Source organism: Sporosarcina cyprini (genome assembly GCF_022048975.1).
In the GTDB taxonomy this organism is placed as follows: Bacteria; Bacillota; Bacilli; order Bacillales_A; family Planococcaceae; genus Sporosarcina; species Sporosarcina cyprini.
The window spans coordinates 57672-114440 of record NZ_JAKMHX010000017.1; the positions used below are offsets into that span (position 1 = coordinate 57672).

68 protein-coding genes (2 of these 68 running past the window's edge) are annotated in these 56769 nt (G+C 43.6%); 27 read left to right on the forward strand and 41 right to left on the reverse strand.

Going from position 1 to position 56769, the window contains the following annotated elements; all coding sequences use genetic code 11:
• A protein-coding gene (locus tag L7D49_RS05045; RefSeq protein ID WP_238079733.1) for a hypothetical protein crosses the window boundary here: on the reverse strand, positions 1-123 show its start. It extends 444 nt beyond the left edge of the window; 123 of the gene's 567 nt are visible here — the first part of the coding sequence; its start codon is at positions 121-123; the stop codon falls past the left edge of the window.
• A 180-nt stretch (positions 124-303) separates the two neighbouring features.
• Between L7D49_RS05045 and L7D49_RS05050 the strand changes: the two genes are divergently transcribed.
• The 4 genes from L7D49_RS05050 to L7D49_RS05065 all read left to right on the forward strand — a co-directional run bounded on the left by L7D49_RS05050 (position 304) and on the right by L7D49_RS05065 (position 3137).
• A complete protein-coding gene (locus L7D49_RS05050) occupies positions 304-441 on the forward strand; it encodes a hypothetical protein (RefSeq protein WP_238079734.1) in 138 nt (45 codons plus the stop codon).
• Positions 442-912: 471 nt separating this feature from the next.
• Positions 913-1251 carry a magnetosome magnetite crystal formation protein family gene (locus L7D49_RS05055; protein WP_238079735.1) on the forward strand — a complete coding sequence of 113 codons (339 nt, stop codon included), beginning with the start codon at positions 913-915 and terminating at the stop codon, positions 1249-1251.
• A 12-nt stretch (positions 1252-1263) separates the two neighbouring features.
• The gene (locus L7D49_RS05060; RefSeq protein ID WP_238079736.1) at positions 1264-1986 is read left to right on the forward strand and encodes a MerR family transcriptional regulator; all 723 of its coding nucleotides are present in this window, start codon (positions 1264-1266) and stop codon (positions 1984-1986) included.
• A gap of 278 nt (positions 1987-2264) precedes the next feature.
• Entirely contained in the window at positions 2265-3137 is an 873-nt protein-coding gene (locus tag L7D49_RS05065; protein ID WP_238079737.1) for a DUF2167 domain-containing protein, read from the forward strand.
• Positions 3138-3185: 48 nt separating this feature from the next.
• Here the strand turns inward: L7D49_RS05065 and L7D49_RS05070 are convergent, their stop codons facing one another.
• Together L7D49_RS05070 and L7D49_RS20320 are read right to left on the reverse strand one after the other, a co-directional pair.
• Positions 3186-3728: a GNAT family N-acetyltransferase gene (locus L7D49_RS05070; protein WP_238079738.1), complete on the reverse strand. Its 543-nt coding sequence runs from the start codon at positions 3726-3728 to the stop codon at positions 3186-3188.
• A gap of 56 nt (positions 3729-3784) precedes the next feature.
• A complete protein-coding gene (locus tag L7D49_RS20320) occupies positions 3785-4498 on the reverse strand; it encodes a GNAT family N-acetyltransferase (protein WP_238079739.1) in 714 nt (237 codons plus the stop codon).
• 115 nt (positions 4499-4613) lie between these two features.
• On the opposite strand from L7D49_RS20320, the gene L7D49_RS05080 reads away from it, so the two are divergent.
• Positions 4614-5168 carry a sigma-70 family RNA polymerase sigma factor gene (locus L7D49_RS05080; RefSeq protein ID WP_238079740.1) on the forward strand — a complete coding sequence of 185 codons (555 nt, stop codon included), beginning with the start codon at positions 4614-4616 and terminating at the stop codon, positions 5166-5168.
• Entirely contained in the window at positions 5152-6225 is a 1074-nt protein-coding gene (locus L7D49_RS05085) for a DUF4179 domain-containing protein (RefSeq protein WP_238079741.1), read from the forward strand. The genes L7D49_RS05080 and L7D49_RS05085 overlap by 17 nt, the downstream gene beginning before the upstream one ends.
• A gap of 57 nt (positions 6226-6282) precedes the next feature.
• On the opposite strand, the gene L7D49_RS05090 is transcribed toward L7D49_RS05085, so the two are convergent.
• Positions 6283-7239, reverse strand: a complete 957-nt coding sequence (locus L7D49_RS05090) for a Gfo/Idh/MocA family protein (RefSeq protein WP_238079742.1) — start codon at positions 7237-7239, stop codon at positions 6283-6285.
• Positions 7240-7382: 143 nt separating this feature from the next.
• Between L7D49_RS05090 and L7D49_RS05095 the strand changes: the two genes are divergently transcribed.
• Complete coding sequence (locus tag L7D49_RS05095; protein ID WP_238079743.1) at positions 7383-7877, forward strand: DUF1648 domain-containing protein; 495 nt, start codon at positions 7383-7385, stop codon at positions 7875-7877.
• Between the two features lie 44 nt (positions 7878-7921).
• On the opposite strand, the gene L7D49_RS05100 is transcribed toward L7D49_RS05095, so the two are convergent.
• From L7D49_RS05100 to L7D49_RS05120, 5 genes are all read right to left on the reverse strand, one after another.
• Positions 7922-8464 (reverse strand): DUF6155 family protein, encoded by a 543-nt coding sequence (locus L7D49_RS05100; protein ID WP_238079744.1) that lies wholly within the window; start codon positions 8462-8464, stop codon positions 7922-7924.
• Positions 8465-8542: 78 nt separating this feature from the next.
• Positions 8543-8821, reverse strand: coding sequence for a hypothetical protein (locus tag L7D49_RS05105; RefSeq protein WP_238079745.1), 279 nt, complete (start codon positions 8819-8821; stop codon positions 8543-8545).
• Between the two features lie 19 nt (positions 8822-8840).
• Positions 8841-9503: a YjgB family protein gene (locus L7D49_RS05110; protein WP_238079746.1), complete on the reverse strand. Its 663-nt coding sequence runs from the start codon at positions 9501-9503 to the stop codon at positions 8841-8843.
• A gap of 108 nt (positions 9504-9611) precedes the next feature.
• On the reverse strand, positions 9612-11249 hold the full coding sequence (locus tag L7D49_RS05115; RefSeq protein WP_238079747.1) for an MDR family MFS transporter: 1638 nt from the start codon (positions 11247-11249) through the stop codon (positions 9612-9614).
• Complete coding sequence (locus L7D49_RS05120) at positions 11246-11695, reverse strand: MarR family winged helix-turn-helix transcriptional regulator (protein ID WP_238079748.1); 450 nt, start codon at positions 11693-11695, stop codon at positions 11246-11248. Before L7D49_RS05120 ends, L7D49_RS05115 begins: the two co-directional genes overlap by 4 nt.
• A gap of 175 nt (positions 11696-11870) precedes the next feature.
• On the opposite strand from L7D49_RS05120, the gene L7D49_RS05125 reads away from it, so the two are divergent.
• Positions 11871-12461, forward strand: a complete 591-nt coding sequence (locus L7D49_RS05125) for a hypothetical protein (RefSeq protein ID WP_238079749.1) — start codon at positions 11871-11873, stop codon at positions 12459-12461.
• 76 nt (positions 12462-12537) lie between these two features.
• Positions 12538-12897, forward strand: coding sequence for a carboxymuconolactone decarboxylase family protein (locus L7D49_RS05130; RefSeq protein WP_418895850.1), 360 nt, complete (start codon positions 12538-12540; stop codon positions 12895-12897).
• Positions 12898-12929: 32 nt separating this feature from the next.
• Here L7D49_RS05130 and L7D49_RS05135 read toward each other — a convergent pair whose 3' ends face one another.
• Positions 12930-13256 carry a DUF378 domain-containing protein gene (locus L7D49_RS05135; protein WP_238079750.1) on the reverse strand — a complete coding sequence of 109 codons (327 nt, stop codon included), beginning with the start codon at positions 13254-13256 and terminating at the stop codon, positions 12930-12932.
• 217 nt (positions 13257-13473) lie between these two features.
• Between L7D49_RS05135 and pgeF the strand changes: the two genes are divergently transcribed.
• From pgeF to L7D49_RS05150, 3 genes are all read left to right on the forward strand, one after another.
• On the forward strand, positions 13474-14232 hold the full coding sequence (gene pgeF / locus L7D49_RS05140) for a peptidoglycan editing factor PgeF (RefSeq protein ID WP_418895851.1): 759 nt from the start codon (positions 13474-13476) through the stop codon (positions 14230-14232).
• 40 nt (positions 14233-14272) lie between these two features.
• Positions 14273-14989, forward strand: a complete 717-nt coding sequence (locus L7D49_RS05145; RefSeq protein ID WP_238079752.1) for a class I SAM-dependent methyltransferase — start codon at positions 14273-14275, stop codon at positions 14987-14989.
• 70 nt (positions 14990-15059) lie between these two features.
• Positions 15060-15257, forward strand: coding sequence for a hypothetical protein (locus L7D49_RS05150; RefSeq protein WP_238079753.1), 198 nt, complete (start codon positions 15060-15062; stop codon positions 15255-15257).
• 154 nt (positions 15258-15411) lie between these two features.
• On the opposite strand, the gene splB is transcribed toward L7D49_RS05150, so the two are convergent.
• Positions 15412-16440, reverse strand: coding sequence for a spore photoproduct lyase (gene splB / locus L7D49_RS05155; protein ID WP_238079754.1), 1029 nt, complete (start codon positions 16438-16440; stop codon positions 15412-15414).
• A 116-nt stretch (positions 16441-16556) separates the two neighbouring features.
• On the opposite strand from splB, the gene L7D49_RS05160 reads away from it, so the two are divergent.
• On the forward strand, positions 16557-16919 hold the full coding sequence (locus L7D49_RS05160; RefSeq protein ID WP_238079755.1) for a hypothetical protein: 363 nt from the start codon (positions 16557-16559) through the stop codon (positions 16917-16919).
• Positions 16920-16938: 19 nt separating this feature from the next.
• On the opposite strand, the gene L7D49_RS05165 is transcribed toward L7D49_RS05160, so the two are convergent.
• The 6 genes from L7D49_RS05165 to L7D49_RS05190 all read right to left on the reverse strand — a co-directional run bounded on the left by L7D49_RS05165 (position 16939) and on the right by L7D49_RS05190 (position 22356).
• Positions 16939-17727, reverse strand: a complete 789-nt coding sequence (locus L7D49_RS05165) for an ABC transporter permease (protein ID WP_238079756.1) — start codon at positions 17725-17727, stop codon at positions 16939-16941.
• Positions 17728-18504, reverse strand: coding sequence for an ABC transporter permease (locus L7D49_RS05170; protein ID WP_238079757.1), 777 nt, complete (start codon positions 18502-18504; stop codon positions 17728-17730). It lies immediately after the preceding gene.
• Positions 18501-19481: an ABC transporter ATP-binding protein gene (locus L7D49_RS05175; RefSeq protein ID WP_238079758.1), complete on the reverse strand. Its 981-nt coding sequence runs from the start codon at positions 19479-19481 to the stop codon at positions 18501-18503. Before L7D49_RS05175 ends, L7D49_RS05170 begins: the two co-directional genes overlap by 4 nt.
• 114 nt (positions 19482-19595) lie before the next feature.
• Entirely contained in the window at positions 19596-20072 is a 477-nt protein-coding gene (locus L7D49_RS05180; RefSeq protein ID WP_238079759.1) for a GNAT family N-acetyltransferase, read from the reverse strand.
• 66 nt (positions 20073-20138) lie between these two features.
• On the reverse strand, positions 20139-21164 hold the full coding sequence (locus tag L7D49_RS20325) for a helix-turn-helix domain-containing protein (protein WP_238079760.1): 1026 nt from the start codon (positions 21162-21164) through the stop codon (positions 20139-20141).
• Between the two features lie 37 nt (positions 21165-21201).
• The gene (locus tag L7D49_RS05190; protein WP_238079761.1) at positions 21202-22356 is read right to left on the reverse strand and encodes a PstS family phosphate ABC transporter substrate-binding protein; all 1155 of its coding nucleotides are present in this window, start codon (positions 22354-22356) and stop codon (positions 21202-21204) included.
• Between the two features lie 169 nt (positions 22357-22525).
• Here L7D49_RS05190 and L7D49_RS05195 point away from each other — a divergent pair, with 169 nt between their 5' ends.
• Positions 22526-23263, forward strand: a complete 738-nt coding sequence (locus tag L7D49_RS05195) for a hypothetical protein (protein ID WP_238079762.1) — start codon at positions 22526-22528, stop codon at positions 23261-23263.
• A gap of 33 nt (positions 23264-23296) precedes the next feature.
• Here the strand turns inward: L7D49_RS05195 and L7D49_RS05200 are convergent, their stop codons facing one another.
• On the reverse strand, positions 23297-24052 hold the full coding sequence (locus L7D49_RS05200) for a DUF5694 domain-containing protein (RefSeq protein WP_238079763.1): 756 nt from the start codon (positions 24050-24052) through the stop codon (positions 23297-23299).
• Positions 24053-24190: 138 nt separating this feature from the next.
• Between L7D49_RS05200 and L7D49_RS05205 the strand changes: the two genes are divergently transcribed.
• Both L7D49_RS05205 and L7D49_RS05210 read left to right on the forward strand, forming a co-directional pair.
• Positions 24191-24940, forward strand: a complete 750-nt coding sequence (locus L7D49_RS05205; protein ID WP_238079764.1) for a MerR family transcriptional regulator — start codon at positions 24191-24193, stop codon at positions 24938-24940.
• On the forward strand, positions 24937-25608 hold the full coding sequence (locus L7D49_RS05210; protein ID WP_238079765.1) for a VC0807 family protein: 672 nt from the start codon (positions 24937-24939) through the stop codon (positions 25606-25608). The genes L7D49_RS05205 and L7D49_RS05210 overlap by 4 nt, the downstream gene beginning before the upstream one ends.
• Positions 25609-25615: 7 nt before the next feature.
• On the opposite strand, the gene L7D49_RS05215 is transcribed toward L7D49_RS05210, so the two are convergent.
• Positions 25616-26350 (reverse strand): sulfite exporter TauE/SafE family protein, encoded by a 735-nt coding sequence (locus tag L7D49_RS05215; protein WP_238079766.1) that lies wholly within the window; start codon positions 26348-26350, stop codon positions 25616-25618.
• A 136-nt stretch (positions 26351-26486) separates the two neighbouring features.
• Between L7D49_RS05215 and L7D49_RS05220 the strand changes: the two genes are divergently transcribed.
• Positions 26487-27041: a sigma-70 family RNA polymerase sigma factor gene (locus L7D49_RS05220; RefSeq protein ID WP_238079767.1), complete on the forward strand. Its 555-nt coding sequence runs from the start codon at positions 26487-26489 to the stop codon at positions 27039-27041.
• Positions 27038-28138, forward strand: a complete 1101-nt coding sequence (locus tag L7D49_RS05225) for a DUF4179 domain-containing protein (protein WP_238079768.1) — start codon at positions 27038-27040, stop codon at positions 28136-28138. Before L7D49_RS05220 ends, L7D49_RS05225 begins: the two co-directional genes overlap by 4 nt.
• 136 nt (positions 28139-28274) lie before the next feature.
• Here L7D49_RS05225 and L7D49_RS05230 read toward each other — a convergent pair whose 3' ends face one another.
• The 10 genes from L7D49_RS05230 to L7D49_RS05275 all read right to left on the reverse strand — a co-directional run bounded on the left by L7D49_RS05230 (position 28275) and on the right by L7D49_RS05275 (position 36822).
• Positions 28275-29864 (reverse strand): malate:quinone oxidoreductase, encoded by a 1590-nt coding sequence (locus L7D49_RS05230; protein ID WP_269135862.1) that lies wholly within the window; start codon positions 29862-29864, stop codon positions 28275-28277.
• A 296-nt stretch (positions 29865-30160) separates the two neighbouring features.
• A complete protein-coding gene (locus tag L7D49_RS05235) occupies positions 30161-30910 on the reverse strand; it encodes an SDR family NAD(P)-dependent oxidoreductase (protein ID WP_238079770.1) in 750 nt (249 codons plus the stop codon).
• A gap of 71 nt (positions 30911-30981) precedes the next feature.
• Positions 30982-31791, reverse strand: coding sequence for an SDR family NAD(P)-dependent oxidoreductase (locus L7D49_RS05240; RefSeq protein ID WP_238079771.1), 810 nt, complete (start codon positions 31789-31791; stop codon positions 30982-30984).
• Positions 31792-31827: 36 nt separating this feature from the next.
• Positions 31828-32262, reverse strand: a complete 435-nt coding sequence (locus L7D49_RS05245) for a MarR family winged helix-turn-helix transcriptional regulator (RefSeq protein ID WP_238079772.1) — start codon at positions 32260-32262, stop codon at positions 31828-31830.
• Between the two features lie 620 nt (positions 32263-32882).
• The gene (locus tag L7D49_RS05250) at positions 32883-34073 is read right to left on the reverse strand and encodes a DUF4317 domain-containing protein (RefSeq protein WP_238079773.1); all 1191 of its coding nucleotides are present in this window, start codon (positions 34071-34073) and stop codon (positions 32883-32885) included.
• A gap of 122 nt (positions 34074-34195) precedes the next feature.
• Positions 34196-34588 (reverse strand): helix-turn-helix domain-containing protein, encoded by a 393-nt coding sequence (locus tag L7D49_RS05255; RefSeq protein ID WP_238079774.1) that lies wholly within the window; start codon positions 34586-34588, stop codon positions 34196-34198.
• A gap of 12 nt (positions 34589-34600) precedes the next feature.
• Positions 34601-34915 (reverse strand): hypothetical protein, encoded by a 315-nt coding sequence (locus L7D49_RS05260; protein ID WP_238079775.1) that lies wholly within the window; start codon positions 34913-34915, stop codon positions 34601-34603.
• A gap of 326 nt (positions 34916-35241) precedes the next feature.
• On the reverse strand, positions 35242-35640 hold the full coding sequence (locus tag L7D49_RS05265) for a VOC family protein (protein ID WP_238079776.1): 399 nt from the start codon (positions 35638-35640) through the stop codon (positions 35242-35244).
• A gap of 33 nt (positions 35641-35673) precedes the next feature.
• Entirely contained in the window at positions 35674-36021 is a 348-nt protein-coding gene (locus L7D49_RS05270) for a short-chain dehydrogenase (protein ID WP_238079777.1), read from the reverse strand.
• A gap of 93 nt (positions 36022-36114) precedes the next feature.
• Positions 36115-36822 carry a ferritin-like domain-containing protein gene (locus L7D49_RS05275; protein WP_238079778.1) on the reverse strand — a complete coding sequence of 236 codons (708 nt, stop codon included), beginning with the start codon at positions 36820-36822 and terminating at the stop codon, positions 36115-36117.
• 293 nt (positions 36823-37115) lie between these two features.
• On the opposite strand from L7D49_RS05275, the gene L7D49_RS05280 reads away from it, so the two are divergent.
• The 5 genes from L7D49_RS05280 to L7D49_RS05300 all read left to right on the forward strand — a co-directional run bounded on the left by L7D49_RS05280 (position 37116) and on the right by L7D49_RS05300 (position 43274).
• Positions 37116-37763 carry a GntR family transcriptional regulator gene (locus L7D49_RS05280; protein ID WP_238079779.1) on the forward strand — a complete coding sequence of 216 codons (648 nt, stop codon included), beginning with the start codon at positions 37116-37118 and terminating at the stop codon, positions 37761-37763.
• Between the two features lie 233 nt (positions 37764-37996).
• Positions 37997-39115 carry a M20 metallopeptidase family protein gene (locus tag L7D49_RS05285; RefSeq protein ID WP_238079780.1) on the forward strand — a complete coding sequence of 373 codons (1119 nt, stop codon included), beginning with the start codon at positions 37997-37999 and terminating at the stop codon, positions 39113-39115.
• Positions 39116-39148: 33 nt separating this feature from the next.
• A complete protein-coding gene (locus L7D49_RS05290) occupies positions 39149-40561 on the forward strand; it encodes a YfcC family protein (protein ID WP_238079781.1) in 1413 nt (470 codons plus the stop codon).
• A 72-nt stretch (positions 40562-40633) separates the two neighbouring features.
• Positions 40634-41857 (forward strand): M20 metallopeptidase family protein, encoded by a 1224-nt coding sequence (locus L7D49_RS05295; protein WP_238079782.1) that lies wholly within the window; start codon positions 40634-40636, stop codon positions 41855-41857.
• A gap of 373 nt (positions 41858-42230) precedes the next feature.
• Complete coding sequence (locus L7D49_RS05300; RefSeq protein ID WP_238079783.1) at positions 42231-43274, forward strand: AI-2E family transporter; 1044 nt, start codon at positions 42231-42233, stop codon at positions 43272-43274.
• A 26-nt stretch (positions 43275-43300) separates the two neighbouring features.
• Here L7D49_RS05300 and L7D49_RS05305 read toward each other — a convergent pair whose 3' ends face one another.
• From L7D49_RS05305 to L7D49_RS05320, 4 genes are all read right to left on the reverse strand, one after another.
• Positions 43301-44578 (reverse strand): DUF4179 domain-containing protein, encoded by a 1278-nt coding sequence (locus tag L7D49_RS05305; protein WP_238079784.1) that lies wholly within the window; start codon positions 44576-44578, stop codon positions 43301-43303.
• 13 nt (positions 44579-44591) lie between these two features.
• The gene (locus L7D49_RS05310) at positions 44592-45104 is read right to left on the reverse strand and encodes a sigma-70 family RNA polymerase sigma factor (RefSeq protein ID WP_238079835.1); all 513 of its coding nucleotides are present in this window, start codon (positions 45102-45104) and stop codon (positions 44592-44594) included.
• A 227-nt stretch (positions 45105-45331) separates the two neighbouring features.
• On the reverse strand, positions 45332-45994 hold the full coding sequence (locus tag L7D49_RS05315) for a peptidylprolyl isomerase (protein ID WP_238079785.1): 663 nt from the start codon (positions 45992-45994) through the stop codon (positions 45332-45334).
• A 93-nt stretch (positions 45995-46087) separates the two neighbouring features.
• Complete coding sequence (locus L7D49_RS05320; protein ID WP_238079786.1) at positions 46088-46795, reverse strand: ZIP family metal transporter; 708 nt, start codon at positions 46793-46795, stop codon at positions 46088-46090.
• Between the two features lie 148 nt (positions 46796-46943).
• On the opposite strand from L7D49_RS05320, the gene L7D49_RS05325 reads away from it, so the two are divergent.
• Positions 46944-47477 carry a DUF6143 family protein gene (locus tag L7D49_RS05325; protein WP_238079787.1) on the forward strand — a complete coding sequence of 178 codons (534 nt, stop codon included), beginning with the start codon at positions 46944-46946 and terminating at the stop codon, positions 47475-47477.
• An 85-nt stretch (positions 47478-47562) separates the two neighbouring features.
• On the opposite strand, the gene L7D49_RS05330 is transcribed toward L7D49_RS05325, so the two are convergent.
• From L7D49_RS05330 to yeiL, 3 genes are all read right to left on the reverse strand, one after another.
• A complete protein-coding gene (locus tag L7D49_RS05330; protein ID WP_238079788.1) occupies positions 47563-48039 on the reverse strand; it encodes a hypothetical protein in 477 nt (158 codons plus the stop codon).
• A gap of 16 nt (positions 48040-48055) precedes the next feature.
• Positions 48056-48601, reverse strand: a complete 546-nt coding sequence (locus L7D49_RS05335; protein WP_238079789.1) for a GNAT family N-acetyltransferase — start codon at positions 48599-48601, stop codon at positions 48056-48058.
• Positions 48602-48689: 88 nt separating this feature from the next.
• Complete coding sequence (gene yeiL / locus L7D49_RS05340; protein WP_238079790.1) at positions 48690-49361, reverse strand: transcriptional regulator YeiL; 672 nt, start codon at positions 49359-49361, stop codon at positions 48690-48692.
• A gap of 79 nt (positions 49362-49440) precedes the next feature.
• On the opposite strand from yeiL, the gene L7D49_RS05345 reads away from it, so the two are divergent.
• The 3 genes from L7D49_RS05345 (at position 49441) to L7D49_RS05355 (ending at position 53366) form a co-directional block, all read left to right on the forward strand.
• Positions 49441-50610 (forward strand): MFS transporter, encoded by a 1170-nt coding sequence (locus L7D49_RS05345; protein ID WP_238079791.1) that lies wholly within the window; start codon positions 49441-49443, stop codon positions 50608-50610.
• A gap of 295 nt (positions 50611-50905) precedes the next feature.
• The gene (locus L7D49_RS05350) at positions 50906-51367 is read left to right on the forward strand and encodes a staygreen family protein (RefSeq protein ID WP_238079792.1); all 462 of its coding nucleotides are present in this window, start codon (positions 50906-50908) and stop codon (positions 51365-51367) included.
• Positions 51368-51605: 238 nt separating this feature from the next.
• Positions 51606-53366 carry a hypothetical protein gene (locus L7D49_RS05355; protein WP_238079793.1) on the forward strand — a complete coding sequence of 587 codons (1761 nt, stop codon included), beginning with the start codon at positions 51606-51608 and terminating at the stop codon, positions 53364-53366.
• A 52-nt stretch (positions 53367-53418) separates the two neighbouring features.
• On the opposite strand, the gene rlmH is transcribed toward L7D49_RS05355, so the two are convergent.
• The 5 genes from rlmH to L7D49_RS05380 form a co-directional block, all read right to left on the reverse strand.
• The gene (gene rlmH, locus L7D49_RS05360) at positions 53419-53898 is read right to left on the reverse strand and encodes a 23S rRNA (pseudouridine(1915)-N(3))-methyltransferase RlmH (RefSeq protein ID WP_207959592.1); all 480 of its coding nucleotides are present in this window, start codon (positions 53896-53898) and stop codon (positions 53419-53421) included.
• 79 nt (positions 53899-53977) lie between these two features.
• Positions 53978-54142 (reverse strand): CxxH/CxxC protein, encoded by a 165-nt coding sequence (locus tag L7D49_RS05365; protein ID WP_238079794.1) that lies wholly within the window; start codon positions 54140-54142, stop codon positions 53978-53980.
• 170 nt (positions 54143-54312) lie between these two features.
• Positions 54313-55563, reverse strand: coding sequence for a S1C family serine protease (locus L7D49_RS05370; RefSeq protein ID WP_238079795.1), 1251 nt, complete (start codon positions 55561-55563; stop codon positions 54313-54315).
• Between the two features lie 141 nt (positions 55564-55704).
• The gene (locus L7D49_RS05375; RefSeq protein ID WP_238079796.1) at positions 55705-56493 is read right to left on the reverse strand and encodes an MBL fold metallo-hydrolase; all 789 of its coding nucleotides are present in this window, start codon (positions 56491-56493) and stop codon (positions 55705-55707) included.
• 12 nt (positions 56494-56505) lie between these two features.
• On the reverse strand, positions 56506-56769 hold the final stretch of the coding sequence (locus L7D49_RS05380) for a two-component system regulatory protein YycI (protein WP_238079797.1). The gene runs 567 nt beyond the window's last position; only the last 264 of its 831 coding nucleotides appear in the window; its start codon lies beyond the right edge, outside the window; its stop codon occupies positions 56506-56508.

Below are 56769 nucleotides of genomic sequence, written 5' to 3' on the forward strand. Positions count from 1 at the left end.
AGCTTCGTTTAGCTGTTTCTGCAAGACCGAAGCGTCTGCGGCTTCAACATTCTGAACGAGTCCTGTTGTAAATAGTAAAGCCATGGCTGCAACTACAAGGAAGAGTTTTTTAATTAGGTTCATTGTGTTTTCCCCTTTGCGATTTGTTAGAAGACTGGCCAGAACTTCTACTTTAATTGTCTTTCAGTTTAATGTAAATTTCAATAGTTTGAATGTTGGGAAATATGGAGCGAATAATTCTATGGATGTATTTTAAAGTATCTATATTTAGGAAAGTCTATCAAACGAAAGGGGCATTCATTCGTGACAGTGAACGAAGTCGAGGACGACAATGAGGTTTCTTGGAAACAGGTCCTCATTACATTTGGTTCGCTGTTTACTGCAGGCGCATTCTTCCTATTCATCGTTTTTGGCTTGGCATTCCTATCGATTCTATTCTAATTGGAAGCCATCCTGACAGCATTTGATAGATCGATTGAACGTTACATTATGCTTTGGGTTGCATAATGTAAAAAACTTAGATAGAGCCTTTAAACAAATTTCAAACAATATAAGCTTGGTTTCAAGGACGCTTCGCTATACAGTAGGAGGCTTAATTTCTTTAATTTTAAGCTACCTAATGGCTTTGCCATTGTTTAAGGGAACTTGGTTCTACTCTTTACCTATCGTTGTTTTGGTGTTAGTGTTTTATGCCATTTGCCTTGTACTGTCTAATAAGTACTCAAAATAAATTCGACTCTTCTCCGAAAACGTAAAAAGGAAGAACAGTTATTTTTTGTTCTTCCTTAAAAAACTGGGCACATTTCGAAGCAATAATTTTTTTCAAAGCTCTTGAATCTCCAGCCACGTCATCTTCTACCATAAAAAATGAGTTCCACAGAGGAACTACAATTTGTAGAGGAGACGAATAAATTGAAACAAGTATCTATGGGGAAACGTTGGCTTGCTGCGGCCATGCATGTCCTTTCCCTCTTTCTCACTTTTTTTCTGCCATTGGTCGTTTATTTCCTAGTCCGGAAGAAAAGCAGCTACTTTACCTATCATGCGAAAGAAGGCTTGAATCTCCACTTCACCTTTTTTCCGATTTTCATCATTTTGACTAAAGTATTGCTTAAGATTTGGCCCTTTGCAGCTACCCTTGCCTTGCTACTCATACTATTGGAAACGATTCTTATCCTGGTAGCGGCTATTTTTACCTTGATGGGCAAGAAATTCTCGTATCCGGTCATCCGCTATTTCAAGACAGAATAGGAGGAGGTTCCTTTGGAAACAGTCCTGTACACGATTGGTGAATTCGCAAAGAAGTCGGGTGTCAGCGTTCGCACACTCCGCTACTATGACAGCATTCACCTATTACAACCGAGCAACTTCACAGAAGGCGGACATCGTCTGTATAACACAGACGACCTGCATCAGCTTCAGCAAATTCAAGCTTTGAAATTTTTACGTTTTCCCTTAAAGGAAATCAAAGAGATGATCGAGCAAAAACGAATTGCGCGCGATGTCATGCTTGATTCAATTGAATATCAACAAAGATCGTTCGAAGCCCAGCTCAATGAAATTCAGGAAATCCTGGAAAACCTCGAGCATCTTAAAAGAGTGGTAGAAGAAGAACCCACTGTAGATGTTTCCGTCTTCAGCTCCATGCTTCATATGCTTATTTTGGCAAACGAAACGGATAATTGGCTGAGCAAACACCTGCCGAGCGAACTAATCGACGAAGTCGATCAAAGTGAGAAACTCAAACTGGAGAAAGAATGGACGAACATTTTGACTGCTATTAAAGTAGCAGTACAAGAGGAAATCTCTCCAGATTCTGAGGAAGCACAACAAATCGCTACTCGTTTGACAGCCATTATGAATAAAACGATGAAGAGCAACATAGATGCTATTTCTCCTCAAATTGATCAGGCGGAGCCACTTGATTTCCCCAATCCATTTACTGAGAAAGAGCAACAATTCCTGGCATCAATTATGAATCTTTAAGAAAAAGGATAGCGACGGCTATCCTTTTCCCCTCAACCTTCTCCTCCCCGTCTCTTTTACAAAAGTTTCAAGTAACGCACATCCAAATAGCTACGAATCCACCATTATTTATAGGGATTACTATTTATTTATTAGTGATTATTATGTAAGTTATATCTTTTTTCGAAGTTGTTGCTATAATCATTATTGGTTTGATTTGGAATGATTAGTACTTCCAATTTCCATTTCACTTGCGCACTACATATTTTCATACCATAGAACCTTGGAGGATTAGTAGCATGAAACGATTGACCGCAATGGTCGCAGCCTTGTTTATGGTTTTGAGTACAGCTGGGGCTGCAGACGCTGAGTATGAGTACAACTGGATTGAAGGGGGAGTAACCGTAGACTTAGGTGAGATTGCAACGGTTGACCTGGATCCTGATTTTCTCTTCTTGGATGGTGAAGACACAAGGCAGCTGGCGCTGGAATATGGGGATCCTGTTTCTGGTGACGAAGTCGGTAGTATTTACTCCATGGATGAAGAACAAACGTGGGCTGTCTATTTCGATTATGAAGAGACTGGACACATCAAAGATGATGAAAAAATCGACGCAAAGGCTTTGCTGAAGAGCTATCAGGCGGGAGCAGAGGAAGCGAACAAAGATCGGGAGCCAGGCGAGCGCTATTATGTAACAGGTTGGGATATTGAACCTTTCTACGATGAAGATACACATAACTTGACGTGGTCTTTATTGCTAGAAAATGATAATAAGGAAACCTTCTTGAACTATAATACGAGGATTTTAACGAGAGAAGGGAATATTTCGGTCATTCTTGTTACAGACCCTGAAAACAGGGAAGCAGACAAACAAATCCTTCAAAATCAGATCTTATCTCAACTCAATATTACAGATGGAAATAAGTACACCGATTTTGATAAATCCACAGACAAAGTCGCAAACTATGGACTATCCGCCCTTATTTTAGGTGGAACCGGTTTGGCGGTAGCGAAAAAGGCTGGATTGCTCGCAGTTATTTTGGCATTTGCTAAAAAATTCGGCGTCCTAATTGTTGCCGGAATCGCTGCACTTTGGAGTTTCATTCGAAAGAAGAAGAAGAACAAGCCTACAACGGATCCTGCTCAACCAGCCGGACCATCCGGTGAATGAAAATGCTCAGTTCTATCCCATGGCGGATGGAACTGAGCATTTCGCCTTCTATGCTAAAGTATCTGCTTTAATTCGCCCGAACACATCATGGTCAACAAACTTATCATACAGCCATTCAGCCTGCCGTATGCGGCCTTCCTTTACAAACCCGAGCCGCTGGGGAATAGCCTTGCTTTTGTGGTTTTCCACGGCAGCCCGAATTTCAATTCGATTCAGATCGAGTTCATTGAAACAATAATCAATGACAGCTTGGCAAGATTGCGTCATCAAGCCTTTCCCCTCAAAGTCTTTTCCAAGCCAATAACCGATGGACGTCGATCGAGCTGCCCAATTGATACTGCGCAAGCCAACCACGCCTGCCAGCTCACCTCGATACCAAATGCCAGCCTCAAACCCATTGTTCTCGCTATACTTTTTTAAAGTACCTGCAATGAATTTTCTCGAATCCTCCACCGTTTGATTGTAATCCAGCCAAGGCAGCCACTCTCGTAAACTATCCCGTGATTTGTTCATGAGTTCAAATAGCTGCTCAGCATGACGCGTCTCCAGCAGTTTCAATTCTGTTTCTTCGTTGATCCGATATGTAAACATACAATTCCTCCTAATCTTTCCATCTACTTTACCATAGGAGAATCCATGTTACTTACTTATTTTATATCCAATCGATAAATTCCTTTTCGGTCCCGAAGCATGCATCCATTCCGTTTAAAAATGCGAATCATATTTTCATTGGCTTCGTCCGTACTGCCGACATAATAAGCAGCACCGATGCGCTTCAGTAATTCCAGTGAAATACGATGCATAGCCGTTCCATACCCCTTGCCTCTCGCTTCGGGCACCGTTCCAAAATAAAACAACCGTCCCTCATCTTTCGTTCCTTCTTCAATAATCGGAATGCTCAGCCCGATCAGCCTGCCCTCCTGCCGGAACATAAAACAATGTGACCGCCACTCATGACCCAATTCATTTTCAAGAGATTCCATCACTTGTGCAATCGTAAACAGGTTGTTTTTATTTGCCGAACCGCTTCGGCAACGTTCATACAAGTCAGCAAATTCACCATCAATCATTTGGCTATCCGCCAAAGACTCCGCCTCAATGGCAGCGTCCTGTGAAAAGTCCTCCTCCAAGCTACGGGTATACTCCACAACCGTAGATATATTGCGGAATCCTTGTCCCACAAGCCATTTCTCATAAACAGGGTCCATCAAAAGCGACAAGTAGCCAATTTCTCCTTCTCTCCACTCCGCCAGCAGGCTTCTAAACGCATCGAGATACTCTGCATCCGACACCCCATCCCGCTTTACTTGATCGACAAGCCAGTATTCCTTGTCCTTTTTTATGATTGAAAATAAATCCACCATACCCACTCCATTCTTGTTTGTGTAAACAATTTAAATGCAATTGCGAAAAAAGACGTTCTTCTTTCGTATTATATAGTGTAAGGGCCTTTACAGAATAGCAAAGGAGAAAACTATGAAGTCTACTAACAGGAATTTTATTAGACGTCTCCAATCCGGTAAGGAAGATGCGTTGGAATATATTGTGGATCGCTATATGCCATTGTTAAAAAATGTAGTTCGCCACGTCTTGGGTCCAATTGGGCGCGAGGAATTAATCGGGGAGTGCGTGAATGATGTGTTTTTATCCATCTGGCAAAACGCAAGAAAGTTCCGTGGGTCAGATGCAGATTCGTTTAAGAATTGGATTTGTGCAGTGGCAAAATACAAAGCGATCGATATTTACAGGAAAGAAGTTAAAAATACGGAGATACCGGCTGAATTCGTGGAATTGCTTCCCCCTGATGCTCCTACGGGAGAGGTACTTGCAGAAGACCGAGTCAACCAACTGCTGAACCAATTGGACAAGGTTGATCGACAGATTTTCATCATGCGGTACTTGCTCGGATTCCATCCTGCCGAAATCGCAGAAGTGCTCGACCTAAGCAAGTCGGCTGTCGATAATCGAATTTATCGAGGGAAAAAGAAGTTACGTGATGACAGGAGGTTTTCTTATGAAGGACATTTATGATTACTTAAATGACGTACAAATAGATGTAGATCGTTATGACGAGGAAGCAGTCAGCGACACTGACAAAAAAAGATTGATCCGTTCTTTGCAACAAAAGATGATAAAGCAGCCCCCCTCTAGATGGAAGAAAAGTATTATGGCTGCATCCATTTCAGCTGGCCTCCTATCCGCCAGTCTGTTTGGATTATCGTTTACATCTTTTGCACAAGAACTGCCGGTCATCGGGCTTGTGTATAAACTGTTTAGTTCAGATCGCTTTGTAGATGGGTTTAATGAGAATGCAAACGTGCTTTCTTTGTCCCAAGAAGAAAATGGAGTCAAAATGGTCATTAACGAAGCAGTATTTGATGGAAAGACGCTGTATATTACGTACGATTTATTTTCAAAGAAAGACCTGGGTGAATCACCACAGATATTGGGATTGCCTAATTTACCTGAGGGTTTACATGAGTTTATAGTTTCAGGAAACCACGACATAAAGAAGGTCAATGGCACTCATTATGCCGGTATTACACAGGCTACCCTTTATACAGATCATCGTGTTGAAAAAGGAAGTTTTAATTTCATAATTAGTGGGATCCAACCGGATGAGGGTATTGATCCTATTAAAGTGAACTGGAATTTCCAATTTGATTTGCATGCTACAGATAATCAGGAGCAATTGGTTGATTTGAAATCCGATAAAAATGACGTTACCGTAACAGTTAAACGAATTGTGTATACCCCTATGTCATTTCTCATCTTCTACAACGAAGTCATTACTACCGAACTTTTAAGGGAATGGGATTTTATTTCAATAGATATAATTGTTAAAGATGATCTTGGACATATATATGAAAATGAGCATAATGGCGGTTTCGGATTAACACACGTGAGACATACGAGTACATTCGAAAAGCTGCATCCAGATGCCACTCGGTTAATTGTAACGCCTATTTTGAAGCTCGCGCAAAAAGACGGGACAAATGAAAATGGCAACATCTATCGTAATATCGGAAGCACTGCTCCAAAAGAAGAAATTATTCTGGATGATATAGTCATTGAAATAGAAAAATGATGGAAAAGGAGATGTTTCTACTTAGAACATCTCCTTTTGATTGTATTCAATTTAAGTTTACACGCTGACGGAACCAGTCCGCAAAGCCTCCAACACAACCTGAGAACGATAGCCAACCTCAAAATCATAAATTTCGGCGGCTTGTCCTTTCACCGCTTTCAAGAGCTCATCAACCAGGCGCGGAGCAGCTGCATCCTCAATCGCCATCTCCTCAAGCAGCTCGCCTGTTTTCCCCCCGCGCAGCGTGCCCCAGTTCTCAAGCGATAGGACGCCATCTGTCCCAAATGCCGTAAACCCGATCTGTTCTTTGCCGGCCATGCCACTCATGCCTTCAATCAACACGGGCGTGCCGTCCGCCAGCTCAGCGGTTGCGATAATGCCCGTTTCGCAACGGTCAGGATCAGCAGGCATCTCCAACCGGGTTTGGATGTTGGAAAGATTTCCGAATATCTTCAATGTCTGCTGGATGAAATGCACGCCGACTTCCAAGACGAAGCCGCCTTGTTCCCGTCCGCCGACCCATTCATTTTTCTGCCAGGCACGCGGCCATTCCGGAAATTGCATCGTCAACTGCAACCGTCTTAATTGCCCCACATAGCCTTCACTTATCAACGCGGAAAACTTCGCAGCAGCCGGACCATAATTCAACGGGAAGTTCATCGCATGGACGACACCCGCCTCTTTCGCCGCATCCATCATCTCTTCTGCTTCTTCTACAGAATTCGCAAGCGGCTTCTCGCAGAGGACATGCTTCTTCGCACGCAGCACATCCATGACAATGGCATGATGATATTTTGGCGGCACGGCAACATAAACAAGCTCCACTTTCTCGTCTTCAATCAATCTCTTATAATCTGTATAGAATTGAATACCACCTAATTGATTGGAGGTTTCCTTTGCCAATGACTCCAAATGATCACATACAGCTACTACGGACACATCCTCATGTGCTGAAAATTGCACAATCAAGCGTTGGCCGATTGCCCCTAAACCGATAATCCCGATCTGTACCATGAAACATCCTCCTTTTTTTCTATCGTACAATAGAGACTGGATGATTGTCATGGTTTCATTGCGAAAGACTGTTGCAGAGCAGATGAAACTTTTGTCCCTTTTCTCCGTAAAGTTAACAACGAAGAATTGTGGAGGGTACCTCTATGTATAATCGTCCGAAACTTACCATTTCAAAAACCTTATTGGAAAAAGTGGCTGATCTGATTGGCTTTATCGTTTTCATCTCATGGATTGGCTATCTTGTCTATGCTTGGGGCCAGCTGCCTGATCAAGTGCCCGGCCATTTTGATGCAGCCGGAAACATAGATCGATGGGGATCCAAGTGGGAACTAATCATTTTGCCGATCATTGCCGCCATTTTAACTGTGTTCATGGCCTTTTTGGAAAAGCATCCAGAATGGCACAACTACATGAATTTAAATGAGTCCAATATTGAATTTCAATACAAGAATTCACGGCTATTGCTAAACATCATGAAAAATGAAATTCTTTTTTTCTTAGCGTATATCAGTTTCCGTTCTCTCCAAGTGTCTCTGGGCAAAGCTGATTCTCTTGGCATCGCCTTTTTACCTGTTTTTCTCATCGTCCTATTCGGGACCATGATTTTCTTTATCGTTCGATCATTGCGGAAAAAGTGACGGGCTATTGTGTGCCAAGCAAGGGAGATGAATGGACACGACGTCTATTCATCTTCCAGCCAGCTGATGGAATAAAACAAATTGCATAACCCATCATGATACCCCCAACCGATTCCATCACTCATTCTGACCACACGATACAACCGCTCCTCCAAATGCTTGCCTGCTGTACTGTCCCCCTCACAAAAATCCACGACCTTTTCATACATGGACAGCATGCTGTTGTAAAAAGGGAGATCAATATCGCCATAGGTGGCTGTAAATTCAGTTCCCAGCTCCACGTAATAAAGCATCAGATCCACAGTTTGCTCCTCGTCTCCGGTCAGCTTTTTGAAATCACTGATCGCCTTTTTCGCAACAGCCAATCGTAGCTTGCCATGTCCCCGTTCCGGAAAGAATTCATTCTTAATTTCACTTTTTGCCCGTTCCACTAGATCAGCCACTGCTGATTCACCTGAAAACTTGACTGCAAAATAGTCTTGAACACTCTTATTGTTTTTATGTATTTCCACCATCATCTCAATTAACATCTTTTTATCCAGCAGATTCAAATGCTTTTTCAACTCAGATACTTTTAGTTTCTTCATAAATGTCGCTGCCTTTCCTCATTTATTATGATCCCATTATAATGAAAACAGGCCTGGGAATCTCCCGCGGCCTGTTTTTCATTTAGTCGTTTTGTCCTTCAATTGGTCCACATACTGCTTGGCCTCCAGCAAGGAAAAGCCAAACCGTTCCCTCGCCTCTTTCACGGCTTGCACTTCCTTACCTTTCCGCAATAAGGCAAGCACTTCCTCAGAGACCGGTGTTTCAATTTCCATATGCTTCAGCAACCGTTCCAACAATCTATCCTGCCGCTTAACCCTTTCTTCGACCATCGCCAGCTTTGAATAAAACATCAGCGCTATTCCAAGTAAAATTACAACGATCAAGATAATTATCATACATAATCCCCCCTTGCCATCACCCTTGCCATTTCTTCAAATTCACATGATCGGGCGTCCCGTTGTCCCCGATAATGAACTGTAATTCGAACTCCCCTACATGATAGCGTATATTCTTTTCGCCTGTCGCTTCTATCTTCCGAATATCATCCGGTTTTCCAAGCTGCTCTGTCAAATCCTCTTCAGTAATCCCACCGAGGTTCGTCTGGCGTTCTACATTTGTTCCAAAATATCGGGCTTCCTCGAGAACCCCGTCCCCATCGTATTTGAATGCGACGGAAGGATTGCCCATCGAGCCATGATAGTGCTCATAGCCCTGATCCTTCTCTTCCGCCTCGCCAATTGTATTGTATACGTCCTTCCTCGTCGTCTTTCCAATCACAAAGCCTTGATCCGGACGATATACTTTCCCTTCCTTCGCACGTGCCGCCAAGTCTTTCAGCGTATCCAGCGCCATTTGTTTCTGCTCGTCTTCTACTGAGGTTTCGGGCGATTGAGATTCCGTCTGCCCTTTGGATGTATCCTTTCCGGTTGATTCGTTATCGGCAGCATCATTTGTTTCATTCGTCACGGGCGGCTTGTTCTCTGCTCCGGTCTGACCGTTATTATCGTTTGCCTTCGTACATCCGGCGACGAGAACGGAGATCGCTGCAACCATTAGCATCCATTTTATTCGTTCCATAAAACTTCTCCTTCCGGTCATAAGATATTTCCCATTCTTCTCTTTTTCCCTTTTGTTGTCAATGAAAAACGAAAAGAGACGGCCTCCGAAAAGACCGTCTTTCCTTCGTTATGGCTGTGGTTGGTGCTTCTTCGTCCCTTGATGTTTTTGAAACTCTTTCCGCATCTTGTCTTCTGCAGAAACAAGAGGGATTGCCCGGAGGAAGACAGCAAATAGAACAGCAATGACCATAATGATTCCCCCGGCTAAAAACGTTGTCGTTAAGGCGTCGGCGAACACATCTTTCACTGCGGTAATCATTTGTTCTGCCACTGGCTGCAAATCCGCAGGCAAAGCCTTTTGGAGCTGTTCCAGTCTCGGCTGATCCAGCAAGACCTCGGGATTCATCAGCGCTCCGAATTGCTGTGCTTGCTCTGGCGGAAGTGAAGCAGCCGTATTCATGCTGCCGTCCGTAAACATTTCCTTCATGCTAGTGGCCATCCGAGAGCTCATAATTGCCCCCAGGATTCCGATTCCCATCGTATTCCCGAGCGATCGGAACAGCTGAGAGGAGGCAGAAGCAACACCAAGCTGTCTCATGCTGACAGCATTCTGAACGGTCAAGGAAAATACTGGCATACTGGCGCCCAGCCCTAATCCAACGATGCATAAATAGCTGATCAGGACGTAGATCGGCGTATTGATATTAATGAAGTAAAGCAAGAAAATCCCCAGTGCGGTCACGCTTAACCCCGTAATGGCAAGGCCTTTATATTTCCCGGACTTCGTCATGTACGCACCTGCAAAGGTCGTCGCGAACACCATAACGATGGACATTGGCATCATAATATAACCGGAACCGCTCGGGGAAATTCCTTTAACCCCCTGAATGAAGAACGGCGTGTAGATCATAACGCCCATCATGCCCATGCCAAGCAAGAAACCTGCAATGTTGGAAACCGTTACGATGTCATTCTTGAACAAGGAAAGTGGCAGGACTGGCGTCTTCACCTTTGTTTCTGTAATCATAAAGGCAAGTAACGCCACGATCGTCAGGCCGAACAAACCGAGAATCTGCCAGGATCCCCATGCATATTTACCGACTCCTTCCCCGGCGAAACTAAACGCCATCAAGACGGACACGATCGTCACCGTCAAAAAGAAAGATCCAAAATAGTCGATGGACTCGCCTTCTCTTCTCGGAACTTTCGGAAATAGCTTGAAGATCATCGCGAACGCGACAAGGCCAAGCGGGAGGAAGATCCAGAACACCCAGTGCCAATCAAGATGGTCGACAATAAAACCGCCCATAAGCGGACCGAGCACACTCGATATTCCGAAGATCCCGCTCATTGCTCCGGTCCATTTCGCCCGTTCCCTCGGCAGATAGAGGTCACCGACAGCAGTGAAGGCATTTGACATAATCATCCCGCCGCCGATCCCTGTAATACCCCGGAAGATGATCAATTGGAAAATGTCCTGCGAAAAGCCGGACAGGAAGGACCCAATCATGAAAAAGGCGATCCCTGCCAATAAAAATGGCTTCCGTCCATAAATATCCGACAGCTTTCCGACGAGTATGGTCGATACCGCCATCGTTAAAAGATAGATGGTAATGACCCATGTGTAATAGTCCATACCGCCAAGCTTTGCAATAATTCTCGGCATCGCTACCCCGATAATTGTCTGGTTAATGGCGGAGAAAAACATCGCTGCCATGATGGCAAGCATAATGGACACTTTTTTCTTATCTGATAAATGATTCATGCCATCCCTTCCTTTCTGAGCAAATCGATATTAGCCGCAGCCTGTTCAAAGGTAGCTGTCATATGTTGAAGATCTGTTTCAGACAGGTGTCCAAAAACGGTTTTCATTGTCTTCCTGCCTTCGTTTCGCAACTGCTCCATCGTCTCCCGGCCCTTGTCGGTAATCTCTAAATAAACAACACGACGATCGACCTCATCGCGTTTCCTCTCAATATAGCCTTGTTCAATTAATTTATCGGAAGCGGTCGTCACAGCACCCGCCGTCAGATGAAGGGCATCCGCCAACTCTGACATTCGCAAAGGTCCTTTCCGCTCAAGCATAAAAATGAGATACGACTGGGAGCCTGGAAGATGCTGTTCAAAAATCTTTGACCACATATGCCCCATATTTCTCGTTACCGACCAAAACAACTCCTCGAAACGGGAGAATGCTTCATTATTTTTCATCCCAATACTTCCCCTCGCGTATATTTTATCAATTAAATACTTTAATCATCAAAGCATTTATTAGTATACGTAGTGGGAACTATCCTGTCAATCTACTTGTTTGGGTTTAGACCAAAATGTTTCGGGTATTCTATGAATCATGTTTTGCCGGTTTTAGTTGGGATGTGATTTAAAAATGTTTGGACTATCTGATCTCGTATCCCTTGTCATTTCAGCTTTTATCATCTTGCCAATTGTCGTCTTCATTCGCGAGTCGGGATATTTGATTGTCAGCTGGCTATTTGGGGTTATTGAACCGAGACTTACCATCGGGTCAGGTCCCCGTATTCTTAAAATCGGCATGCTTGATATCCGGAAGTATTATCACTTGTATAGTTGGTTTTCGTACGATGGATTAAAACGAAAAAGCAAATTCGCATATATTTGCATTTACTCAGGGCCGATTCTGATGAATCTCACCCTTGCCCTCCTCATTAATTTCCTTGTCGCGAATGGGTGGGGCGAAGAATATAAGACTTTTTGGGATCGTTTTGTGTTCTATGCTTTTTACTATGTATTATTCGATATCGTTCCGATGATGACAGTAAACGGGAAGCCGAACAACGGGATGATTATTTACGAAATGATCCGGTATGGAAAGCGGGTCGATAATAATAACGAATCCTTTCTGCCCGCTACTTCAAAGGTGGAAGAGGAATATCAGGAACATATGAAGGAAATAAAGGAAATGGAAAAGGAGTGCAAAGAGGATCAGGATGACAGCTGACGAGGCATTCTTCCAAAAAAGGATGCATGTCTTTTGCTATCTTGCAAATACTACCTTCGAACAGGAGGGATTTTTCGTGGAAGAAATCACGTATACTGAGGCGGTCTTACAGGAATATAAAGTCGGTATGGGCAGTTTTTCTGAAAAGCTTCCTGAAGTCGCTAGAACATTCCATGCATTTACCGAAGCCAGCTTTGCAGAGGGTGCACTGGATCAAAAGCAAAAACAACTCATCGCCCTTGCGATCAGCGTGTATGCGCACAACGAACATTGCATCGTCTATCATACGAAGGGCTGTCTTGATAACGGCAGCACGGAGGAAGAGATGATGGAAGCAATCGGAGTAGCAGCGGCGCTCGGAGGCGGATCTGCCATGAGCCAGGGTGTCACCGTTCTTCAGGATGCACTGGAAGATTTCCGGACATCCATGCAATGACAGACAGCCACCTAAATAGGTGGCTGTTTTCATTACACTATATCGTCTTTGTCGTCCGTTTTTTTATGAACGTCTCTTTCTTTCCTGAAATCCGGTTCCTCTCCAAATTCAGTTCCGTAATTTGGATTGCTGAAACGTCGATCAGTCGTGACTGTATCATAGTCCTCATCCGGTTTGAAAAGGAGACCTATACAAACAAGACCACTTATCCCGACAAGACCGTACACCACCCTGGATAAAAATGCACCTTGGCCTCCAAACAGCGTTGCGACCAAATCAAAGCGGAAGAAACCGATCAAGCCCCAGTTCAATGCCCCAATGATAACTAAAGCCAGTGCGATTCGTGAAAGCGTACTCATGCATGACACCTCCTTCGATTGGAAAATCGTGAACCTGTAACGTTCGGCAGCGTGTACCATGCAATATCATCTGAGTTCAGACGAAACTGTCCACCGCTTGTTATGATTCATTATTATCTTTTGCCAAAAGCAATTTTTAATACATGAAAAACAAATTCCGGGTGCTTGCTCTACACAATATTTGGCAGGGACGATATAGTAAGAGAAGGTGATGAAAATGAAAAAGATGTATATGGAGAATCAACATATCGTGGCAGGCATGACCTTACAAGATCAGTCCTTGCCCGAAGCAAATAATATGGCACTGCATGTGTGCCAGGAGAAACAAGATGTCCTTGAGAACCGTGGTAGGCTTGCCAAGTTTTTGAATGTGTCCATCCACGACTTTGTATGTGCCAATCAAACCCATAGCGCCAATTTCCATCATGTCACGCAGGTGGACAAAGGCCGAGGCGCATTGGATAACGCAGATGCGATACCGGAAACAGACGCCTTATATACGTATGAACCTGATATTGTGTTGTGCAGCTTTACCGCAGACTGCGTACCGGTTTTATTCTATAATGACAAGACGGGCCTGATAGGCGCTGTTCATTCCGGCTGGCAAGGAACGGTGAAGGAAATTACATTGAAATTGTTCCAGCATTTACAGCAAGCAGAACAATGCGATCTGGCAGATATCCATGTGCAAATCGGTGCAGCACTCAGCCAGGAAAAATTTGAAGTGGACGAAGATGTCTACACAAAATTTGAAAAGCTAGGATATGCGGATGACTTTATGTATTACAACGAATCAACCGGAAAATACCATATTGACAATCAACTGACCGTCAAAAAGCAGTGTGAATTGGCAGGCATTCCATCCAGCCAGATTACCATCGATCGTACCTGCACATTCCAAGATCCGGCCGGTTTTTCATACCGACAAGACAAGCAATGCGGCAGACATCTCAGCTTTATTAAAAGAAAGCGATGAAATTCGGAAATCGATACTAAAAAAGAAAGCGGGTTGCAAAATGATCCCTATTGTTTATGACCAGCTCAATCGCTGGGGGAAAGATGATGATTTTTTCCTTTCCCTTCTACAAAAATCAAACACGAAGCAACTCGCAGACCTCGGATGCGGGACAGGCAGGCTCACGGTCCATTTTGCCAAGCAAGGATACGCTGTAACGGCCATCGATCCTAACAAAGAAGCCATCGAAGCAGCAAGAAATAAAGAGCATGCTGGCCACATTAACTGGGTGGTCGGAGACAGCGCGGACTTGAAAACGGATGCTTACGATACAGTCATCATGACAGCCAATGTCGCCCAAGTCTTCCTGACTGATGATATCTGGCAGCAAGTGCTCGCGGATGCTTACCGGGCGCTGAAAGACGGCGGCCACTTCATCTTCGATACACGAAATCCCTTAGCAAAAGCTTGGGTCGCCTGGATGCAAGACGACACACCTGATGCTGCCGTTCACCCGGAAAACGGAGACGCCCTTGAAATCTGGACAACATACGATGGGCTGGAGGGCGACATCTTCACATTTTACGAAACGGTTACCTATGCACAAACTGGGGAAGTCATAGTGCGCGAAAAAATCCAATTGAAATTCAGAACACTGGAAGCCCTGCGGGAATCTCTGAAGAAAGCCGGATTTTCAGAAGTGCAAGCCTACGGAGACTGGGAGTTCCAAGAAGCGACAGCTCAATCCAAATCGTTCATCTTCGATTGTGTAAAATAAGGGCCGTCCGGAAAGTCAGTTGATTTTCCGGACCGGCTTTTTTTATGAGTGGATAGTTGAAGGATGCTTGGTGGAGAAGCTGAAAAGATTGTCTGATCCTTTCAAGCAGACGGGCGGATATACGAGCACTCTTTTGGAACTTATGAGCAGTTGGGCAATTATACGAGCAGTACTTGGAACATTCGAGCACTTCCCTGAATATACGAGGAGTTCACGCGGACTTATGAGCAAACTAATGAAGATACGAGCTCTTCCCGAGTATTTATGAGCACTCCGGGAAATTATAAGGGGACTCGCTGCAAGGTGAGCTTGGTGTTCCGGAAATTTTGATCGAGAATAAGAGTACTCTTTAGAATTGATTTAAAAAGCAGATGAAGAAAAACGACATGTTTTCCTTCACCTGACTTCATTCCAAAACGGACTTACGTAAAATATTCGATTTTAGCATTCGGGAAGAACGCTTCGGTATAGCCGAAGACATGCTCCTTGATGGCATCCTCTTCATTCTTCGGGTAAATATATTTGCCGATTCCGTATTTACCCCATTTATAACGGCGCTTTTCTTCGTCCAGCTCCAGTTTTGTCTTAGGATAGTTCTTTTCAATGACTTTTTTCGCAGGCTTGGTGAACCGGTGCTGAATGAATTCGAACGTAATGTCATCACGTGCATCTTGCGGCAGTTCGGCATCCAGTCGTTCGAATAAATGCCGGTAGCCTTCTTCCCATCCCTCGTGCAAGTAGATCGGCGCGACGATAAATCCAAGCGGGTAGCCGGCCCGCGCGACTTTCCCTGCCGCCTCAATCCGTTTATCAAGCGGCGAGGTACCCGGCTCAAAGTTCTTAATGACAAAATCCGCATTTACACTGAAGCGGAATCGCGTGTGCCCATTATGCTCGGCATCCAGCAAATGATCGACGTAGTGGAACTTTGTTACGAAACGCAGCCGGCCGAGTTCCGTTTGGCCAAAATGGTTAATCGCCCGTTTCAATGTATGGGTCAGGTGATCAATACCCACAATATCCGATGTACAGGCCGCTTCAAAACGGGTAATTTCCGGGGCACGCTCCGCAATATAGTTGTCTGCCGCTTCCAAGATTTCTTCGACGTTAACATACGTACGGATGTACGGCTTGCTGCCCATCGTCGTCTGCAAATAGCAATAATGGCAATGCCCCATGCAACCTGTCGCAAAAGGAATGGCGTATTCGGCCGACGGCTTGGACGTATCAAACTTCAATGTCTTTCGGATTCCGACGACCAATGTGGACTTTGCCATTCGGTATTTCTGCGCATCCGTTTCTCCCGGCAGATTCCTCACTTGGTTATGTGATGTCGTAAACCGGATTTCAGTCCCCAGCTTCTCAAATTTCTCCTTCAGTTCTCTTCCAAGCGGGTAGTCGAGCGCATTTGGCTCGAAATACACAAGCTGCGGCATAAAAGGTTTGTTCATATTCCAACCTCCCTCTTATGTAGAATGTTTAAAGGAGAAGGAATTATGCCAGCCCTTTTTCCATTGTGTTGTGATATTCTGGAAGTAGATTAAAAGACTGGAGGTGCATCATTGCCTTGAGGTATGAATCCGTATTTTTATTTATCGCAAATATTTTATCCATGGGTCTCACTTGCACGTATGCCTATAGAATCTACACACTCATGTCCCCTGAATTTCACCGTGTATCCGTGCCCCGACTCATTCTGGTCGTCAGCATCATTGCCCTCTTCTTTGTTCTCATGTGGATCGCTTATTATTTTGTTGTCAGCCGAGGGAGTACTGGATGGCTCTTCTTTTATGCCATTTGGTGCCTTGCGCTTCTGCCGCTTTGCTTCGGCATTTTAACCGGCCTTTTGGTCATTCCTTTTCTATACGGTCTTAGTGTCGTGCTCTTCTATACGAACAATCGGAATGCCCAGATGACATCGGACAGCTAACGAAATTAGGATTTTGATTTTATTCCAAATCCATCGTCCCTTTTACGCGCGCCAAATATTCCGCGTAGGCAATCAACACCAGGCTGATGGCAAAAAAGAAGCATCCTAACAGGAATTCTTGACTCAATAGAGCTGTCACATGTGAAAAGTCGCCTTGATTTACAATGTCTTTTGTCAATCGGACGCCTCGGGTGAGTGGAACAAAGGCCGCTATTTGCTCAAGCCATGCAGGCATGACAGAAAGCGGATAGTTGGCCCCGCTCACTAACAGCAACAGGCTCGCCAGCAAATTGGACCACAGATGCATGGAAGGCGACCATAAACAAAATGTAGCGATGATCAGCCCTAAACCGCAGGCAGAGAAAATCGACACAAGCCAGATCACAAGCAGTGAGAACAATGCGTCCAACGGAATTGAAAGCCCAAACAGCAGTATCCCGAATAACAAGCCCATCACAGCAGTGAACACGCCATTCACCACATGTGCGAGCGATCTTGAAATGAAAAGTGGCGCTTTACTCGAAGGAGTAGACATAACAAGCTGCAGTGTGCCCATCACCCGATCCGATGTAATGACGGACATCATGCCGAATACAGAATTCATGACGCAAAGCAGTAAGGCATTGGATGCGATATAGCCGGCGAGCCCTTCCCCTCCGTACACATAATTGACGAGCACTGCAAAAAAGAGCAATTGGCTGAATGGATTTAATACCATGACGAAGACATACACTTTCGGATCCAGCCAACCGAACAACGCCTTATAGGATAAAACACTGTGTCGAAAAAAACGCTGCACCGCTTCCATTCAATACACCCCCAGTTTCCCATTGATGCGGGCTTTGTGCTCAACCGCCCGATAGCATACATAACCGAACCCAAAATAAACCATTACAAGTCCAAGCAATACGGAAAACGGAAGGGCCAGCTGGGACCATGTCGCATTTTCTTCCGTCGCACGCCGCAGCAGCTCGATTGCCCAGGTCGGCGGCAACAAATACGAAATCGGCTTTACCCAGTCGGGCAGAATGGCGTTCGGAAATAAAAAACCGCAAACGAGGTAAATCGGATATTCGATGAAGTTCATCAAGGCATTTGTCTGGCGTGACAGTGTAAACGCCAGTGCCATGAAAAATGAAAAGACTGAAATGGCGATCAGCACCAAAGCAAACGAACCGAAGAACAACACTGGTTGAACAGCCGGCACTTCAATTCGGAAAAACAAAACAAGATAAAGGAACGCAATGGCCATAGAAATCAATCCCCATACCATATTGCCGATAATCTTTCCGATCAGAATGGCGGAGAATGAAACCGGGGCAACAAACAGCAGCTCAAGCGTCCCATAAAAGCGTTCCCGCTGCACTTCGCTCGCTGACGAATACACGATAGAAGACCATAAGGCCATGAAGCCTGAGCCAAGGACGACATACTGAAATAATTGCTCAGGAGAGGAACCGCCATATATGAAAAACGCCAACGTCGCCAAAAACAGTGGATTCACCACAATAACAAATTTGAACATCGGACGGGCAATCGACAAACCCATCTGCACTTTGGCCGTATGCATGAAAGCCCGCATCATTTCGCATGCCCCCCGACCAGCTGCACGTAGACGTCCTCAAGTGTCGGCTGCATGATTGCCAAATCCGAAATGTTCGTCTCATCCACCAGCTGGTAGATGGCAGGAATGACAGCTTGCGGCATTTCTGTATGTAGGCGAATCGTCGTCAGCATGTCATCCTGCTCCTGCTTCACATGACGGACATGCGGCAGCAGGGACAACGCCTCCATCTTGTTCGCATTAACGTTCGTCAGCTTGCATTCGATAATCGACAAGCCCGCCGTCTGCCGTTTCATATTCTTCGGTGTATCCACCGTGATTAGTTGCCCTTTATCAATAAATGCGATCCGGTCGCAAAGCTCATCCGCTTCGTACATATAGTGGGTCGTTAGCAAAATCGTTGTGCCCTGTTCATTCAGTTTTAGTAAAATGTCACGCAGCCGCCTGGCACTGACTGGATCGAGTCCGATCGACGGTTCATCCAGAAAGAGGATATCGGGTCGGTTGATAAGCCCTCTCGCAATTTGAAGCCGCTGCTTCATACCCTTGGAAAACGTTTCAACCCGCTGATGGGCCACGTCCCCAAGTCCAACCAGTTCAAGCAGTTCTAAGATACGATTCTTCTGTTCAAGCCGCGGCACTTTGTACAAATCCGCAAAATAGGCAAGGTTATCATAAGCGGATAACCGCCAATATAAGTTCCGCTCTCCGCCTAAGATAAAGTTAATATGTGGCCTGACTTTCCGATGCTGCGTGACAGGATCCATCCCCATTATGGAAATCGTCCCTTCATCAGGAATGAGCATCGTCGTCAACAGCTTGATCATTGTTGTTTTCCCAGCTCCGTTTGGTCCGAGCAAACCGAAAATCTCCCCTCTGTTGATGGAGAAAGATATCCCCTTCAGCGCCTCGACTTCCTTCTTCGTCTTTTTGAACAACCCCACTTCGGTCTTATACACCCGCCGAACGTTAGAAACCGTGATAACTGTCTCGCCCATTTCATCCCCTCCAATATTAGATACTTATCTTATTAGATGATTGTAATACATCGGAGGGATTTGTCAATAAGAACAACAAAAAAAGCACAGCTATGGTGAGCTGCACTTTGTTATTCAGATCAATATCTTTTCCATAATAAATTCATTGTATGAGAGCTCATTCAATATACGCTCCCCCACTACGTTGTAACCTCTTCGTTTATACATAGCAGGTAAATAAGGATGTTTTTGCGCCACAGTTAATCGAATTACGCTCTCTCTTCTATCTGATATTTCTTTTTCAGCTGATTTCATTAATTGCTTAGACAATCCCTGTCCCTTCAGCTCTGATTTTACCGCCAGTCTGCTGAGTACGAAGCAGTTCCAATCCTCATTAAACTTTAGACGGACAGTGCCAAAAATAATAGGTGAGTTTGGTTGTTTGGCAACAAACAAAATTGTATCGTTGATCCACTGTTCCACTTCTTGAACTGATACACTTGACGCACTTGCCGGAAGGCCTAACTTCTCATTTTCCGAATAAGCATCCCAGTATAATTCCACAAGTGATTTTGCATCACTTAATTGAGCCCTTTCAATGATAAACGCCAAAACACACACCTACCTCTGTTTTAACTACTACAATCAAAGAAATAATTGGAGCCTATCTTATACCCCTTAAATAAAATTCCTTATTTCAGCCAATATCTGCTCTACCTTCTCCTGATCACTAGAGAAGTATTTAATATTGCCGACTTTCTCTTCCTGCACCAATCCGGCTTTTTTCAGTAGTTCAAGATGATGGGACACAGTAGCCGTCGTAATCCCTAAGTATTCGGCGATTTTGGCTCCATATTCCCGTTGGCCTGACAACAGCCGCAGCATGAGCAGACGGTTCCGGTCCGCCAACACTTTCAGCTGCGACTCCAGTTCTTTGCTCGCATCTCGGACATCCGACAACGGAACGGCACATCCGTATATGACGATGCAGACTTCCTTATTAAAAAGTCGGATACGTCCCGGCGAACTATAATAAGACGGGATGAAATAAAACATTTTGTACTGGCTCGTCCGCCTGAAGGACTTCCCCATGACGTATTGTGCAAGCGCCAATGGTTCCATCGAAATTGATTGGACTTCCTGCATGGCTGTTTCCGCCATTTCCTTTTTAGCTTCCAAAGCCTGCTGGAACTCGATTGAAGCGTCAATCTCTAATACCAGAGAAGAGAATCCACACCGGTACGTCTTTAAGTTGGACAGGAAGTCCATGACGGCTTTCCGTTTTTCATCCGTGTCCCACAAAATTGTTTCCTCATGATCTGGCAAGGATGCGGGAGCCTCCAACAATTCTTCGACTTGAGGCAAAGGGATGTATTCTGAAAAGAAATCATATACATAGTCGGCATCGCTTAATTGATCCACGCCCTCCACAAAGGCTTCGACATCATGAAAATACGGACACGGCAATAGAAAATTGAGCAACGGGGAGAATCCTAAATCAATTGATTTTGGCCAAGTCGCGATAAATTCCTTTGCTTTAGTCGATAATTCTGCCCAGACTTTGTCGCTGTCCGCTTCAGCAAATTTATTCTTCGTTGCTCCCATAAAAACCCCTATAAGGGACACCGCCTCAACGACCGGCGAATATACATGGTCAACGACTACCACAGGCTTCTTTTGTCCATCCTCTTTCTCAAATGCCACGACTGGCCCCCCTCTCTAAACTAATGCTTCTTTTTTCTCAATCCGCTGCACTGTTAATTCCGACATAACCCGTCTTCTCCACAAGCTCCTGTCCTTCGTCCGACAAAATCCAATCGATAAAGGCATCTACATTGGGATTGTCCGAACGTGCCGTAATCGCATACAATTCGCGTGTAATCGGGTATGCACCTGACCGGATTGTTTCAACAGTAGGCTCTGCGCCGTCTACGGCCAGCAGGCGAATATTATTGTTGCCGATCATGGATTCAGAATAATATCGGAACGTATAACCAATGGCACCGTCGTAATTGCGATAGTCCGCCACATATGTGATAATACCGCTCATCAGATCAGCAACTTCCTCTGTCGGCGCCTTCATAATGGGCACGTCGCCCATAAACTCCTCCAGTGCCGTCTGGCTGCCGCTATCCGCTGGACGCTGGAACGCTCTGATTTTTGAACGGTTTCCGCCAACTTCTTTCCAATTTGTCACCTTGCCTGAATATATGTCGCGCAGCTCCTCCTGCGTCAGTCCGTTGACCGGATTCTCCTTATTAACGAAAAAGACGAAAGCTTCTTTTCCGATTGGTGTGAGAACCAGCTCTTTTCCTAGTTCACTTGCACGCGCTCGTTGCGCTTCAGACGGACCAAGCGCAAAGATGATATCAACATCTCCTGCCAATAAGTTTTCATACGCACTTCCCGTTCGGTTTGACATGACGGCGCTATTGTATGGATCGTAATCCTGCTTCGGATAGACTGCTTGGGCAAATGCTGCATAGACGGGATAGAGGGCGGTAGCTCCGTCTATTATCGGAACATCCTGCTCGATGCGGAAGGAAGCCGGCCGGCCGAGCTCTACCGCTTTCGTTCCTGGCTTGTTTGGCGCATAGTCATACAAGTCAACATCGCTTGTCGCAACAACTGGCTTTGTCAGTTTATAAAGAGCAGGAACTGCCACAACACATCCAATCAAAACGATAGCAATGGGAACGCCATAAAACACCGCACGCCGTTTGACATTAAAGATGGACATGCCAACAATTACGATAAAACCGATGAACCCTCCGATCAGGATGGGCATCCATTCTGCATGCCCGCCAAACAAGAGAGTTAATCCTATAGGCACTGCAAAAAATGACACAAGCAATGTGAAACCTGCCAGAGAAGCAATCCTACCAAATAGTTTCACGCCGCATCCCCCTTTTCTTATCATTATAGCAGGACGTAGAGGGGTGGGCGAATGGTCCCTCTCTACCTAGACTTCTTATGGCCTTTGACTTGGCCTAGTCGAATTCTATCCTCCAAATGAAAATATGCTATACTATCCGTACATCACTAGGTTTAGAAAGGATTTGGACATGAAGCAAAAAATTGGGGTGGCCTTGCTATTCATTGCGAACTTGGCTTCTATGGGGCTGTTCTATCTTATTTTAGCCATGGTATTTAGTTTCTACGGCCCTCCGCGACATATAGGAAATATTATCCTTCTGGGAGTCGGGTTGGCATTCGTTCTCCAATGGATCGCCTTCTATTTTGTAGCATTCCGGTCAAGCAAACCATGGCTTGCCTTTTTTATTATCTGGCTAGTAGTCATATCTCCGCTCTGTGCGAGACTGCCTATTCTCTTGATCATTCCGATGCTGTATATTGTTGGAACAATATTAACAGTCGATCCGAAGGGTAAAAAAGAGTCTAATGAACTTATTTCGCGTCCGAAACGCGGCAAGATAGAGGAAATATTATTGATCTTGGTGTTTATCCCTACCATGTGGGATACCCTTCTATTTGTGCTGGACGCTATACAGGTTGTTCCATACTCATTTTATTCCTCTAACTTTTCTATGTTGTTTTCGTACATTCTAATGCCGCTTTTCATTTTAATAGGCAGTTGGATTGTCGTTTGGAAAGTCGCCAAAAACGGGTACAGCCGTTGGGTGTATTTCTTGTTAGTCCCTATCCTATTTGCATTGAAATTGATCTTCCGCATTCGCAGTGGATTCATAGCAATGCCAATACAGATTCAACTCTCGCTCATTCTACAACTACTCGCTTACGGGACGGCTGTTTTTCTAGTCTGGAAAAAGCGAAAAGGGTGAAGAAGGCTCGTCCTTTCTCACCCTTTTTTTCTATTATGTTAAATACGGCAAGGCTGGTTCCAAAACTACCTTTCCGCTTTCACGCAGGAAATTTGAAACGATTTCAAGGTGGCTGCCTCCAACGAGGAAAAGAATCCGCTCTTCAGACGAAACTGCTAAATCAAGTAAGTTGGAATAAAGGATCAAATTTCTTTCATACCACCAGTTCAACCAATGCATTCCGACGTATACTTTTTCTGATTTTAATCGGGACATGTTCAAGTATGTTTGATGAATCCGCCGGATAAATTCTTCTTCATTAATTTCTTGCAGCATTTCCAGCACACTTTTACTTCCTAAGCCTCTGGTGACTGGAGTCTCTTCCAGCCAACTAAAAAGTTCTTGAAACAAGGCCGGCTCGTGTTCCTTTGCCCATTCATACACTTCTCCGAAGTCCTTACGAAGAGACCCCTTCTCCATCCAGTCAATTGCATAGATTTTAGGATGACCCGCTTTTTTCGCCAGCCGGAAGCCGAGCTGGTCAATTTCGCAGACCTCCAATTCGTATGTTCCCTCAAGGTAAGACTTATATTTGTCATTCAGCCATTCGTTATGTTTCTTCTCCATTTCTACTACAACCTTGGTAGGTTTGAACGCATCCAATCTTTCGACAACCTCAATGATCTCTCGCTGTCTTGCTGGAGATAGCAGATCATCTGTCTCGGTTTTATATAAATCCGGTGTATTTCCCATATGAAACATACCGACCAACATTACTTTTGGTTTAACTTCTTCTATTTTAGTGTCCATTCTATCATCCCCCTATTCTTTTCCAATCCTACCATAGTGAAAGAATTGAAATCAAATTACTTTCTAAAAACTCTTGCATCTTACGTTACGGAAGGTTCTATAATAGGTGGTAGAAAACTTTGGGAATGAGGTACAGAGATGTATACAATTGGGGAATTAGCGGACATGAGTAATGTAACTGTCAGGACACTCCGCTATTATGATGAAATTGGTTTATTGCCACCCGCACAGAAGAATGCTGCCGGCCATCGGCTTTACGGGGAAGAAGATGTCTCCAGGCTTCATTATATATTAACGCTTCGTAATATAGGGCTGCCGCTCGATACGATACAACAGGCTATGGTAGATCACCAAATGAAAGTTCAAGATGTCCTAGGGATGCGGCTTCAAATGATTCAATTGGAGCAAGCAAAGTTAAAGAAGATGGAAGCTTCCATTCATGCACTCCTTTCCTTAGTGGAGTTAGAACAGCCGACGGATTGGAAGTCTGTATTCAGCTCCTTTTATTCGTATCCCTCCAAACAGGAAGCCATTGATCGGTTATGGAATCAGCATTTCTCATCAGAAGAAAAGGATATTTTGAAAGAACTTCCGGGCTTAGGAGACAAAAGCGAGGCAGCAATAATAGCACTCAATTTGTTTAGAGAGACACGTCTCCATGCAGATGAATGTCCGAAGAGCCCGGTGGCACAGCAATTGGCTAAACGGTGGATCGATTTTGTCGAACAGTCGTATCAAGGCAATTTGGAACTGGCCAACAAAGTTTGGGATATGAGCAAACACCAGGAAGTGTCGGGGTTTTATTATTTCGAACCGAGGATAGCTGACTTCATTGAACAAGCCATCGCCTATTATTATGAGTCGCAAATAAAAGGGCAAGTAACATGAAAAAAGTGATTGTTTATGATCTACTCATTTACATGGCCGTTCCTTACTTCATCTGGAATTATGGCCGTGAACCTCTGGGAGACTATGCAGCCCTCCTGCTTTCAACAGTGCCTGGTTTGATTTATACACTGTTCCGTTTCATTAACGAACGTCAATTCAACATAACAGGGACCTTCATACTTACCTCCCTCTTACTAGACACGTTGGTGAATCTTCTATCGGGTTCTGCAGAGCGTATGCTTTGGAACCAAGTCTATCTTGGCTATGGATATGCCTTACTGTATCTGATTTCCATCCTCCTCAAGAAACCTATAGGGCTATATTTTGGGGTCGATTTTGCGTACATGCTCGGGAATCCCCGTGAACCTAGCAAGAAGCTATTCTTTTCAAAAGAGCTATTTAAATGGTTCCAGCTTGTAACACTGCTCCTTGTAATTCGCGGAATCTTTCAGAACTCTCTTAAAGCCTGGTTATTGGATTCTTATGGAGTAGATAGTTATGGGCAGATGCTGGTTTATTTAAAGATCAGTGGAGGTGTTTTTAGCATACTTATCACTGCACTCAATTTATTTATTGGGAGCAAAATAATAAAGATTTCACGGGCCCAAGTTCCAAGTGATACTTGCCCGCCAGCAATAGAAAAAAAAGCACATCAGCCGCTCACCTGATGTGCTTTTACTGTATATAGAATAAATCCCGCAAACTATCCACCAGCAAATACAACCCCGTCCCTAATAAAATAATATACGTTACAACGCGGAAGGTATTTTCGTTAATCCTTTTAAATAAAAGCTGTCCGGCGAAAAGACCGATTACAACGAAAGGCAAGGCGATGCCACTTGATGTCCATACTGTTCGGCTCACACCGGCGACAGCCCATTGAATCAGCAGACTGACTACATAGATGAACAGGTAAAAGGCGAGCGTCGTTGCACGCAGTGTCGCTTTTTGAGTGCCTGTCCCCGCGAAATAGAGCAACAGGGGCGGACCCGGCATTCCGACGCTTGAGGTCAAGGAACCGGAAATTCCGCCAACGAGGGCATCTCCCTTTTTACTCTGCCGTATGCGAAACTGGAAGATAAGCAGAAGGGTCAAAACGATAATTAGGACGCTGATTCCCAATTTTAACTTGGTCATATCTAGTAGCAAGAAAATCACTGCGCCAATCGGAAGTCCGAAGATGCTTCCAGCGATAAAGCGTTTTAATACCCCGGTGTCCACATCTTTGGCAATCGTCGTAAGCAAACACCCCGAAATGACAATAGATAACAACAGGTTAATTTGAATCGCATCTGCCGGCTCAAAGAGCAAGAGAAGAAAAGGCGTTGCCACAATCGAGAAACCGAAACCCGTGCTAGTTTGGAGGACAGAGGCTCCCATGACGATCGTTATGAAAAATAAAATACTCATGTCTGCCCCCTTAACTACTAGATTCGTTGCCTCCATTTTACCATGATAAAAAATAATTTCCGAAATGTTGAGAATTAATTTCCCCCGAACCGATGTATGTAGTGTAAGGGCCTTTACACAAGAAGGAGAAATGTACATGCGAGTGACAAAAGAAAATTTCATTAAACGTTTCAAAAGGGGCAAGGAAGACGCATTGGAGTACGTCATCGATGAGTATGCAGGGCTCGTAAAAGCGATTGTCTATAATTCACTCCAGTCTTACAACGACCCGCATCTGATTGAAGAAGGAGTCAGCGATACGTTTATGGGTGCCTTTGAAAACGCTAAACAATTCCACGGTGATCCCGAAGACTTCCGGAAATGGATTTGCACCATTGCAAAGTTTAAAGCAATCGATAAGCAAAGATCCCTAGCCAAAACTCCTGTGGCCGCCGTTATTGATGAGCAGCAGCTGGAAGTAAAATCAGCTGAGGATGAATTTCTCATTCAATCCTCCACAGAAGAACTTCTGTCCATGATGGCCAAGCTGCCCCAAATGGACCGCGATATTTTTACGATGAAATACTTTTTAAATATGAGGAACGATGAAATTGCCAAACAGTTAGGCGTGACGAAGGCTTCCGTTGATAATCGCTTATATCGGGGTAAAAAGCGCTTGCAGCAGTTTCGCATGGGAGGAGTACTGACATGAAGAATTTGTACCGCCAGTTGAACGAGTTGAAGATTGATTATGAAATGAAACCGATGGATGTTAGTGCGGCAGAAAAGAACCGGATTAAAGGAAAGGTGCTGCGAAAGAAAAAGAAATATCGTGCCCCTAAACTGATTTCAGCAGCTGCTGCACTTATCATGGCAACGACAGTTGCATGTGGTTTTGCGTTTCCTACTTTTGCGGCAAAGCTCCCAATCATCGGCAATCTTTTTGAAATGTTTTCGGACGATGAAAGCTATGTATTTGAAGAATATGAGACATATGCAACAGACATAGGAGTGACGAAAGAAAGCAATGGCATTTCGATAACTGTTGAGAATGCTGTCTACGACGGCGAAAGCATCTCCATTGCCTATAAGATGGTGAGTGATAAAGATTTGGGAACGAGGCCTATACTGGAAGGTATGTTGGATGCAGTAGAATTTGGTGATGAGTATAAAGATTACGGCTTTGCACCAAAGTATATTTCAAAAAAAATAAGTGAAAACGAATATGCTGGTTTATTAATTTACCAATTAATCAAAGGTCCAAAACCGGAGGAGATTCACGTTACATGGAAAGGCGAACAAGTACTTGATTTGTCTAATGTATCGAATTCCTTTTCTGGAGAGTGGGCGTATGAATTTACGTTGAATAAATTGAAAGTCCATTCAAAAGACTATGTTGGCTCGGAATTAATAGCTGCTGATGACGGGATCAATATTGTACTTACAAAAATGACTGCTACACCAGTATCTACAACGATTTATCTATCGGAGAGTGTTGACATTCCGACCGTCACAAAGCAGGATACCGAATGGCGTGGTATACTCATGGACTATAGGGTTACAGATGATGTAGGGAATGAATATAACATAATTAGTTATGAAGATATTGGGCACAGTTCCGACTTCAATGGCCGTAATCTAGAGAGCAATCCGAGGATTACAATGACGCTTCTAGACAAGCAAGCCACATCCCTGTATATTACACCGATTGTAAACATTTATGAACTGGATAAAGAAAACGGTAGTGATCTTATTCCGATACAAGAACCGTACGAAATTGAGCCGATTGTCGTTCCAATAGAAAAGTAAGGAATAAGGAAGGGGATAGTTTCTCCTTCCTTTTAATCCGCCAATCAAGCCTAACTACGGATCAACTTAATAGACGAAATGACAAAGAACCTTCGTCCACCCGGGAGAAGGTTCTTTGCTTTTTATTTAAAAAGGATTAGCTTTCTTCAATGATCTCTACTTCTTGGTGTTCCGACAATTCTTCAAGCTGTTCTTCTACCTCTTGCTGGTTTGCAATTTCCGGTTCCGGCTCGTCTTCGCTCAAACCAAGAACTTTTGCGGTAGAATCAAGAAGCTCATCGAAAAGCTCTGGATGATCAACAAGCGAGATACCGTAGGATGGGATCATCTCTTTGATCTTCGGTTCCCACTCTTTCACGTGTTGCGGGAAGCATTTTTTAATGACCTGCAACATGACGTGAACCGCTGTCGAAGCACCCGGTGATGCACCGAGCAATGCAGCGATAGAGCCGTCTGCTGCACTTACAACTTCCGTACCGAATTGAAGAGTTCCCTTGCCGCCAGCTTCCGTATCCTTGATGACTTGAACCCGTTGGCCTGCAACGACGAGGTCCCAATCTTCACTCTTGGCATCCGGAACGAACTCGCGCAATTCTTCCATACGCTGTTCTTTTGACAACATCAATTGTTGAATCAAGTATTTCGTAAGCGCCATTTCCTTCGCGCCTGCAGCTAACATCGTGAAGAGGTTATTTGGTTTTACTGACGTGATCAAATCCAAATTGGAACCTGTCTTCAAGAATTTTGGTGAGAAGCCTGCAAACGGTCCGAACAGCAATGATTTTTTATTATCGATGTAACGAGTATCCAGATGCGGTACGGACATTGGCGGTGCGCCAACAGACGCTTTGCCGTACACTTTCGCGTGATGCTGCTCCACGACCTCCGGATTTTTACAAACCATGAAGATACCGCTGACTGGGAAGCCTCCGATATGTTTTCCTTCTGGAATGCCGGATTTTTGAAGGAGATGTAAGCTTCCTCCGCCAGCACCGATAAATACGAACTTGGCTGTGTGGCGTTCAACTGCCCCGCTGTTCAAGTTCTTTACTTTCATTTCCCATAGCCCGTCAGCTGTGCGCTTTAGGCTTGTAACGCTATGGTTGTAATGAATATCCACTTGATTGTCCTTCAGATGATCAAACAACATGCGCGTCAACGAACCAAAATTGACGTCAGTCCCTGAATCAATTTTAGTTGCTGCAAGCGGTTCTGTAATCTTCCGGTCTTTCATCATAAGCGGCATCCACTCCGCCAATGTTTCCGGCTGGTCGGAGAATTCCATCCCTTTGAACAGCGGATTATTGGATAACGCATCAAAACGCTTCTTCAAAAACTTTACATTATCTTCTCCATGTACATAGCTGATATGAGGCAGCGGCATGATGAAGTCTTTTGGGTTGCGGATTAGTTCACGATTAACGAGATACGACCAGAACTGTCTGGAAAGCTGGAATTGCTCGTTTACATTAATCGCTTTGCTAATATCCATGGAGCCGTCGGATTTCTCAACTGTATAGTTGAGCTCACATAATGCCGAATGTCCTGTCCCGGCATTATTCCACTCATTCGAGCTCTCTACGCCTGCTTCTGCAAGCTTCTCGAATACAGTAATATTCCATTCCGGCTTTAATTCTTTAAGCAAGGTCCCCAAAGTCGCGCTCATAATTCCTGCACCGATTAAAATGACGTCTTTATTGGTTTCTCTGTTGCTCATTTTTACCATATCCTTATATGTTAAGATTTTCAGAAAAAGACATGGGTCCTCACGCCTAATGATGCAACAGGCCAAGACGTGACCTATGAACCTTTTCTGTATCAGTGTAAACCTATAATAGTATAGCACAATCGTTGGTAAAGTTAAATATGAACAGCTTCTTCGCCTTTTCATTTAATTTGGAAGAAAAAAGCAGAGAAGAAACATAGATTTTTTCCGCATGCCATCCCGTACCCGGCAATGTCCGTGTCACTTGAAAAAAAGGCTGAAACCCGTTTGATTTCAGCCTTTTTCTTTCGTATGTGTTAATAAATTTTAATGGAACCGCCATCGACCATGATCGTTTGACCAGTAATATAATCCGAGTCATGGCTTGCCAGGAATACAGCAGTGCGGCCGATGTCGCCTTCTGGATCGCCAAGACGGCGAAGCGGAATGTTGTTGACCATTTTCTCATAGAGTTCAGGTGCTGATTGGCTCCAAGCTTGTACTCCTTCTGTAAGAGCAATTGGCGCGATCAGGTTGACATTGATGCCTTCCGGACCCCACTCGTTTGCTGCTACACGGGTAATCGCCCGAATCGCTTCTTTGGCAGCCGCATAGGAAGCTTGGGTCGGTTGGCCTGAAATACCAGCGCCGGAAGCAAAGTTAATCACTTTCCCTTTTGACTTCTTCAATTCAGGATAGGCAGCTTTCATGAAGTGGAATGTCGGGTAGAATCCTGTATTAAAGGATAAATCGAACATGTCCATTGTCGTCTCTACAAACGGCGCTTGTTTCGATGCATGGGCATTGTTGACGAGAATATCCAATTTACCAAACTTGGCTACTACTTCATTGACAATCGCTTCAATGTTTTCCGGCTTGGAAATATCGCGTATGAACAACATTCCTTCTGTATATTGAGAGATTTCTTCAAGCGTTTTCTGCCCTTTTTCCTCATTGATATCCACGATTGCTATATGGGCGCCTTCCTTTGCCATAGCAAGCGCGATGCCACGTCCAATTCCAGAAGCGCTGCCTGTAACAATTCCAACTTTTCCTTCCAATCTCATACGAACACCTCATTCATTTGTATTGGTTGTACAATCTGTTTTCATCCTGCAATCAAAGAATATTCCCTGACTTAGTTAGATTGCATTTTACTCATGAACGCATTGAAGTCGGCAATGGATGGGTTACCAATGTAATGGCCGCCTTCTACTTTAATTGTTTGGCCGGTAATGTATTTTGATTCATCTGAAGCTAAGAACAGCACTGTATAGCCGATGTCATCAGGCTCCCCGTTGTATGGAAGCGCATTGAACTTCAAGAAGATATCCTGCACTTCTTTCGGCAAGTTTTTTTCAGCTGCCGGCGTAAGAATAAGGCCTGGCGCTACCGCATTGCAGCGGATCCGATCCTTGCCGTATTGCGTTGCGATATACTTAGTCAAATGAGCAACCGCCGCTTTAGAAGCACCGTAAGCTGTTCGGATCCCATCGGATGCAAACGCAGCCATGGATGTTGTATTAATGATCGAACCGCCACCCGCTTTTTGCATGTGTGGAATCGCATACCGGCTTCCTATTACGACGCTTTTCGTGTTGACCGTCATGAGACGATCCCATTCATCTAAATCCATATTGACGACATCAAGGTCTTTTTGAAGGTTCGTTAAACCAACATTGTTGAAAAGGACGTCAATTTTGCCATACGTCTCAACTGTGAAATCGACCGCTTCTTTAATGGATTCTTCCACAGACGCATCAAGGAAAATAGCGGAAGCGATGCCGCCTTCCTTTTCGATTTCCTTAAAGGCTTCCCGGGCACCTTCGATATTAAAGTCACCGATAACGACCTTTGCTCCCTCTTTCGCTAATAGCTTTGCACTAGATAAACCGATTCCTGAAGCGCCGCCTGTAACGAGGGCCACTTTTCCTTCCACTCTTGCCATTGCATTAACCACCTTTATATTCGTTTTTCGCTATCCTCACTGATCCTTCACAATGTGCTCAAATAGCTTTTTCTGAATTGTAATCATGTGTTGAATCTCTTCATCCGTGAGAACGGAATAAAGTTCTTGCCACATAGTTTGCCCTTCTTTTTGCGCATCAGCCAAAATGTTGAGGCCTTTTTCGGTAATCAAAATCCGGACAACCCGACGATCCGTCTCATCATACTGGCGCTCCGCATACCCTTCCTGGATCAGCTTGTTCGCAATGCTCGTCATGCCGCCAGGCGTATAGCCAAGTTTCTTCGCCAGAACCGATTGCATTTGAGGGCCCTTTTCCCGCAACTCAGCGAGGACAAGAATTTGAGAAATTCCGATGTTCCGGTTGAAGTTCTTTAAAAAATAAAGCATCGTTTCATTATTGAGCAGCTCCGCTTGGCGGATCAGATCGAAAATAGTTGTCTTCATTGCCATAAGTAAATCCTTTCTCTTACACATTTAGTTTAACGCTAAAATATTTCATTATCAATAATTATGTTCATAAAATGTTTATAACTAAACAAATTGTTTCATCCATTCTAAACAGATAAAAACAATTGATGAATGCTCATTCCAATTTATCCAATTGATTGGATTTCCCGAGAAATAAATTATTCTTCTATAGAATATGAGGACGGTTGATTATCGAGTTGAACGCCATTAAATCAATTTGAACGCCATTATGTCTGGGCGAACGCCAATAAATCAACCTGAACGCCATTAAGTTTGGGCGAACGCCAATAAATCAATCTGAACGCCATTAAGTCTGGACGAACGCCAATAAATCAACTTGAACGCCATTAAGTCTGGGCGAACGCCAATAAATCAACCTGAACGCCATTAAGTTTGAGCGAACGCCAATAAATCAATCTGAACGCCATTAAGTCTGGACGAACGCCAATAAATCAACTTGAACGCCATTAAGTCTGGACGAACGCCAGATTAACGATTCCAACGCCAGAATATCAATCTGAACGCCAGATTAACGATCTCAACGCCAGAATATCAATCTGAAAGACAGATTAACGATACCAACGTCAGTTAAACAACGGTCCTTACTTCAACAACTCTTCCGGTATAATCGTAAACCCATCAATAATCGTATCTTCCTCCACCTCAATCAACAGGCAGCGCTTGCCGCCGACTGTCACTTGTTTCACGTATTTTAAGTCTTGTGGACTGATAGAGATATTGGCTACTTTTGTTTCGATCTTAATGGACTTGGATGTGTATTTCGGTACAATATGGGTTGCTTTCAGTTCGTACGATTCGTCATCAATTACGGTAAGGAATGCCCGTTCCACTTTATCCGAGTCGACGTCTTCTACGCCACTCACTTTTAACACGCGTTCCAGCTCTCTCGTGTCCAATGTCGGAATGTTCTCGAGTTCTTCCTCTTCTTCGTCTACTTCCACCATCCGGTTGATTTCATCGTACAGATTGGCAAGGGTGCGCGTATTTACCTCATGCCCGATCACTTCTTTCACAATCTCTTCAAAGACCGCCTTATCTTCCTGGGCTGTCATGATTTCCTCGCCGTCCAGTACGCTTTCAATGAAATGGTAATTCGGCTTATTCGCTTTTCCTGCCGCATACAAAATGTGATTGACGTCTGCTGCGTTGTTCGTAAAGGTCGGGAACAGAAAGCCTCCGATTGGAGATGTCAAATTGATAATCGGGTCGGCCATAAAGCTTGATTTGAATTCTTTCCCGACAAAATCAAAAACAAGAGACCGTTTCGGCTGCTCGGTTTGATTCATGCTGCACAGAATAAAAGGCGTCGTATATACTTCGTCCCGCACATCGGCCTCCGTCTCATCCGGCTGCCGCTTTGTCGGCTTAAAATAACTTCCTCTTATAAAGGTGATAACAATGTCTTTATCATATTGGACATCCTGCACCATCTTCTTGGCGATTTGCAGCATCCCTTCTTTCCAATCCGCCACGTCATCGACTTGAAGTGCTTCATAGAGTATGGTTTGGGTATGATCCTCCCGTTCTTCTTCCACCCGCTTGAACTTCACTTCGAACAGCTTTTCATCCAGCTTCCCACCGAGCACTTTTTTAAAGTTCGTTAAAAACAATTCCTGCTGCTCCCGATCGAGCAAGGAGAAAGCTTGGCTCGCCTCATGGTAAATTTCGTTGCTCTCCTGTTTGATGTATACATTGTAAATGTCCCGGATCGTCAACAAATCCGTGCCTAACTTAAAATGTTTTCGAATATCTGCAATATCTTTCTTATTCATATAATCCAACTCCCTAATAGGTTAGAAATTCATAGTAAAAAGGAGTATCAAAAGAGATTCTTGCTCTTGTGACACTCCCTCTATTATATCAGTGATTGGCTGAAAGGCAGGCTTGCAACCCACTAGACTTGCTTATTCTTTTCCAATAGCTGTTCCATTTTTCGATCCGCACGGAGCAAGACTTGTTGAATCTGCTGGATCTCTTTTTCCCTTTGGACCATGTACGCCTGCTTTTGTTGAAATAACGCCCTGACCTGCTGGAGATTTTGGATTTCTTCCTCTGTCAAACGGGAATCGTGTTCCAAGTTACCTAACCATTCAAATAACAGTTTGATTTCCTGAAGCGTAAAGCCTGCTTGTTTTAATTTCCGGATCGCATCCAGCAATTCAACATGCTCCGCATCATAATCTCGTTGTTTGTTTACTATCTTCGGCTGCAATAAACCCATTTTTTCATAGTACCGAATCGTGTCCTTGCTGCAGCCTGTACAAGCTGCAAATTCGCCGATTTTCATTGTCTCACCTGCCTATTGTACAAATTGGTAGACCATAAAAAGAAGAACGCAGTGAAAGAACAATCGAAAGAGATGATGACCGTATCGAATTCTTCCATTCCCCATTCCTTCTGCCAAGGCCAGTATATGCAATAACCCGAATTCCACAAGTAGCATCCATAGTACCACCCCTTTACTGGAAATGAATAACGTTGTGAGAATACCGAGAGATACTGCAATAAAGAAAGCTACCCGTACCTGAAATCCTTGTTCTTTCCACTTTTGTACGCCTGCCGTACACGTCAACACGCCGTATACCCCAATGATTCCATACACTGCAATTGCCAAATAGAACCCCTCCCATCTTTCTATCTTCTACTGTAAAAGATGGAGTCAACTCCATGTCAATCCATAAAACATATATAAGATTTTTATACTCTCTCATAGTAGTAGAAGTGTATAGGAATCCATCATGAGTGCTCGAACTGATTCAAATCGGTGGTAACGACAAACCATCACGGGCTAATTGAGACCGTTTTAGCTACACGCATAAACGAACATACCTAGACGCGCATTGAGCACAACGAAAAAACCGGAAATCCTTTGATTCCCGGTAATAAATGACTGCCACAATCCCATGATAAGAATGGGTTGGCTATGTCCGCTGACCAAAATCAATGCAACAAATCCAACTGCCACGAAACGCCAAATCGGTCGTTTACCCAGCCGAACTTTTTGCTGAAACCGTAGTTGTCCAGCGGCATGAGTGCTTGTCCGCCTTCAAGCAGATTTTCATAGAGATGGACGAGCTCTTCCTCCGTGTCGCAAGTGATGTAGATGGAAAATGAAGGAGTGAACGTGAACTGATGTTTCACATGGCTGTCAATGCACATGAACTCCTGTCCATTCAAGGAAAACACAGCTTGCATCACCGTACCTTCATCCCCTGGCCCCTCCGCCCCGTAGCGGGCCATGCGCACGATTTGCGAATTCTTCACTAGCGATGTATAAAACGTCATCGCCTCCTCTGCCTTGCCTTCTTGAAACATTAAAAAAGGGAGTACTTTTCCCATAGTCCTTCGACTCCTTCCCATTTTGTCATATCATTATATACCGAAATGAATTAAGTCTTTCCGTTCACGGGCTGCCTTGTCAATCAAAGCGGCAAGTGCCTGAAGCTCGTCTGATTGAAGAAATTCATCCGAACTCACAACAACTTCACGGAATACAGCCAATGACTCCTCTGGAATCAAAGTAATGCCACAATAGGCCAGTCCATATTCCGGCCGGTCGTACGAATGAAAATACGTTTTCATACCGGCTAATGATTCAAGCAGTTCACTCATTATATCGTCATCGACTGTCATGCCATGATACCGCTTTGGATCATATTCGATATACTCTTTTAGCTTGTCCTCATCCAGAAAAATACCGAACTCATGTACACAAGCCATAACAGTCCTCCTCTTCTATTGTCAGCCGGGATAGTAGAAGGAGTATCTTACGTACCATGCAAGATACTCCATATTGTACCCGGAATTCAAAAATCAGTTCATCCTATTTTTGCTTTGTTGCAGCAATTTCGATTGTCCAGTACGTTCCCATTCCTCTACAGTTTGATAGGCCACTTCAGGTGTATAGCCCTGCCCGACGAGGACTCCCATGAGGATGAATTCTTGAAGGATATGAGTGGCCGGAACCCCTCTTCTTACGTCCTCCAGCCCTTCTTGCACCAAATAATTCGTATACATGACCCATTCGTCTGGTGTCTGTGGTTGTTGAGCCGGTGCTGGGGAACTTGTTCTATTCTCTGTAAACAAGAAATTGTACAGCGTGGCATGTTTTAATTCATCGGTTAAAATTTCAAATACGACATCACGATATTCGCGATATGGTAGACCCGCCCGTATAATACGGTACTTTTCCATTGCCTTTAATTCGCCGAATAACGCCTTTTTAATTCCGTCAATATAGGACGCGGGCGGGACGAACTCCTCCTCTGGCGCCATGGGTACTTCTTGCCCCGTCAGCTGCTGATACATTTGACGGTATAATTGATTATGCCGGATTTCATCATTTCGAATCGATGTAATGATATCCTTTTGTTCCGCATTCGGCGCTTTGGAAATCAAATAATCATAAAACAACTGGTCTTCTCGCTCACCCTGGACTGCCTCAGCCATTAATTGTAAGGATCTCTGATAAGCTTGCTGCTGCGCATAATCATATCCTTGGTAATAATCCATTTGTTGCACGCTGATCCTCCTTCGCATTCATCTCCTTATCGTATGAAGAATCTTTTCAAACTGTGCCATTTAACCATGCCTAGAATCTCCAGTGTCGTATGAGATTTCATATCGGTGCCAAGCAAGCCTTTCATTTGTTTATTGTTTTATTCTTTATATAACTATAGTACATTGTAATAAACAGCTTATCGCTCAAATATTTGTCAAACTACCCAAAATCGACTTTTGGGCAGACGATTTCTAAAGATATTTTGAACTTGTACATAATTTTAGACTCACATGGAAGTTGGAGGTTGCCTGAGATGAATAAATACTTGTTATTAACGGATCATGTCTACAACTATATTGTTGAGCAGATCAATAACGGTGAACTGATCGCCGGAAGCAAAGTGAATGAAAGTGCCATCAGTGAAAGCTTAAAAGTAAGCAGGACACCAGTACGCGAGGCATTGATCCAGCTTTCGGCGGATGGTTTGCTGGAGAATGTCCCGAGGAAAGGTTTTATTATTAAGAAGCTGACGAAGGAAGAAGCGAAGGAAACTTTCTTTATCATTGGCGCCTTGGATGGCTTAGCTTGTTCCTTAGCAGCCCCCTTTCTCACCGAGAAACATTATAAAGAAATGGAATTCTATATTCAGAGTATCGATTTGGCGATCAATACGGAGAATTTCTCAATGTACCAAAAAATGCAGGAAGCATTCCATCACGTATATTTATCGCTTTGCCCAAATCGCAGCCTCGTGGATTTGCTGCTTCAGCTGGAGCGAAAGTTTTTAAAAAATATGGATGGATTAGGAGAACCAGAGTTTACGAAGCAACGACTCACCGAGACGAATCATGAGCATAGAAAAATGGTCGAACTGTTCAGAGCAGGTAAAACAGCCGAGTTGGAACAGTTCATGAAAGACGTCCATTGGAATGTTGAAAAAGCTGAAATCATCCCGTTGTAATATGTAATAAACCCCTTACTAGCAAGCTCCAAGCCACTTGGATGCTTGCTTTTCTTTTCCTCTTTCGGCTTATCGAAACTTGTCCCATTGCGTTTTTCATCAACTAATAAAAACCATTTTTCAGAAACGATTTTTTTATTGAAAATCAAGAAATATAATGTACAATATACAATATACATCGCAAGGGCGTTTTTCTCTTGTGAAATATAAATCATCATAGGGGATGTTATAACTTGAATAGTCAAAATTATAAATTAGCAGTCAACCTAAGACATGAACTACACCAACATCCTGAGCTGTCTAACGAAGAAGTCTGGACAAAGCAGCATTTAATAGATTTTTTGCAAACGCATACATCCAATCTTGAAATTATTGATAAAGGTACTTGGTTTTATGCCATCTATCGTGCAGGAGAAGATAAACCGAATATTGCGTTCCGTGCTGATTTTGATGCCCTGCCAATGGACGAGGTGATCGATGTGCCGTGGGCATCCAAATTCCCGGGCAAAGCGCATAAGTGCGGTCATGACGGCCACTCTGCGACACTTGCAGGGTTTGCGCTCGAGGTAGATCAATTAGGTGCGGATAAAAACATCTTCTTTCTTTTCCAGCCAGCTGAAGAAACCGGTGACGGAGCGATTCAATGCGTTGACCTCATCAAGGATCACCAAATTGATGAGATTTTCGCCTATCACAATATGAGCGGTCTTCCTTACAAAACAGTCGCTCTGAAGGACGGCACTCAATTTTGCGCATCCAAAGGCATGACGATCCATATGGAGGGCACACCGGCCCATGCCAGCCAGCCTGAAACAGGGATCAATCCTTCGTTCGCCATTGCAGCGATTGTGAATGAAATTCCGAAGTTCATTGCGGAAGATAAAAACAAAGGCCTTGTCCTTTGCACGATTGTTCAAATTGATGTTGGCGAGAAGGCATTCGGCATTGCCGCTTCAAAAGGCGACCTTCGCATGACGATCCGTGCTCTGTACGAAGAGGAACTGGATCAACTCCAAGAGAACTTGGAAACGTTTGCGAAGGAACAAGCGGAGCAGTACGGCTTGCGTGTCAGCTTCTCGTATAATGATGAGTTCCCAGAAACAGCGAACCATAAAGAAAGCGCAGACAAAATGCGCCAAGCGGCAACGGATAAAGGAATGGCATTGCTTGAATTGGAAGAAGCGTTCCGCGGTTCCGAAGACTATGGCCATTTTACGAAGCTGACGAAAGGTGCTTATTGCTTTATTGGCAACGGCGAAGACTATCCACATGTCCATACGCATGAATATGACTTCAGGGATGAACTGATTGAAACGGGAGTAGAACTATTTAAGGGATTAGCAGGATTGTAAAACATATAGACTGAGGAATCGGGAGGAAATGACATGTCAAAGAAAGAGAAACCAAAGGGGATCAATTTCCCGCACGTTTATATTATGTTTCTACTCGTTATGTTGTTAGTCGTGGCGCTTTCCTGGATCGTGCCAAGCGGCCAATATGAACGTGTGGTTGACCCTGAAACAGGGATCACGAAATTGAATACAGAAGTGTTCAACTATGTCGATACCGAAAAACCGATCGGCTTCATGGACTTTTTCGCCGCCTTGCATAAAGGGGTCGTCCAGTCCGCTGACATTATCGTCATGTTGCTATTTGCGAGCGGCGCGCTCTACATCCTTGAAAAATCCGGAGCGATCGCAGCCGGTATTCATAAATTGCTGCGCATTGCCGGCGGAAAAGAAAAGCTGATCATCTTTGCCTTACTCACGCTGTTTACCATTATGGGGACAATTGGATTTGGTGAAGGCGGCATTCCGTTCATCCCGTTAGCGATGGCTGTCGTTATGGGAATGGGCTATGACCGGATTACTGCATTCGCTACGTCCACTATCGGTCTAGCGATCGGGTTCACTGCGGGCGTCGTCAATTTTTATACGACGGGCGTCAGTCAATCGATTGTCGGTTTGCCGATCTACTCTGGTCTTGGTTTCCGGATCATTTCATTGATCGTTTTCCTAGCTATCTCAGTCATTTACATTTTGCGCTATGCGAATAAAACCAAAGCAGATCCTACGAAGAGTATTGTTTTTGAGGAATATAAAGCACAACTGGAAAATACGAAAACTGCCGAGTATGAAGAAGAAGAATTCACTTGGTCCAGAAAGCTTGCCCTGCTCGGATTAGTCGCTGTGCTTGTCGGCAGTGCATTTGGCGCCATCAAGCTTGGCTGGGGCATGCCGGAACTGTCTGCTGTGTATGCCATCTATGCGGTTTTCCTCGTCATCATCTTGCGTTTGAATCCGAGTGAAGCGGCTGAAACATTCGGAACAGGGGCGGCAAGGCTCCTTCCAACAGGGCTTGCGATTGGGTTTGCCCGCTCTGTCATGATTTTGATGGATCAGGCACGAATCATCGACACGGCCGTCCATTCTTTGTCGGGATTACTAAGCAATACAGGATCTATCATTACATTGCTCGTCCTTTTCATCGTCGTCATCTTCTTCAATTTCTTTGTCGTTTCGGGCAGCGGCAAGGCGATGATTTTAATGCCGATCATGGGGCCACTAGGGAAAATCCTCGGCATCAATCAGCAGGTAATGGTCGTTGTATATCAATTCGGAGACGGGTTCACGAACTACTTATGGCCGACGTCAGGCGGATTGATGGCAGCACTCGGCATGTCCAATGTTAATTACGCCGACTGGGTGAAGTTTTCATTGAAGCTCTTCCTGCTTCTGCATTTCGCTGCTTTTATATTAATCATCATTGCGAATTATATCGGACTCGGGCCAGCGTAACGGTTGCGGCTCCAATCAAACGAATTACTATCACTAGCTCATTGAATTAGCTAAAAATAAGGGGATGTCGACATGATCAATCTATTTGAAGAATCGAAGGCATACGAAGAACAAATCATTCAGGATCGCCGCTATTTACATCAGCATCCTGAGATCGGATTTGATTTGCCGAATACCCAAAAGTATATCCAGCAACGGCTAGATGAAATGGGCATCGCCTATAAGCAGTGCGGGAAAGTGCCGCCTGAAGTACGAAAGAAATATGCAAGAGCCGGTTTTGCAGAACAGGATCAATGTACGGGCGTCGTCGCAACGATTGGACAAGGTTCCCCTTGCATTCTTCTCCGTGCGGACATGGACGCGTTGCCGATTCATGAGGAAGTGGAGTCGGAATTTAAATCCGCAGTGGATGGCCGGATGCACGCTTGCGGTCACGACTCCCACGTGGCCATGTTGCTCGGAGCGGCCCAGCTGCTGAAAAACCACGAGGCTGAACTACAAGGAACGGTCAAATTATTTTTCCAGCCCGGCGAAGAATGGGGCTACGGTTCGAAACTAATGATCGATGACGGAGCATTGGAAAATCCGAAAGTGGATGCGGCATTCGGCATTCACATCATGCCCGATCAGGAAGCCGGCACACTGTCGGTTACCAAAGGAACATTATCACAAGCAATGGATACGTATATTGTCGATATCCAAGGCTACGGCGGACACAGCTCGCAGCCGCATAAGACGATTGATGCGAATATGATCATGAATCAACTTTATACAAGCTTGAATCTATTGATGACCCGTGAAGCCGATCCGAGCCAAAGCGTGACGTTCTCCGTCGGTTCCATGAGCGGCGGCACTGTGACGAATGTCATTCCGGACAAGGCAGTGCTTAGCGGCAATATGCGGAGCTATGATCAGAAGACGCGTGATCACCTCTGTGTACGCATTCCAGAAATGATCGACCATGTCGTCAAAGCATGGCGCGGTGAATACAGCACGACGGAATTCCATACGCCGACAACATACAATGACCCCGAGTTCGTGGACGCTATCACTCCGTTCCTGGAGCAAGTGGTAGGAACAGAAAACCTGGTGGATCTAGGGGTTCTCAGCGGCTCTGAAGATTTCTCGTACATTTCTCAAGCTGTCCCTTCTGCATTTGTCATATTAGGGACAGGCAAAGAAGGCGAAGCGCCGGTTCATAACCCTCGGATGAAGCAAAACGAGGATATCTTTAAATACGGAGCGGCTCTGCATGCGAGTGTGGCTTTAGGCTGGCTATCGTCACAACAAAAGTAAATCTAGAAAGTCGATATGATGACGGAACCCAATTCCTTTTTGCACGGTAATTGGGTTCCGTTTTATTCTTTCCTATGCTGAGGGAGCATATTTCCTCTGTAAGTCGTTATATCTTATAATGAAAAGTAGAAACCAATACACTTGGCATCAGGTAGGAGCGGCGTCAGCATAATACGCTGCCATTTCATCGAACATTAATTGATTCCTATACGGAGAAGGCCGCGGCAAATGATCGTTTGTTTGTATAGCTAGTAACTTATAGGCGTAAAATGAAAGTACGATAGGTGAGGCGTTTTTAATTAAAGCGCCACGATACGACCTAACAGTGTCATAGATGGAAAATTACTATGAGATACGAGGGATATACATAACTATGGATGCGATCATTGAGCTATTTCGAAAAAAAGAAGTAAAGCGCTTCGTCATTTTCATCATGATCATCATACTGCTCTACAGTGTTCGAAGTATGATGAATCTCATTTTGCTGACTTTCATTTTCACATTTCTATTGAACCGGCTCGTCGAATTTACGGCCGCCCGTGTCCGACTGAATCATAAACTGATTGTCATTCTAATTTATACATTTATCGTCGGCTTGCTGACCGTGGCCATACTAAAATATTTTCCGCTCATTTCGTTTGAAATTAGTCAGTTGGTCACGCAAATCACGTTTTTCTTTACGCACGCGCAAGGGCATCCGCTGCTCAGTAATCTGGAAGCCTTTATTTCCATCGATAAGATTAATTCGTATATCGCCAATGGGTTCTCATTTGTCGTGAAGTATTTCTCGGATATTAGTAAAATCAGTATTCAAGTGATGATTGCATTGATCTTAAGCTTGTTCTTCCTGCTGGAAAAACCGCGTCTGATCGAGTTTACGAATAAATTCAAGCATAGTAAAATCGCACCCTTCTATTACGAAATCGAATTCTTCGGGAAAAAGTTTTCCCGGACATTCGGAAAAGTAATCGAAGCACAGTTCATCATTGCGCTCGTCAATACATTTTTGTCCGTCATTATTTTGACGGTTCTAGGTTACCCGCAAATCGTCGGATTGGCGATCATGATTTTCTTCCTCGGGCTCATCCCCGTCGCCGGAGTCATCATTTCCTTAATTCCTTTAACGATTATCGGCTTTACCATCGGCGGCGTCCTGACAGTCATTTATTTGATCATTGCGGTTATGGTGATCCATGCGATTGAAGCGTACATTTTGAATCCAAAGCTCATGTCGTCCAAAACCGATCTGCCTGTCTTCTACACATTCGTCGTGCTTATTTTTTCCCAAAACTTCTTCGGCGTCTGGGGACTAATCATCGGAATCCCTGTTTTCGTCTTCCTGCTCGATATTTTGGATGTGACGAACAAGGAAACTCAGCAAGTAAATGAAATTGCAAAAGACAAGAAGGATGTGTGATATCCTTCTTGTCTTTTTTCATGAGATTATTTGATTTGAATGCTTATATCGCCCGTTATGTAGGAAGGATAATAGGTCAATGGAAGCCGTAGTGGATTTGTGTAGGCTTCGTTTGGCATCTCAAACCCAAGTTTAATGTTGTCGTCATCCGTATAAGAAAAAGTTCCCGTTACGCTAGTGAGCTTTTTTCCTTTGGCGTCCATATATTCTGAGAAAGGATCATGGTGATACCCTGCCTCACGCTGTAATTCAATCGTAACAAGCCTTCCATTGACTGCAAGATTGCTAAATCTTTTATCCTTCGGCTGACGGATAATCTCCTTTTTATCCGTATCGATGATAATAAAAGCATCCTCCCGATCCATCGCCATCAGCTTGTTAAACTTCAAGGTCAGATGATCCGTTTGTCTAAAATAGTTACTTTGCAAGTAGTAGGTCATCACGTTGGGATTATCCGATCCTCTTGCGGTTACTCCATTTTGAATGGAAGTCCAGACTTCCCCTTTTTCATCCTCCAGGCGCAAATCTTCAAAGCCAAAAATTTTCATTGTATTCTCGGCATCATACTCCACTTCAATTGCTGTTTTGAGCGAACCGATGGTAATGGACCGTATGTGGATTTTCTGTCCCTTCACTTCTACCGTTTCGTTGATAATATACTGTTCTTTCTTAATGGGCTTTAACTCAATTTTGAAAGGTATTTGTATCGTTTCGCTTGCCTCTTCTTCATCTTTAGAAAAAGTATATTCAATTAGTAGTTCGTCAGTTGGTATCTTTGTTTCAAATTCGAGTTCTGCTGTATGAGTTAATTCCGGATAATTGAAGCTGTAAGAGCCATTTTTAGAAATTGGGACACCATTCTGATCTAACACTCGAACGCTGCTAAATTGTATTTGATTTGAATTTTTCTGTGCTGCGGATGAAAATATTATCAAACCATTTTCATCCGTTATAAGTCCTTCAAGTGTCACTTTAAAACTTTTAGATTCTCCGCTTACCCCTATGGCCTGATAATGTTCATTTTCTATTGCCATCTGCAAGCCTTTATTGTCTTGAATCATATCAACAATGACAGACATACCGGGAATTGAAGCGATCGCATTCGCAAATACCGGGGAGACGCGTATGGAAGTGATAAATGTTAGCATCAAGACAGCCGCCGCCACAATGGTCCATAGCCCTCGTTTCCGAACCATTTGTTTCGCTCGCTTCTCTTTCGCCCCCTGAAATCCTTTCAAGATGGCATTTTCAAGCGAAGCCTTCGGAATTTCTTGTTTCTCAATGGCTTCCTTCCACTTTTCCAAGTTCTTTTCATCCTCATGCACGGCGTTCCTCTCCCCTCTCTTCAAAAAATGACCGCAGCGATTTTATCGCCTTATACAATCTCGTTTTTACGGTGCCTTCCGGCGTCATTGTCATATCCGCTATATCTTTGATTTTAATATCGTGCAAATACTTCATATGGACCAATTGGCGATCCTTCTCGGATAGATGGTTCAAGGCCTCTTCTACTTCCAGATAGGTGAAATCGTCACTGATTCCTTTTCCTTCTATAACATCTTCGTCGGAGACAAAGCGTTTCTTCTTTTGGATAACATCATGGCAGTAATTCATCATAATCCGAATGAGCCACGTCTTCACATACTCTGGCATGCGCAGCGTGCTGATTTTCTCATAGGCACGAAACGTCACTTCCTGGACGGCTTCCAATGCTTCCTCCTCACTTTTCAAATAAGCGAGCGCTGTCCGATAAAGCGCCTCCTGATGCAAAAACATCAACTGCAAAAAGGCTTCATCATCCCCACGGATCGCTTGCTTTGCAAGTTCCATCTCTGTCAATTTCCCACCCCCGACTTCCCCACTTATACATTAGACCCCTTATCCGCAAAAAAGTTTTTGTTTCACGGGAAACATTTTGAAAAGATTTTACCGATGAAGACACTTACGGACTTTCAATAAAAAAGGCAAACGGAGTTGTTTTTCCGCTTGCCTGTGTTTTATTCGGGCTAATCAATTCTTGTATCATGTATTGAGCAGATGCTCGCGCTCGATCGATTTTATTTTAGCACGTCAGGTGCTGGATAATCATAGCCCTTCGTATCCACTTCAATTGTCTTTATTTGTTGATCTTCCAGCGGCTTGTCGTTTGCATCACGTTCCGCAGCAACGATTGCATCTACAGTTTCCATGCCTTCCAACACTTTTCCGAACGCAGCATACTCTCCATCCAGGCTTGGTGCATCTTCCACCATAATAAAGAATTGGGAACCTGCCGTATCGGGTTCCATCGTTCGTGCCATCGAGATGACGCCTCGCTCATGTTTCAACTCATTCTCAAATCCATTATTCGTAAATTCCCCAGCAATTGAATAGTCGGGCCCGCCCGATCCGTTTCCAGCAGGGTCTCCCCCTTGAATCATAAAGCCAGGAATGACGCGATGAAAAATGAGACCGTCGTAAAAGCCGTCTTGAATTAATGAAATAAAATTGGCTACCGTATTCGGAGCAACTGCAGGCTCCAGTTCAATCACAATCTTTTCGTCGTTGCTCATCGTAATGGTCACAATCGGATTTTCCTTCACATCTGCCGGATAATCTTTTGCCTCACTTGCATCCTTTGTCGTATCTTCCTTTTCCTTAGATGTGCCACAGCCTGTCAATACAAAAACGATTGCTAACAAACTAAACAACAAACTACATGCTTTAGTACGTGTTCTCATAATCATTCCCACTCCTCTATGTATTCAGCTTCTACTCTAATAGTACAAAATGTTTGATGTAGAACACAACAGACAGAGGTGAATGTCTTTCATTCATTTCAAAAACGATAGATACCAAGCCATAAACCCAAACGCAACGCAGGCAATGACAACAGTATACATAGGGGAGGATCGCCGAATAGATTCCGGGAGAATTTCCTTCATCGTAATCATATATATTGTGCCGACAGTCAAGCTGATGAGAAACGCCCAAACCACATGATGCTGCGCACCGATCAGCTGGCCAATATATGCCCCTGCGGCGACTGGCAAGGCAATGAATACGGAGAGTATGCAGAGTGAAAAGAAGCGGAGACCGGCGATGCAGAGCGGGGTAAATAAAACCATACCCTCCGGAATATTATGCAGCAGCATCGCTTGCCACAGAGCAACGCCCACATCCGTGTGCTCACTCGTCCCCAGAACGACCCCCATCGGGAAATTATGCAGAGAAATGACTAAAGCGAGAAAGATTCCGGTGTTCCTTCCATGATCCTTTCGGGAATGGCTCGGAAGGCAACGATGCATCCATGTAAATAGAAGAACCCCTACGCTAAAACCAACTGAAAAGATAATCCAATTTCCCAGTTCTATCGCTTCCGGGACAATCTCGATGCTGACCAATCCAAGAAGCAGGCCCGTACAAACCGCATACACCGTACCAATGCTACGCTTGAAGCGATGAATGAACGATGCAAGCCCGCCGCCTAAACCAATTCCCAAACAAGTCGACATGAACCCGATCACCCATATATGCCCCAAGCCACCATCCTTCACTGATTTGTTTCTATGGTTATATGGGACAGGGCGAGCAATTATTCTTAGAAATTTATTCGAAAACGACACTCCTAACTAATTGTCCAAGCACTCCTTACTGCTTTGCATACTCTGATAAAAAAGGAGTGACATGATGTCAAAACAAGATTTTCCGAAAGTGGTCAGCATCCCGAATCCCTTATATCAATCATTAAAGGGACGCTATTTTGTGGGACAAACTGAAACAATCCGTTTGGGAGAAGGAAAAAATGCATGGGGCGGCCTCCTCAATCCATCCGATTCCAACGTAGATCTATTTGTCAATGCCTTCACCATTACAAACCATTCCGACCAACCCATTGAAGCATTAATTTGGTTCAATCCCGGCCCGCTGCCAAACCGGATGAATTCCAAAAAAGTAACTCCAGCCAATACGGCAATCCATCCGCTACCTATGCCGAAAGTACGGCTGGCCTTTGGAGAAATAGTAGGCCTGCCGAAGAGAGGCGTCAACGCGTTCAAACGGATCGTTCCACCTCAGAGCACATTAACGGCTGATGAAGATGGAAAATACATCTTTCCAGAAAGCGGATCGTTCGTCATTTTCTTGGTCTCTCCGACTAACGAGTTAATTGACGCAGAAGTGGCGTATGGCTGGTTTGAGAAGAGAGTTTGTAAAAAGTACTGACCGAATCCATAGTTCGCTGCAAGTCGATTACTCCCTCAAGTACAATCGCTTGAGGGAACTTTTTTCTGTCTTGAACAGAAAACTATTAGCTTATGCTCCTCATCTTTTCTACATATGCAAGGAAATTCGGATACGTCGAAATCCCTCTCAACATCTGTGCCGCTTCCCACAAGGGCAATACGGCTGCATCCTCCTTTTTGGAATACAGGAGGGTGTACGGCTCTTTAGATTGATCCATTCCATGAAGGACAGAAGAATATGTGGATACGGACTGAAATTCATACCAGTCAAAATCCTGATGATTATTAGTCCGAATCACTTCACCCACATACGCTCCGATCCGAACAACAAAATTATCAAAGTGTTTGTCTAAAAGATCCGTTCCCCTTAATCTTTCCACATACATATCAATGATTCGGATGCTCTCAACCGAATAGTCCAGGTTTCTTTTCGTCAAATTCTCTTGATCCCAAGCATCTTCTGAAACATCCTGGAACATTAACTTCGAAATTTGTTTTAAATCATCTTTTACTAATTTATTTCTCCCGAAGAAAGTAAACATAGTGGTTGGTCTCCTCTTAGGAATTCACTTGATACGCCATTTCTAGGCGCACTTCTTTTTTGGCAACATCCTCATTGGTGTAAGAAATCGTATTGAAGCCGACAACCCGAAAACCGTTCTTCAAATAAAATTGGATCGCAGGGTAATTAGAGGTCTGCGTTTCCAACACAACGGAGCGAACCCCTAATTCAACTGCCCGGTTTTTAGCTGTATTCATTAATTTTCTTCCAACCCCCTGCTGTTGGAACGCGGCATCGACATATAAATCGTGAATGAGCACTGTTTGATTCCAGTCCATTTCCTGAATCACCATAACCCCTGCCTCCGCTCCTTCCACTTCTGCCAGATAGACTTCAGAGCCTTCTTTATAATCCTCAAATAGCTCCTCTTCCATCTCTTTCACAAATGGCTGCTCAAAGGTTTCTTCCCGCAAGGTGAATGTCCACCCTTTGTCTATTTCATCGAAAACCACATCATAGTATCTCTCTGACGTATATCGAAACATTACTTTTTTTCCTGCCGGATAATTTTCTTTGTAGATTTGTTGAATTGATATTGGCATAATAATTTCCCCTTATGAAATGTATCGTTTCCTTACTATCCATAAATGAAAGCTTTCTTTAAATAAAATGAAAGCCATCAAATCAAAGCTATTTATTCCTCAGCACGTCTGCAAGTTCATATAAGGAATGGGATTTTGTTATTTGATAATACCTTCCATCCTTTTGCAAGTATCCCTTATCGCAGAACTGGGATAACACATGCAATAAGTGACGGTAGGATACCCCTAAATAATCACAAACGGTTACATGTTTCTCCTTATAAATCCCTTCGTCAGCCGTTTGTAAAATAAAATCGGCAAGCCGGTTTTCAAGTGGAAAGGCCAGACTATGAGAATACCTCGTCGCCATAAGTGTTGCTTTCACACTTAGAAACTTGGCTAATTCACGGAGGAATTTTGCATCTCCCATCAATTCTGTCCGACAATGACGAATGGGTAGAGCAAAACAAATGGTCTTTGTTAACGCTTGAATTCCTTTTGTATAGTACACCTCATTTAATAATTCCATTTCTCCAATGTAATCATTGGCATTAATAAAATTTAGTAACGAAACTTTCCCATTGTGGTGAGTGACATAAATCTTGCCCTTCCCCTCAATCACATAAAATAAGAAATCGGATCTCGATCCCTCTTGGATAATCCACTCATCCCGTTGATACTCGTGTACCTCCATCATCTCTTCAACGGGAATAGAGAATAAATGTAAAATAGAATGCTTCCTCATGTACAATTGTTTTTTCTCGCCTTGATAGATTTCCATCTTCCACCTCAAAACATGAGATATCTCATATTATTCCCTCGTCATTCCATGATACCATGCAATCATCGGAGGGAATAACATGAACACACATCGTTGGATGAGTATGCAGTTTTTTTGTTTTTTTATAACATGGGGCGTTTTTCTGCCTTATTGGACGGGGTGGCTGACTCATGCCAAAGGGCTTACAGTTCCCCAAGCGAGCTTAATCATGAGCTTTGGGCTCATTGCAAGAGGCCTTTCCACTTTAGTTGCTTTCCCTTATTTATCAGGGAAATTCAGTAGTAAAGCTTTATTACATGGAGCAGGAATTGGTACACTGATTGCTATTCTGTTTTACATTCCATCCAGTTCCTTTAGCAGTTTGCTTATCGTCACGTTAGCATTCCAATTTCTTTATCCAGCCATGATGCCTGCTCTGGACAGTGCTGCTGGCCTTCTCGTACAAAGTAACCAACTACGAGATTACGGGAAAAGCCGTCAATGGGGCTCCATTGGTTTCATATTAGCCGGCATAATTCTTTCTATTTTCACAGCGATGCTTGGAGATCACGTGATTTTATGGGCGTTTTTACTTGGCATCGTCGTATTCGTTAGTCTTGGTTTTCTACGTGCTCCTGACATTCTAGCTACAAAACCACCAGTAGATCTGGAACAAAAAGGAGGCATATTAAAATTATTCCGTATCAAACACTTCGGTTTGGTACTTAGTACCGTCATTCTACTGCAAGCAGCTCATGCGTCTTATTACAATTATGGCTATCTCTTTTTGCAAGAAATCCATGCACCTAAATATTTAATCGGTGTTATTATTAACATTTCCGTGTTGGCGGAAATCATCTTTTTTGCCAACGCAGACCGCAGATTTAATAAATTTTCAGTAGGGTCGTTGCTAGCAATAGCAGCACTAGGTTCTACCTTACGATGGATCTTACTGTTCGCGTTTCCGAACGTCATTGTTTTCTCGATCGCTCAAACGTTGCATGCGTTCTCGTTTGCTATGGCGCATTATGCGTTTATGAAATACTTAATAAAGCACATTTCACCTGTCCAAATTCCGAAAGCACAAGGCGTTTATTCAGCACTCGCTCTTAGCTGGAGCACTGCTATATTTACGATTTTCGGCGGCTTCTTATACGAAATCGAGCCTCGATATGCCTTTATCGGCATGATTGCTTCTACCATCCCAGCGATGATACTGGCGCTTGTCTATCGGAAACTGGATGTTAAAAAGGAAGGCATGATTAAATAGAATTCTTTCTTTGATCATCATAAAAATAAGGCATTAGATTTGTTCATCTAATGCCTCTTCCTTTGAGTACCATTCCTCATATCATATTCCGCAAAAACTCGCTTTAATCCCAGATTGTTAAATGCTAAATCAAGTATCAATTTCCCCGCTTCATCATATAGCCCTACGATGGTTAAGCTAATATGGGCTGATCACTCCTCCTGCAAGAAAGCCTTGGAATTCATAGCAATTGCAAGTATAGCGCCAACTAGCAATGCTGCATATGTATAATAAAAACAAGATTGGCGTGAATCGCATGAATAAGTTTAACCCCTCCAAGTTATCTGTTGAATTCAGGAATGGCGTAACGGCTGCAGGCCCAGTTATTCCTCGATTGTACACATTAACTCACTCTGATTTCACAGGAGAACTGTTTTTAACAATTGGAACCCACTATGCTTGGGATAAAGTGAACCCGAACATGAGAGATGAAGTATTAGGTGAATGGAAAACAAATGGGCATAGTTTGTACTACAACGTTTTCGTTTTTATTGATGGAGCATACCCTAGCCTTTCCACCTCAGCCATACGTAATGAAGTATTCCGTCGCGAATTGCCCCTTGCCTTAACCGCCATTCGATATGGGGATCGATTTTTCTTCAATCTTCATCCCTATCTAGATGACGCTCCAATCATCGTTAATTTTATCTCCATTTACCCGCAGTTTGCTGCTCGAGAGAGTTGGGGTAGTTTTAACCGTTATTCGAAATCAGTTTGATTAAAATGCGTTTTAAAGTTCTAATTTAGAGCCAATGAAGCCAAATGAGCAAGATGTAAGCTCTCAAAAACATCGATTCAAAAATACTGGGAGCAATGTTGATGATGCCTTACAAACCCATCATTAAATCTCTAAAAAACAAAATGCTACTATTTTACTAAACTTGTTGTTACCTCACCTAAAGTGTTAAAATATTTATATTACTAAAATATACTGAGAGAAGTTAAGGAGATTACAAATGATCGAAAGACTATCTTTAGGAGAAACTGCATATTTCTATCACATAAATACGCGCCTTTCAAATACATTTATTAACAAATTATTTATAAATATTTCAAAGGGAAAATTTGGGCGTCCAACAAAAATAGTTAATGAGCCCTATTCAATTAATAATAAAGATATTTTATATTCTCTTTGTATATTTAAATATAAAGGAAAACCTAATTTCTTAGATGAAACGGGAAGTGAAGAAGAAATAAAATATGCTTATTTATTATTGATTCAATACTCAAACATGTTAATAATAAATAAAAAAAATATAAGTGGTCTTAACACATTACTAAAAGACTTTATTACAGACGTCGATTATACGACAATCTCACGTTTATTTCTAAGTGATAGCTCATCCTTTGAGAAGTTGTCCATGTTAAACATGGATATTAATAGTAATTCTATAAGAAAAAGAAATATGGAAGCAAACGATTTACGTACCTCATTTTCATCTATTTATTCTAGTAAATATATTATAAATAATATACGTATAAAGGATAATAATAGTAGAATCTCCTTGGCATTAAATACCTCAAAAATTAACCGGTTAGGTAAAAAAGTTTCTATAGAAGAGTACTTTAAATGGTCTATTGAAGTTGTTGACAGGGTTGAGTCATTTGAATTATCAGAATCCTATCTAGATAACTTTGCTTTGCCGGTAAACAGCCACGAGATTTTGCAAGGATTAAAACCTGCTTCAATTTTGTTCCTTTTTAACGAATTGATAGATGATTTTGAAAAGGGACTGATAGAAGACGTTGTTTATTCCTTTAACCAAAAAGAAATACACATAGATCTTCATAAATACCTGGAAAATTTCAATTCTTATTGCGATTTAGAATTAGAATCTTCACGGTCTAGTTATCAAAAAATTAAAAACACTTTAGATAAAAACCTAAAACTCAGGAAAAATAAAACATCATTGACTATAAGCTCCCACAAATTAAAAAATATTATCCTTAAATACCAATCTAAAGATATGAATCTTGTGGAATATATTAACAAGCACCAAAATTTTATAGTAACTTTCTCAGATATAGAGTATGTGTACACTAACAAAAAGTTGTTTAGAGATACAAAACTATTAGGGAGTCTAGATATCTTTTTAAACGTTCTAGAGCCCTATGATTCATTAAATTCAATTACTTCTGAGAAGGGAAATTACACATCTACTTCTACATCCTTTGACTCAAATTCACTCTTCTTTTTTATTGAAAACACACTTGCAACAGATGTAGATTACTTATTCTGTGATGATTTAGGAAATGAATTTGCAGATTTTATATCTATAAAAAATTTAGAAAGTATATGTTTTTATCATGCAAAGAATGGGAGTTCTCAGCTTTCCGCATCCGATTTTCAAGTAGTTCTTGGACAAGCACTTAAAAATATAGGTAATATGAATACGTCAACTACGGATTTGCAACGTAAGCTATCAAGATGGAAGAACAATATTAAGGATACTAATATATCGTTAAAAAGAGTTGGTGATTCAGTCGAAAAAGGTGGGGATCTCTTCATTAAGACAATTAATTCACCAAACTCTATTAAAGAAATTTATATCGTGGTAAATTTCCTATCTAAGAGCAGTTTAGAAAAAGGACTAATTAACCTTAAGCAAGGTAATTCTTGTCCCAACCAAATTATTCAGATATTGTGGTTACTTTCTTCCTTTATTTCTACATGTAAAGAATTGGGTATAGTTGCTCGTATAAGCTGTCTACCATAATAAAAAGTGCGGATATTTTATAAACTCCGCACTTTTTATTATGTAACCTCACTTACTTATGATAAGGTTCCCCCCGCATAATCCGAAACCCACGATACACCTGCTCCAACAGCACCAGCTTCATTAACTGATGCGGAAAGGTCATCTTCGAAAACGACAGCAATTCATCCGCCCGTTTCAATACATCGCTATGTAATCCTAAAGATCCGCCAATGACAAACACGACTTTGCTCCGGCCGTAGGTCATTAACGACTCGAGTCCTGCTGCTAGCTCTTCGCTCGTTTTCATCTTCCCTTCAATTGCAAGTGCAATGACATAGGCATCCGCCCCGATTTTAGCTAAAATCCGGTCGGCTTCCTTTTTCTTGACGATTTCCATGTCGGCGTCGCTTAGGGATTCGGGTGCTTTTTCGTCGGCGACTTCGACGAGGTCAATTTTGGCGTAGGCTCCGAGCCGTTTGGCGTATTCGTCGATTCCCATTTTTAAATATTTTTCTTTTAGTTTTCCTACTGACACAATTGTAATATTCACAGGTTGTCCACCCTTTTCAAAAAGTTATTCACAATACTTATGCACATATCCACAGAACTTATCTACATCTTGTGCCCGATTATTCGTTCGCCACAAGATAGGAAGCGGGTGTGTCACAGTACTCGCATTTTGTGGATAACTTTTCGTTCTCTTGCACCTTTTCCATGATCGGAAATGTTTCCTCCTGCGCAACAAATACGTCGAGTGCTTGATTTATATGTGTTTCGCAACTATAAATTTTCATTTGTCTCATCCTTTCGCTCTTCTTTATTTTACACATAGTTATGCACAAAATCAGTAAACTATCCACATTGTTGAAAAACGGCTAAAAAAATAGGCAGGAATAGCCGATGTTTCAGCTTCCCTGCCTGTTGTGGATAAGCTTTCGTTACGTCTCTTGTAATGAGTGTAACATTAGAACGTGTTTCCGTCCCGAAGTACCATTTCAATTTCCACTAACTTGCCCTCTCGGTATACTTTCATCTTCATCGCGTCGCCGACTTGTTTCTCGTTATATAAATGCTTGCGCAAGCCGACCATGTCTTCGATTCTCTCCCCGTCCATCTCGACAATGACATCGTATTTTTGAACGCCTGCCGCTTCGGCTGGCGTATTCCGGAATACTTCCGTCACGACCACGCCGTCCGTAATGTCTTTTGGCATCCGCAAGACATCTCGTTGTTGTGTCGAAGGGATATCACGAAGGTTCAGCAAGCTGACGCCCATCGTCGGACGATTGACCGTTCCCGTCTTCTCCAAATTCTCAATGACTGGCACCGCTACATTGATCGGAATCGCCAATCCGATCCCTTCTACAGTCTCTTGGGTAATTTTCATGGAGTTAATGCCGACTAGCTGGCCTGCCAGATTGATAAGCGCGCCGCCGGAGTTTCCTGGATTGATGGCTGCATCGGTTTGGAGAACGTCCGCCTGCCAATCGATTGTTCCGTTTTTGTCCAGGTCGATCGGAATGGAACGGTCCTTTCCGGATACGACACCGACTGTTACCGATCCGGCAAAGCCTAAACCGAGCGGATTGCCGATCGCCATCACGGTCTCTCCGCGTTTCAATGCATCTGAATCGCCAAATTCGATTACTGTATCTACATGACTCGCATCGATTTCAACGACTGCCAAATCGGTCCATACATCACTGCCGATCAGCTTCCCGTCTACTTTTGTTCCGTCATCGAATGTGACCTCAAGTCCTTGTGAGCCCTCTACGACATGATGATTTGTTACGATATATGCCTTGCCTCCTTCCTTTTTATAAAGGACGCCGGAGCCTGTCCCTATTTCTCTCGTCGTTTCGGAAGAGGACCAGAAATCTCGTACAGTCTGTAAATTCGTAATACCGACGACCGCGTCCGCCACATCATTCACAATACCTGTTATATCCGTATTGATGTCGACAGATACGCGCTCGCTTTGTAAATTGTTCTGTCCCGTTTCTTCATGTTTCACAAGCGCCGCCTGATCCTGCTTGCCATTCATCGAATAGACGACAAGCCATACAATCAGTCCGCCTACAATGGCGCCAAACAGTGCAGGCAAAAAGCCGCTCCGCCGTTTCGAAGGGCGCTGATACTGACGGTATGGTTCCTCTTTTCTTTCTTCGATTATCGGTTTTTCCTCTTCCCGGGATCCTTGATTGAATTCGTCCATTGGCCTCTCCCTTTCTTAGACAGATACACTCACTTTACCCTTAATCTTTAAAATTAAAAATGCCGCTTCTCATTTTCTCCTCGGCCAAAGAAAAAAGCACTCCAACAGCCGCATTTACGCCTCTGTTAAAGTGCTCTCGATCTATACTGTCACGAGCTCCGTCGGCTTCTCAGCGTCCGTATCGAACAGATGAACATATTCGCCTGTCACGATACCGCATGTTTGCAGTGTCTGCGAAACGCTCATTCGTGCCAGGTCTTTCATATTGTTATCTTTACTTAAATGGGACAAATAAATCCTCGTCTCTTTTAACGCTGCCACTTCGCTCATGGCAACCGCCGCATCTTCGTTGGAGACGTGACCTACATCGCTTAGTATCCGGCGCTTGACCGACCATGGATAACGTCCCATTTGGAGCATGCTTACATCGTGGTTGCTTTCAAAGACAAAAGCGTCTGCTCCGTGGATATGGCCCTTCATCCGGTCGCTTACATATCCTGTGTCCGTAATCAATGCAAGCTTCCGGTCATTTTCATGAAAGACGTAAAACATCGGATCTGCCGCATCATGCGAGACCGCGAATGATTGCACATCGAGCGAGCCGAATGATTGAACACTCTCCATGTCAAAATGGAATCGCTGCTCAGTCGGAATGTCTCCGACCAATCCATCCATGGCCGCCCATGTTTTACGGTTTGCGTAAATTGGCATGCCATACCGGCGAGCCAGCACGCCGATCCCTTTAATATGGTCGCTATGCTCATGGGTCACAAAGATGCCATTCACTTCTTTCATTGAACGGCCAATGCTCTCCATTTGCTGCTCCATCCGCTTCGCACTTAAACCGGCGTCCACGAGGAATGCATAACCATCTGTTTCTATATATATGGAATTGCCTGTACTTCCGCTGGCGAGCACACTAAAACGCATCGCAAAAACTCCTTACTCTTCTTCGACTTCCGGGTCCTCTGTTTCTTGAGGCGGATCAAGATGGAACTCTATTACTTTTCCTTCAATCGCATTAATAAAGTGATCTTCCATCTCTCCATCTTTCAATTCTACATGAACATTCCATGTCGGGGCAAATACTTGAGTTTCCTGTAATTGGACAAGCGTCGAGTAACCGAGCTTCACTTCACGAACTTTAGAATCCGGTTTAACATAGCCTCTTGTTACGAGAGAACCGACTGCTTCTACAGGCGTCAA

Bases quoted from the DNA above. Each gene is read 5' to 3' on its own strand.
- L7D49_RS05065 (WP_238079737.1), top strand. From the start codon at position 2,265: ATGAAACGATTGACCGCAATGGTCGCAGCCTTGTTTATGGTTTTGAGT.
- L7D49_RS05070 (WP_238079738.1), bottom strand. From the start codon at position 3,728: ATGTTTACATATCGGATCAACGAAGAAACAGAATTGAAACTGCTGGAG.
- L7D49_RS05080 (WP_238079740.1), top strand. From the start codon at position 4,614: ATGAAGTCTACTAACAGGAATTTTATTAGACGTCTCCAATCCGGTAAG.
- L7D49_RS05085 (WP_238079741.1), top strand. From the start codon at position 5,152: ATGAAGGACATTTATGATTACTTAAATGACGTACAAATAGATGTAGAT.
- L7D49_RS05090 (WP_238079742.1), bottom strand. From the start codon at position 7,239: ATGGTACAGATCGGGATTATCGGTTTAGGGGCAATCGGCCAACGCTTG.
- L7D49_RS05095 (WP_238079743.1), top strand. From the start codon at position 7,383: ATGTATAATCGTCCGAAACTTACCATTTCAAAAACCTTATTGGAAAAA.
- L7D49_RS05100 (WP_238079744.1), bottom strand. From the start codon at position 8,464: ATGAAGAAACTAAAAGTATCTGAGTTGAAAAAGCATTTGAATCTGCTG.
- L7D49_RS05105 (WP_238079745.1), bottom strand. From the start codon at position 8,821: ATGATAATTATCTTGATCGTTGTAATTTTACTTGGAATAGCGCTGATG.
- L7D49_RS05110 (WP_238079746.1), bottom strand. From the start codon at position 9,503: ATGGAACGAATAAAATGGATGCTAATGGTTGCAGCGATCTCCGTTCTC.
- L7D49_RS05115 (WP_238079747.1), bottom strand. From the start codon at position 11,249: ATGAATCATTTATCAGATAAGAAAAAAGTGTCCATTATGCTTGCCATC.
- L7D49_RS05120 (WP_238079748.1), bottom strand. From the start codon at position 11,695: ATGAAAAATAATGAAGCATTCTCCCGTTTCGAGGAGTTGTTTTGGTCG.
- L7D49_RS05125 (WP_238079749.1), top strand. From the start codon at position 11,871: ATGTTTGGACTATCTGATCTCGTATCCCTTGTCATTTCAGCTTTTATC.
- L7D49_RS05135 (WP_238079750.1), bottom strand. From the start codon at position 13,256: ATGAGTACGCTTTCACGAATCGCACTGGCTTTAGTTATCATTGGGGCA.
- pgeF (WP_418895851.1), top strand. From the start codon at position 13,474: ATGAAAAAGATGTATATGGAGAATCAACATATCGTGGCAGGCATGACC.
- L7D49_RS05145 (WP_238079752.1), top strand. From the start codon at position 14,273: ATGATCCCTATTGTTTATGACCAGCTCAATCGCTGGGGGAAAGATGAT.
- splB (WP_238079754.1), bottom strand. From the start codon at position 16,440: ATGAACAAACCTTTTATGCCGCAGCTTGTGTATTTCGAGCCAAATGCG.
- L7D49_RS05165 (WP_238079756.1), bottom strand. From the start codon at position 17,727: ATGGAAGCGGTGCAGCGTTTTTTTCGACACAGTGTTTTATCCTATAAG.
- L7D49_RS05170 (WP_238079757.1), bottom strand. From the start codon at position 18,504: ATGATGCGGGCTTTCATGCATACGGCCAAAGTGCAGATGGGTTTGTCG.
- L7D49_RS05175 (WP_238079758.1), bottom strand. From the start codon at position 19,481: ATGGGCGAGACAGTTATCACGGTTTCTAACGTTCGGCGGGTGTATAAG.
- L7D49_RS05195 (WP_238079762.1), top strand. From the start codon at position 22,526: ATGAAGCAAAAAATTGGGGTGGCCTTGCTATTCATTGCGAACTTGGCT.
- L7D49_RS05200 (WP_238079763.1), bottom strand. From the start codon at position 24,052: ATGGACACTAAAATAGAAGAAGTTAAACCAAAAGTAATGTTGGTCGGT.
- L7D49_RS05205 (WP_238079764.1), top strand. From the start codon at position 24,191: ATGTATACAATTGGGGAATTAGCGGACATGAGTAATGTAACTGTCAGG.
- L7D49_RS05210 (WP_238079765.1), top strand. From the start codon at position 24,937: ATGAAAAAAGTGATTGTTTATGATCTACTCATTTACATGGCCGTTCCT.
- L7D49_RS05215 (WP_238079766.1), bottom strand. From the start codon at position 26,350: ATGAGTATTTTATTTTTCATAACGATCGTCATGGGAGCCTCTGTCCTC.
- L7D49_RS05220 (WP_238079767.1), top strand. From the start codon at position 26,487: ATGCGAGTGACAAAAGAAAATTTCATTAAACGTTTCAAAAGGGGCAAG.
- L7D49_RS05225 (WP_238079768.1), top strand. From the start codon at position 27,038: ATGAAGAATTTGTACCGCCAGTTGAACGAGTTGAAGATTGATTATGAA.
- L7D49_RS05230 (WP_269135862.1), bottom strand. From the start codon at position 29,864: ATGGTAAAAATGAGCAACAGAGAAACCAATAAAGACGTCATTTTAATC.
- L7D49_RS05235 (WP_238079770.1), bottom strand. From the start codon at position 30,910: ATGAGATTGGAAGGAAAAGTTGGAATTGTTACAGGCAGCGCTTCTGGA.
- L7D49_RS05240 (WP_238079771.1), bottom strand. From the start codon at position 31,791: ATGGCAAGAGTGGAAGGAAAAGTGGCCCTCGTTACAGGCGGCGCTTCA.
- L7D49_RS05245 (WP_238079772.1), bottom strand. From the start codon at position 32,262: ATGGCAATGAAGACAACTATTTTCGATCTGATCCGCCAAGCGGAGCTG.
- L7D49_RS05250 (WP_238079773.1), bottom strand. From the start codon at position 34,073: ATGAATAAGAAAGATATTGCAGATATTCGAAAACATTTTAAGTTAGGC.
- L7D49_RS05255 (WP_238079774.1), bottom strand. From the start codon at position 34,588: ATGAAAATCGGCGAATTTGCAGCTTGTACAGGCTGCAGCAAGGACACG.
- L7D49_RS05265 (WP_238079776.1), bottom strand. From the start codon at position 35,640: ATGGGAAAAGTACTCCCTTTTTTAATGTTTCAAGAAGGCAAGGCAGAG.
- L7D49_RS05270 (WP_238079777.1), bottom strand. From the start codon at position 36,021: ATGGCTTGTGTACATGAGTTCGGTATTTTTCTGGATGAGGACAAGCTA.
- L7D49_RS05280 (WP_238079779.1), top strand. From the start codon at position 37,116: ATGAATAAATACTTGTTATTAACGGATCATGTCTACAACTATATTGTT.
- L7D49_RS05290 (WP_238079781.1), top strand. From the start codon at position 39,149: ATGTCAAAGAAAGAGAAACCAAAGGGGATCAATTTCCCGCACGTTTAT.
- L7D49_RS05295 (WP_238079782.1), top strand. From the start codon at position 40,634: ATGATCAATCTATTTGAAGAATCGAAGGCATACGAAGAACAAATCATT.
- L7D49_RS05300 (WP_238079783.1), top strand. From the start codon at position 42,231: ATGGATGCGATCATTGAGCTATTTCGAAAAAAAGAAGTAAAGCGCTTC.
- L7D49_RS05310 (WP_238079835.1), bottom strand. From the start codon at position 45,104: ATGGAACTTGCAAAGCAAGCGATCCGTGGGGATGATGAAGCCTTTTTG.
- L7D49_RS05315 (WP_238079785.1), bottom strand. From the start codon at position 45,994: ATGAGAACACGTACTAAAGCATGTAGTTTGTTGTTTAGTTTGTTAGCA.
- L7D49_RS05325 (WP_238079787.1), top strand. From the start codon at position 46,944: ATGTCAAAACAAGATTTTCCGAAAGTGGTCAGCATCCCGAATCCCTTA.
- L7D49_RS05330 (WP_238079788.1), bottom strand. From the start codon at position 48,039: ATGTTTACTTTCTTCGGGAGAAATAAATTAGTAAAAGATGATTTAAAA.
- L7D49_RS05335 (WP_238079789.1), bottom strand. From the start codon at position 48,601: ATGCCAATATCAATTCAACAAATCTACAAAGAAAATTATCCGGCAGGA.
- yeiL (WP_238079790.1), bottom strand. From the start codon at position 49,361: ATGGAAATCTATCAAGGCGAGAAAAAACAATTGTACATGAGGAAGCAT.
- L7D49_RS05345 (WP_238079791.1), top strand. From the start codon at position 49,441: ATGAACACACATCGTTGGATGAGTATGCAGTTTTTTTGTTTTTTTATA.
- L7D49_RS05350 (WP_238079792.1), top strand. From the start codon at position 50,906: ATGAATAAGTTTAACCCCTCCAAGTTATCTGTTGAATTCAGGAATGGC.
- L7D49_RS05355 (WP_238079793.1), top strand. From the start codon at position 51,606: ATGATCGAAAGACTATCTTTAGGAGAAACTGCATATTTCTATCACATA.
- L7D49_RS05365 (WP_238079794.1), bottom strand. From the start codon at position 54,142: ATGAAAATTTATAGTTGCGAAACACATATAAATCAAGCACTCGACGTA.
- L7D49_RS05370 (WP_238079795.1), bottom strand. From the start codon at position 55,563: ATGGACGAATTCAATCAAGGATCCCGGGAAGAGGAAAAACCGATAATC.
- L7D49_RS05375 (WP_238079796.1), bottom strand. From the start codon at position 56,493: ATGCGTTTTAGTGTGCTCGCCAGCGGAAGTACAGGCAATTCCATATAT.